Consider the following 56,143-nt stretch of genomic DNA (forward strand, 5'->3'; position numbering starts at 1 on the left):
ACCCCAAGCCGCCCCGAGGTCATCGTGCTCGTCCGCGACCGGCTGCGCCAGGAGGCATCCGCCCTGCTGGACAGCGGCAACCGGCTCGCGATGATCGCCTGCCACGACGACGGCGACGCCCTGCGCGTCGTCTACTCGTTCGCGGGCGTCTTCCCCCGCCGGCAGGTCGATCTCGTCGTTCCGGTTCCGTATGACGACGCCTGGGTGCCGAGCATCGCCGACCTGTCCTACCCGGCAGGCAACTTCGAGCGCGGGATGCGCGACCTGTACGGCGTACGCCCGGCCGACCACCCGCAGCCGTACCGGCTCGTGCGGCACGGGCATTGGCCGCGTGGCTGGTACCCGATGCGCCTCGGCGCCCGGGTGACGCCCCGGTTCGAGCCGGACGTCGAGTCCTTCCCCTTCGTCGAGGTCGAGGGACCGGGTGTCTACGAGATCGCCGTCGGGCCGATCCACGCCGGGATCATCGATCCCGGGCACTTCCGCTTCTCCGTCGTCGGCGAGACGATCGTGCGCATGGAGGCCCGCCAGTGGTACATGCACCGCGGCGTCGAGCGGCTCTTCGAGGGGCGGCGGCCGGCCGATGGCCTCGAGCTCGCCGAGCAGGTCACCGGGGACACCGTCGTCGGGCACTCCCTCGCATACTGCATGGCCGTCGAGGCCGCTGCAGGCATCGAGGTCCGCGAGACCGACCGGCTGCTCCGCGCCCTCCTGCTCGAACTCGAGCGGATCTACAACCACGTCTCCGACCTCGGCTCCCTCGCGAACGACGTCGGCTTCGGGATCGTGCACTCGCACACCCAGCGGCTGCGCGAGACCCTGCTGCGCCTGAACAAGACCGTCACCGGCCAGCGTTTCCTGCGCGGCGGCGTGCGGATCGGCGGCACCCGGGTGCTCAGCCTGCCGGACCCCGAGGTTCTCCGAGGTGTGGCCGCGGACATGCAGGAGATCATCGCGATCACCCTCGGCCACGCGATCGTGCGGGACCGGTTCACGGGTACGGCTCCGCTCGGTGGCGCCCAGGCGCGCGCCATCGGCACCCTCGGGTACGTCGCACGGGCCTCCGGGATCGACGCGGACTCCCGCAGGGATCACCCGTTCGTCGATCTCGGCCCGGCGTTCCACGTCGTCACCGAGACCGGCGGGGATGTGCTCGCCCGCTACCGGGTGCGCGCGGGCGAATTCGCGGTCTCGATCGCCGTGGCCATCGACCTCGTGGCCCGCCTCGGCGACCACCTCGGCAGCGGCACCGCGGTCGACCCGCCCGAACCCGGGACCGGGCTGGCCTTCGTCGAAGGCTGGCGCGGAACCATCTGCCACCGGGTCGAGCTCGGCGCCGGCGGCGTGGTCAGCCGGGTCAAGATCGTCGATCCCTCGTTCTTCAACTGGCCGGCGCTGCCCGTCGCGCTCGCGGAGACGATCGTGCCCGATTTCCCGCTCGTCAACAAGAGCTTCAACCAGTCCTACGCGGGCAACGACCTCTGAGCCCAGCCCGCGACGCGCCCCCGGACCCGCTGAGGTGTCGGGCAGGCGGATGCCGCTATCGGCCGTCCTGCTCGATCGTGCGCAGGAGCGCGTGGGAGTCTTCGAGAGTCGCGACCAGCATCCGCTTCGCGACGGCGAGCAGTTCGGCGACGCCGGCGTCACGGACCGCGTAGAAGATGGTGTTGCCCTCACGGCGGGTGACGACCACCCCGGCCCTGCGGAGCACCCCGAGCTGCTGGGAGAGGTTGGAGAGCTCTGAGCCGAGCACCTCGGCGAGGCTGCCGACCGAGCGTTCGCCGCCGACGAGCTGTTCGAGCACTTGCACGCGCAGCGGATGCCCCAGCGACTTGAACAAGTCGGCCTTGAGTTGGGCCATGGGCAATCCGGTCATCGGCACCGTTTGATTATATCGCCGATTGATAATGTTCTCAAATAGGTGGAGCCGGGCACGGAAAAGGCCCGCCCTGCCGAAGCAGAACGGGCCTTCCGTCTAACCGACGAACCTGGCGAGAGGTTGTCGGCAGAGCTCTAAGACTACGCCTCGGTGGACACCGATGCGACCTCGACGACGGATTCGGCGGATGCCGACTCGTCTTCGAGGACCGGGGCGAGCGACAGCTTGCCACGGTCGTCGATCTTGGTGATCTCGACGAGGACCTTCTGGCCGACTCCGAGCACGTCTTCGACGTTCTCGACGCGCTTGCCACCGGCGAGCTTGCGGACCTCGCTGATGTGCAGAAGGCCGTCCTTGCCGGGGAGGAGCGAGACGAAGGCGCCGAACGCGGCGATCTTCACGACGGTGCCGAGGAACTGCTCGCCGACCTCCGGGTTGGAGGGGTTCGCGATCGCGTTGACCTGGGCACGGGCTGCCTCGGCCGAGGGGCCGTCGACGGCGCCGATGTACACGGTGCCGTCTTCCTCGATCGAGATGTCCGCGCCGGTCTCATCCTGGATCGCGTTGATCGTCTTGCCCTTCGGGCCGATCAGCTCGCCGATCTTGTCGACGGGGATCTGGACGCTGATCACGCGGGGCGCGGTCGGTGCCATCTCGTCGGGCTTGTCGATGGCGGCGTTCAGCACGGCGAGGATGGTCGTACGAGCATCCTTGGCCTGCGTGAGCGCTCCGGCGAGCACCGAGGCGGGGATGCCGTCGAGCTTGGTGTCGAGCTGGATCGCGGTGACGAACTCGCTCGTGCCTGCGACCTTGAAGTCCATGTCGCCGAGGGCGTCTTCGGCGCCGAGGATGTCGGTCAGGGCCGCGTAGCGGGTCTTGCCGTCAACGGTGTCGGAGATGAGGCCCATCGCGATGCCCGCGACCGGGGCGCGCAGCGGCACACCGGCGTTGAGCAGGGACAGGGTCGATGCACACACGGAACCCATCGAGGTCGAGCCGTTGGAGCTGAGCGCCTCGGAGACCTGACGGATGGCGTACGGGAACTCCTCGCGCGACGGCAGCACGGGGACCAGGGCACGCTCTGCGAGCGCTCCGTGGCCGATCTCGCGACGCTTCGGCGTGCCGACCCGGCCGGTCTCACCGGTGGAGTACGGCGGGAAGTTGTAGTTGTGCATGTAGCGCTTCTTGGTGACCGGGCTCAGGGAGTCGATCGTCTGCTCGAGCTTGAGCATGTTCAGCGTCGTGACACCCAGGATCTGGGTCTCGCCGCGCTGGAAGATCGCCGAACCGTGCACGCGGGGGATGATCGCGACCTCGGCGTCGAGCGGGCGGATGTCCGCGAGCCCACGGCCGTCGATGCGCACGCCCTCGTTGAGCACGCGGGAGCGTACGACGAGCTTGGTGACCGACTTGTACGCGGCGGAAACCTGGTTGGCGGCGCTCGCGTCGAGCTCGCCCGCTTCGATCTTCGCTGCGATCGCGGTCTTGACGCTCGCCTTGAGGGCGTCGTCTGCGTTCTGGCGTTCGACCTTTTCGGCGATCTGGTAGACGTTCTTGAGCTCGTCATAGGCGAGCGCGGCAACGGCGTCGTAGGTGGCCGGCACGTACGGCGGGAACACCGGGTAGTTGCCGGTCGGCTTCGCGGCCGCGGCTGCGACCTTCTGCTGCGCTTCGATGAGCTGCTTGATGAAGGGCTTCGAGGCTTCGATGCCCTCGGCGATGACCTCTTCGTTCGGCTTGATGGCGCCGCCCTGGATCAAGGTCCAGGCGTTGTCGGTGGCTTCGGCCTCGATCATCATGATCGCGACGTCTTCGCTGCCATCGGCATCCGTCACAACGCGGCCGGCGACGACCATGCTGAACACGGCTTCTTCAACCTGCGAGTGCTTCGGGAACGCGACCCACTGGCCGGAGCCGTTCTGGTCGGGGATGAGGGCGACGCGGACGCCACCGATCGGGCCGGAGAACGGCAGGCCGGCGATCTGGGTCGACATCGACGCGGCGTTGATCGCCAGCACGTCGTAGTACTCGTCCGGCGCGATGGCGAGGACGGTGACGACGACCTGGATCTCGTTGCGGAGTCCGTCGACGAACGACGGGCGCAGCGGCCGGTCGATCAGGCGGCAGGTGAGGATCGCCTCGGTCGACGGGCGACCTTCGCGACGGAAGAAGCTGCCCGGGATGCGGCCGGCAGCGTACATACGCTCCTCGACATCGATGGTCAGCGGGAAGAAGTCGAAGTTTTCCTTGGGCTGCTTGCTCGCGCTCGTGGCGGATAGCAACATCGTCTCTTCGTCGATGTACGCGGCGGCAGAACCCTGCGCCTGCTGGGCGAGACGGCCGGTCTCGAAGCGGATCGTGCGAGTGCCGTACTTGCCGTTGTCAATAACGGTTTCGGCGAACGTGATTTCTGGACCCTCCATATGGGGGTTCTCTCCTTTTGTGTTTGCTTCTCGCCATTCCGGCGATGAAGACTTGCGCACCCGTATGGCGCGCAAGGCGTGCGGACAATCCATAGACTGGCCTCGCCAAGTCTAACAGAGCGGTCTCCCGCGGCAGGCGGGAGGAAACGCGCGAGAAAATGCCCGCAGCGCACGCCCCCGGCCGGAAGTGAAGCAGAGAAGATCTCTGGTTTGCTTGACCGGATGCCGTCGGCCGGGTTTGACTGGACCCACCCCGATCTCCGCTGCACGCCCGCTCGTCGCCCTTCGTCGCCACTGCCCGCGCGCCGCCCCTCGTCATCGCCATCGGAGTCCCCTCGATGAACTTCCGCTCGCGCCTCGTTCGCACCCTGCTCCCGGTCCTGCTCGGAGTCCTCGGCCTTGTCCTCGTGCTCGTCGTCGCGCTGGTCGCCCTCCCCCAGCGCCCGGACTCTGCCGGTACCGAGAGCGGGTCCGGCCAGAGCCCGTCGCCGGCCGCTTCGGTTCCGGGCGCGGCTCCGGCCGCGGCGCCGGGCGCCGCCGATCCCGATACCGATCCGGATGCCCCTGGCGACGCGACCGCTGCGGCGACGTCGAACGTGTACTTTCCCGGCGGTTTCTACCGGGAGCCGGACACCCCGGCGGATGCCGCCGTTGCGCGGCTCCGTGCCGCGGGCGACACGGCCTCGGCAGGCCTCGTGCAGCAGATCGCCTCCCAGCCGACGGCGATCTGGCTCGGCGACTGGTATTCGGACGCGCTCCTGACGACGCTCGTCAAGCGGCACGCGGCGGCGGCACGGCAGCAGGGCACGACCCTCGTTCTCGTGACATACGCGATCCCGAACCGGGACTGCGGCGGGTACTCGGCCGGCGGTCACGGCTACGACACCTACCTCGCCTGGAACCGCACCATCGTCGCCGCCCTCGGCGGCACGCGCGCCGTCATCCTCGTCGAACCGGACTCCCTGTCGATGCTCGCGAGCCCGAATTGCGCGGGCGAGGCGGCGAAGCGCCTGCCGCTCATCCGCGGCGCCATCGATATCCTGCACGCGGCGGGCAACCGCACCTACCTCGACGGGGGCAACTCGAACTGGCTCACCCCGACCGCACAGGCAAGCTGGCTGACCCAGGCCGGCATCGCCGCCGCAGACGGCTTCTTCACGAACGTCTCCAACTTCTACCCGGTGCAGGCGGAACAGGACTACGCGGGCAAGGTCTCGTCGCGGGTCGGCTGGAAGCACTTCGTGATCGACGTCTCCCGCAACGGTAAGGGCTGGCTCGGCACCTGGTGCAACCCGCCCGGCGCGGGTCTCGGGGCCAATCCGACCGCGGATACCGGTGCGGTGAAGCTCGACGCCCTGCTCTGGGTCAAGCATCCGGGATTGAGCGACGGCACCTGCAACGGGGGCCCGGCCGCCGGCACCTGGTTCGAGAGCTACGCCCTCGATCTGGCCCGCAACCGCTGACAGCCCGGGCACGTCACCGGTTGAGTTGCGGAGAAAACACCGTCACGGGCGACGGGAGGGAGTCTTCTCCGCAACTCAACGCCGGTGACGCGCTCCGCGGGAGCATCGGAAACGTTCTAGACGGCGGCGTCGAAGACGGGGCCGTCGACGCAGACGAGGGGACCCTCGACGGCGGGGTCCGTGCGGACCGGCGCCGCGCATCCGTGGCAGTAGCCGAGCCCGCAGGCCATGTGCGCCTCGAGGGACGCCTGCACGGGCACGTCCCACTCGGCGCCGAGTTCGGCGGCGAGCCGGGTGAGCACGCCGGCGCCGCAGACGAAGACGACGTCGGGCGGACCGGCGGCGAATTCACGGCGCAGCAGAGCGCCGAGTGTAGGAAGGTCGGCGGTGCCCTCCTCGTCGGTGACCGGGATGAAGCGCGCACCGAGTTCGGCGCATTCGGCGGAGCCGATGAGGCTCCCCCTGGTGCGTCCGCTCGCGACGAGGGTCGCATGGATGCCGCGGGTCGCCGCATCCTCGACCGAACCCATCACGGCGCACACGCCGACACCACGGCCGATCATCAGGGCCCGCCGGGTTCCGGACGGGAATTCGAAGCCGCGGCCGAGCGGCCCGGTCACGAGGAGCCGCTGTCCCGGTTTGACGGCGGCGAGCGCGGTGGTGCCGCGGCCGGCGACGCCGTAGATGACCTCGATCGTGCCTCGCTCCGGGTTCCGGCGGTGGATCGCCATCGGACGCGGAAGCAGGATCCGCTCTCCGCCGTGCGGTGGGACTGTGATCATCAGGAACTGCCCGGCGAGCGCCGTCGCCGCGATCGTGCCGCAGGACAGAGTGAGCCGGCGGTAGCGTTCGCGCACGACCTCGTGATTGACGACGGTCGCCTCGTCCCAGATCGGCTCGGGGCGGGGCCCGGCCTCGGCCGGGCGCACGGACAGCAGGCCGTCGAGCGCTGCGGCATCCGCTGCGGCGAAGGCGGCCTGCCTGGCGAGCGCCGCCCGGGTCTCTGCGGCGGTCGGCGGGGTCTTCATCGGGCTCATTGGGCTCTCCAGAGGTCGATGAGATCGCGGATGCCGGTGACCCGGTCGTCCGTGCAGCGCTGTTGCAGGGTGCGCACGATCTCGACCGTCGCGAACGGGCGGGCGAAGCTTGCGGTGCCGACCTGCACGGCGGAGGCGCCGACCGAGAAGTAGTCGAGGGCGTCGTCCGCGGTCTCGATGCCGCCGCATGCGATCACGGGGATGTCGACGGAGCGTGCGGCGAGCCAGACCAGCCGGAGCACGATGGGCCGGATCGAGGGCCCGGACAGGCCGCCGATGACGTTGCCGATCGCGGGGGCGCGGGTATACGCCTCGAGCGGAAGGGCCGGGATCGAGTTCGCGACGCAGACGGCATCCGCGCCGGCGGCCTGGGCGGCCTGGGCGCACTCGGCGATCGAGGAGGCGAGGACCGGGAGCTTGACGATGAGCGGCTTGTCGGTCTCGAGCCGCACCGCGGCAACGGCGGCCTCGATGGCGTCCGGGTCCGAGCCGATGTCGGTGCCGTCGCGGTCGAGGTTGGGGCAGGAGACGTTGAGTTCGAAGGCGTCGCCGGCCGTGCCGAGGTCGCGCACGACGGGGGCGTAGCCATTCGGTCGGTGCGCGCCGACGCTGATGATCACGGGCGGTCCGAGGGCGGCGTAGTGCGGGTGCAGCTCGGCGAGGTAGCCGGCGGCGCCCCGGCTCGGGATGCCGACGCTGTTGACCATGCCGGCCCGGATCTCGGTGAGCCGGTGCGCCGGGTTGCCGCCGCGCGGCACGCCGAAGACGGTCTTCGTCACGACGGCCCCGAGCTCGTCGACGGGGATGAGCCGGCCGAGGGCGGGTCCGAAACACCCGGAGGCGGGCATGACCGGGTTCCGGAGGCGCAGGCCGCCGATGCTGACGCCGAGGTCGACGGTGGCGCCTGCGGTCGGGCGGGCGGCGAAGAAGGTGCGGCGGGCATCCGTCGTCGGCCGCGGGGTCTCGCTCAAGTGGCCTGCCTTCGGGTCCGCGGGCGGGAATACTGTCCCGCTACGCGGTCCAATTATCGCGTGCGCCCAAACGGATGTTCAAATCACGCAACCGGAATACGCGCACCGTCCGGCCGCCCGGCCCACGGGTGCGCCGTCGCCCTCTCGGCAGGACCCGGGCTCAGCCCGCGGACGTCAGACGCCCGAGAGATTGCTGGATGGCGACTCCCGCGGCTCCGCGAGCCCACGCCGAAAGCCCGGAGTCATCGACGACGATGCGGAGTTCAGTAGCGTCGGGGTCCCGGTCCGCACGCGCGGCAGCGCGGATCTCGTCGGAGACGAGATCCCACAGGCCGATCCCCTCCCCCGACAGCACGATCGTGTCGAGCATGGCGATGTTCGCGATGACGGCAATCATCCGGCCGAGGGCCCGTCCGGTCGCGCCGATGACGGACATCGCCGCACGATTGCCGTGAGCCGCGAGGTCCAGGACCTCGTCGTACCCGACTTCCCGGCCCAGAGCGATGCCGAGCTGCGCGCAGACGCTGGAACTCGTCAGCATGGCCCGGGAGCAGCCGCGGTGACCGTCCGGACACAGCGGACCCGTCGCGTCGAGCGGGATGTGTCCGCCGAGCCCGAGGCCACTGTCGGCGGTCACGATGACCTGGTCGTTGACGACGAGGCCGTATCCGACGCCCACACCGATCGTGAGTACGGCGAACGTCGGCGTTCCCCGCCCGGCGCCGAACCACTGCTCTGCGGACGTGAGCGCGACGACATCGTTCTCGACGGAGACGGGCACTCCCACTACGACCTCGAGCTCACCCGCAAGGTCCACGTCCCTCCAGCCGAGGAACGGTGCCCGGGTGACGATGCGCGACCCGGTCACATTGCCGCCGATGCAGACCCCGACCCCGGAAATGCCCTCCGGTCCCCCGAGTTCGTGTACGACCGCTGCGATCTGCGCCACGACATGCGCAACGGAGTGCTCGCCGAGCGGCCGAGCCGCGGCGGAGAGTTCGTTGGCTCTCAGGTCGGTGAGCACCCCGAATACCCCCTCGCCCGTGACCTTCACGCCGATGAACCGGCTCGCGTCCACGCGCACGTCGAGAGGTCGCGCCGGGCGCCCGACGGTACCGTCGTGATCCTCGCTGCCCTCCACGAACAGCCCGCGATCGAGGAACGGCTTACTCAGGCGCGTGAGGCTTGCAGGGGAAAGTCCCAGCCTGCGGCCCAGGTCGCCGCGGGAGATCGGTCCGTGAATCAGGACAGCACGCGCGAGATCCCTGGCCGAGCTACTCGAGAGCGTTGCAGCCCCGGAGTCCCTGGACATTTCCATATCGTGCACACTCCCTGTATTTCTTCCATTTTGACATAAACACCGCGAGAACGTGACCGATGAGCCCAAATTCATTCCATGAATGCCGACTTGACACCTTGATTCTTTTCGGAGTAGAAAGAATCTAGACACAAGGAGACGGCAATGACGGATACAACGACGTACCAGCGATCACCCCGGCGAGCGCAGCGACGACACAGGCTCCGGCGGCTGGTGTCGGTTGTCGCCCTGGGCGCGCTCGGCCTCGGCACCCTGAGCGGATGCGCGCCGGCTACGACCGGCGTGGTCACCCTCGATTTCTTCCAGTTCAAGGCCGAGGCCATCGGCGACTTCGACACGATCATCGCCGAGTTCGAAGCAGCGAACCCCGACATCCACGTCGTGCAGAATTCGGTCCCTGACCCCGATACGGCCATCCGCACCCTGTTGGTCAAGAACAAGGTTCCCGACGTACTGAGCCTCGGCGGCTCGGGCAACCTCGGCCAACTCGCCCGAGCGGGCGTGTTCCACGACTTCACCGGCGACCCCCTGCTCGCGGGTATCAATCCCGCCGTGCAGAAGATCCTCGCCGCGCTCGGCACCAACAAGGGCACGGAGGTCAACGCACTCGGAATGGTGAGCAATGCAAACGGTGTGCTCTACAACCGGGACATCTTCGCCGCCCAGGGCATCGCCGTCCCCACCACCTGGGACGAGCTGATCGCTGCGGCCGACAAGCTCACCGCGGCCGGGATCACACCCTTCTACGGCACACTGGCCGACGCGTGGACGGCTCAGGTCTCCCTCAACGGAATCGGCGCCCAGCTCGGTGGCAAGGACTTCTTTCCTGACCTGCGCAAGCAAGGAGCGGATGTCGGCGCTTCCTCGGCCGTGTCGTTCGAGAAGAACTACCCGGATACCTTCGCCAAGCTCGCCAAGCTGTACTCCTACGCACAGCCCGGCTACCTCGGCAAAAGCTACGCGGACGGGAACCTGGCCTTTGCTCACGGCGAGTCGGCCATGCTGATGCAAGGCATCTGGGCGCTCGCCCCGATCCTCGCCAACAACCCCGACATCAACGTCGGCAGCTTCCCCTACCCGGTCACCGACAACCCCGAGGATATCCGCCTCGTCTCGGGAGTCGACGTCGCAATCACCATCGGGCGCGACACCCCGCACTATGCCGAGTCGAAGAGATTCGTCGACTTCCTGCTGCAGAAGGAGACGGTGGAGAAGTTCGCGGCCTCGCAGAACATGTTCTCCGGGGCGCGCGATGCAGCCCCCAACGCGAACCCGGCACTGGCCGAGTTGCAGCCCTACTTCACGACGGGGCAGATCGTCGGATTCATCGATCACCAGATTCCGGCGAGCATCCCGCTCGGCCCGATTGTCCAGCAATTCCTGACCGACAAGGACAGCGCAGGCGCGCTGGCCACCCTCGACAACGACTGGCGCAAGGTTGCGGCACGCACCCCGTCGACACGAAGCGGAGATTAACGATGCCCACTCACGTCCTGACCCGGCCCACGCCGGAGCGAACCACTCCGATCTCACCCGCCCGGCCGCGACGGCGCGGCATAGGGGCCACGCCACGCGCCTTCTACTGGATGGTGGTCCCGGCACTGGCCATCTTCGCCCTGCTGCACACGGTCCCCGTGCTGATCGGCGTCTTCTTCAGCTTCACCAACTATGCGGGATTCGGAGCCTGGGACTTCGTGGGGTTCACCAACTTCCTGGCCCTGTTCCAGGATGACCGGGTGCTGAAGGCCTACGGCTTCAGCTTCGGCTTCGCCATTGTCGCCACGATCCTCACCAATGTGATCTCACTCGCGATTGCGGTCGGGCTGAACGCGAAGATCGCACTCCAGTCCACATTCCGGGGGATCTTCTTCATCCCCTACGTGCTCTCGATCCTCGTCGTCGGCTACGTGTTCCAGTACTTCTTCGCGAACGCACTTCCCACCATCGCCTCGAACATCCCGGTGTTCCGCGACAACATCCTGACCAGCCCGGACTGGGCCTGGACGGCCGTCGTGGCCCTCGCGGTCTGGCAGTCGTGCGCCTTCGCGATCATCCTCTACCTCGCCGGGCTCCAGACCATTCCCCAGGAGCTCTACGAAGCATCCGCCCTCGACGGCGCGACACCGCGACGTCAGTTCCGTTCGATCACCTTCCCGCTGATCAGCGCCTTCTTCACGATCAACATGGTGCTCAGTCTCAAGGGATTCCTGCAGGTCTTCGACCCGATCGTCGCCCTCACCAAGGGCGGCCCGGGCACCTCGACGGAGTCGATCACCCTTCTGATCTTCCGGGGCGGTTTCCAGGGCGGCGAGTTCGCGTACCAGTCCGCGAACGCGGTCATCTTCGTGATCGTGATCCTGGTCGTCTCATTCCTGCAGTTCCGAGTTCTTCAGCGCAAGGAGGCCGACTTCTCATGACTACCTCAACACTCGACACTCCGGCTGTCGGCCCCGCTCCCACGGGTGCACGCTCCGCGCACCGCCGAAACAGCGCTCCCCGGCGCCGGGCGGGCGACCGCCCGAGAATCAACTGGTGGGCGACGGCCCTCATCGCCGTCTGTTCCATCACCGTGCTGGTTCCGCTGTACTTCGCGATCATCACCGCCCTGAAGACACCCGACCAGCTCACCGGCACCGGATTCGAACTGCCGACCAGCTTCCACTGGCAGAACTTCGTCGATGCCTGGACGCTGACCAAGTTCCCGCAGGCGCTCATGAACACCGCCTTCATCACGGTCGGCGCCGTCGTCCTCACCCTGATGACGAACTCCCTCGTGGCCTATGCGATCGCGCGGAACATGCACAAGCCGTTCTTCAAGGGCGCATACTTCTACCTGCTCTCCGCGATCTTCATTCCGTTCCCGATCATCATGCTCCCCGTCGTGAAGGAGACGGCCCTCTTCGGCCTCGACAACCAGGTGGGCCTCATCCTGCTGTACGCGGTCTTCGGTCTCTCCCTGAATGTCTTCATCTATGTCGCCTTCATCAAGTCGATCCCAATCGAACTCGAAGAGGCCGCGTACACGGACGGTGCGAGCACCTGGCGCGTCTTCTGGCAGATCATCTTCCCGCTGCTGACTCCGATGAACGCGACGGTCGGCATCCTCACCTGCGTGTGGGCCTGGAACGACTTCATCCTTCCCCTTGTCGTCCTGTCCGATCCGGCCGCGCGCACACTCCAGTTGTCCCAGTTCGTGTTCCAGGGACAGTTCAACACCAACTACTCGGCAGCATTCGCCTCCTACCTGATGGCCATGGCGCCCCTGCTGATCGTGTACATTTTCGCCCAGCGCTGGGTCATCTCCGGCGTGATGAGAGGATCCATCAAATGACCGAAATCACCGAAACAGCCACACCCCTGATCGAGTCCCCCGGCACATCGTCGGGCGCCTCCCCGGCCGACGCCGGGACCGCGGCCCCCTGGTGGACGTCCGGCGTTGTGTACCAGGTCTATCCGCGCAGCTTCGCGGATGCCGACGGTGACGGGATCGGCGACCTCGCCGGCATCCGCGGCCGCCTCGACTACCTGGCCGAGCTCGGGATCGATGCCCTCTGGCTGTCCCCGGTGTACCCCTCTCCGCAACACGACAACGGCTACGACATCAAGGACTACGAGGACATCGACCCCGTGTTCGGCGACCTCGCGGAATTCGACCTGCTCCTCGCCGAGGCGCACGACCGCGGGATCAAGATCGTGATGGACCTCGTGGTCAACCACACGAGCGACGAACACCCGTGGTTCGTCGAGTCCAAGAGCAACCTGACGAACCCGAAGCGGGACTGGTACTGGTGGCGAGCGCCGCACGCGGACGGCGGAGTGCCGAACGGCTGGCGGAGCGCGTTCAGCGGACCGGCATGGACCCTCGACGACACGACGGGCGAGTACTACCTGCACCTGTTCGCGAAGCAGCAGCCCGACCTCAACTGGGAAAACCCCGATGTCCGCGCCGCGGTGTACGCGATGATGAACCGATGGCTCGACCGTGGCGTCGACGGCTTTCGGATGGACGTGATCAACTTCATCGCCAAGCGCACGGAACTGATCGACGGACCGATGCCGGCAACGGACGGCGGCTCACCGATGGGCCCCCAGATTCACGCGTACCTGCAGGAGATGCACGCCGCCGTGTTCGCCGGCCGCCCCGGTGACCACCTGACCGTCGGTGAAATGCCGGGGGTCTCCACGGCCGATGCCGTGCTGTTCACGGACCCGGCCCGCGGCGAGGTCGACATGATCTTCCAGTTCGAGCACGTCGGGCTCGACCACGGGGACACCAAATTCGACGTCCGCCCTCGTAACCTGCCCGCGCTCAAGCAGAACCTCGCGCACTGGCAGACCGACCTCGCGGAGACCGGGTGGAACAGCCTCTACCTCAACAACCACGACCAGCCGAGGCTCGTCTCCCGGTTCGGCAACGACACCACCTACCGCTACGAGTCGGCCACCCTCTGGGCGCTCGTGCTGCACCTGCAACGCGGCACCCCGTACATCTACCAGGGTGAGGAGATCGGGATGACGAACGTGCGGTTCGACTCGATCGCCGACTACCGCGACATCGAGTCGCTCAACCACTATCGGGAGGCGGTCGAGGAGTTCGACCTGGCCCCGGCATCCGTTCTGGCCGGAGTGCACGCGATGGGCCGCGACAACGCCCGCACCCCCATGCAGTGGGATGCGACGCCGAATGCGGGTTTCACGACGGGGACGCCCTGGCTCGCGGTCAACCCGAACCACACCGGGATCAACGTCGCCGCCGACCGTTCGGGCGAGCGGAGCGTGTTCCGGTTCTACCAGGCGCTCATCCGGCTCAGGCACGAGAGCCCGGTCGTCGCCCTCGGCGACTTCAGCCTCCTCGAGCCAGACCACGAACAGCTCTACGCCTTCACCCGTTCGCTGGGCGGCGAGACCCTGCTCGTTGTGGCCAACGCGGCGGATGCCCCGCTCGCCGCGCCGCTGCCCGCTGCGGTCGCCGGCCTGCTCGCGAACGCCGAGCGCGTCCTCGGCAACTACCCGCGCCAGTCCCCCGGTGCGTCCCTCCGTCCCTGGGAGGCGACCCTCTACCGCCTCCCCTAGGAGTCTTGCACCCGCGCCAGCCCGCGCCGGCCCGCGCCGGCCCGCGAGAGTACGAATATGGCCCCTTCAGCCGCACGGAGAGGGCCGAATTCGTACTCTCGCGGGAGGGAGTGGCGGCGGAAAGGGTTCGTCGCGGGAGGGGTCAGTCGCGGAGGGAGTTCTCCTCGCGGGCGGCCTCGGTGCGCACGGTCTCGTCGAAGACGCGCTTGGCTTCGATGCCGACCACGGAGTGGCGGCGCCCGTAGGCGAAGTACACGGCGAGGCCGATCAGCAGCCAGACGGCGAACCGCACCCAGGTCAGGGTCGTGAGGTTGAGCATCAGCCAGAAGCACAGCACGGCGGAGAGGATCGGCAGGAACGGGGAGAGCGGCACCTTGAAGGCGCGCTTGAGGTCTGGCCGCTTCTTCCGCAGCACGATGACGGCGATGCTCACGAGCACGAACGCCGAGAGCGTGCCGATATTGATCATTTCCTCGAGGACGCCCACGTTGGTGAGACCGGCGATCAGCGCGACCGCCGTACCCGCGATGATCTGCACGCGCGCCGGCGTGCCGCGCTTCGCCGACGTGACGCTGAGGCCGCGGGGCAGCAGGCCGTCGCGGCTCATCGCGAAGAGCACCCGGGACAGTCCGAGGAGCAGCACCATGATCACGGTCGTGAGGCCGATCAGGATGCCGACCGAGATGACCTCGGCGGCCCAGCCGGCGCCGACGGCGACGAACGCGGTGGCGAGGGAGGCGTTCGGGTCCTGGGCGAGCACCGTGTACGGCACCATCCCGGTCAGCACGAGGCTGACGCCGAGGTAGAGCACGGTGACGATCGCGAGCCCGGCGAAGATCCCGCGCGGCAGGGTCTTCTGCGGGTTCTTGACTTCCTCGGCGCTCGTGGCGACGACATCGAAGCCGATGAACGCGAAGAACACGAGGGAGGCGCCCGCGAGCAGGCCGAAGAGGCCGTAATGGGCCGGGTGCGCACCCGTCATGAAGGAGAAGAGGGACTGCATCCAGACGTCGCCGTCTCCGCCGGTCGTCGGGACAGCGGCGGGGATGAACGGCGAGTAGTTCGCCGGGTTGATGAAGAACGCGCCTGCGACGATGACGAAGAGCACGATCGCGACCTTGAGGATCGTGAAGACGCTCGCGACCCGGGCGGAGAGCTTCGTGCCGAGCACGAGCAGGGTCGTGAAGATCGCGACGATGACGAAGGCGCCCCAGCTCACGTCGAGGCCGAGGATGTTGATGGTCGCCGGGACGTTCCAGTGCAACAGGTCGAAGACGCTCGAGAGGTAGATGCCCCAGTACTTCGCGATCACGGCGGCCGCGGTGAGCATCTCGAGGATCAGGTCCCAGCCGATGATCCAGGCGAGGAGCTCGCCGAGGGTCGCGTAGGTGAAGGTGTATGCCGAGCCGGCGACCGGAACGGCCGATGCGAACTCCGCGTAACACATGATCGCGAGGGCGCAGGTGAGGGCGGCGAGCAGGAACGCGAGCGTCACCGACGGGCCCGCATAGCTGCCGGCCGCCTTCGCCCCGACCGAGAAGATCCCGGCGCCGACGGCCACGGCGACACCCATGACCATGAGGTCCCAGGTGCCGAGGGTGCGCTTGAGGTTGTGGCCCTTTTCGAGGGAGTCGGCCATCGAGGCCTCAATGCTTTTGGTGCGCCAAATGCTCATAGCTGGGAGATATCCGTTTCGTTGGGTGCCTGCCCAGCCTACGGCTCCCCCTGTCCGGGTCTCACGGAACGGTGACGACGACCTTCCCGCGCGCCTGTCCGGCGTGCTGGCAGCGGATGCCGTCCGCCGCCTCCGCGAGGGAGAACGTGCGGTCGATCACGGGCCGGATGCTGCCGGCCTCGAGCAGTGTCCCGAGGGTCTCGAGGTCGTCGGCACCCTCTGCGGAGACGACCCCGCGCAGGGTCTGCTTCACGAAGGCGGAGAGCAGGAGGGCGCGCAACTGGCGGTCGATCCCGCCGAAGACGGCTCCACCGCCCTCCCCTCCGACGATGACGAGGGTGCCGGTCGGGGTGAGGGCCCGGCGGAGCCGGGCCAGGGTGGGGTTTCCGGCGATGTCGAGGATCAGGTCCCAGGTGTTCCGGCCGTCCGCGAAGTCGTCGCGGGTGTAGTCGATCACCTGGGCGGCGCCGAGCGACCGGACGAGGTCGACCTTGCCGGTGCTGCAGACCCCGGTGACGGTTGCGCCGAGCGCCGTGGCGAGCTGGACGGCGAAGGTCCCCACTCCGCCGCCTGCGCCGATCACGAGGACCCGCTGGCCCGCCTCGAGTTTCCCGGCGTCGCGGAGCGCGTGCAGGGCTGCGCACGCCGAGACGGGCACGGCCGCGGCCTGGGCGAACCCGAGATTCGCCGGCTTCGGGGCGAGCCGGTCGGTCGGGACCCGGGTGTACTCGGCGAAGGATCCGGTGAGCGACGTGCCGAACACCTCGTCGCCGACCCGGAACCTGGTGACGTGAGAACCGACGGCAGCGACCGTGCCCGCGACATCCCGCCCGCGCACCCGGAGCCGCGGGGCCCGGAGCCCGAAACCGAACAGCCGGAGCAGGTACGGGCGCCCGGCCATCAGGTGCCAGACGCCGGCGTCGATCCCGGCAGCCTGGACCCGTACGAGCACCTCGTCGGCTCCGACCTTCGGCTCTTCGATGTCCTCGAGGTGCATGACGTCTGCGGAACCGTACCGATTCTGGACGAGGGCTTTCATGATTCTTCTCCTGACGGGGTCACGGATGGGGTCGGATGGGTGGGGTACTGGAACACGTCGTCGAGCGGTACGCCGAAGGCGTGGGCGATCAGGAACGCCAGCTCGAGCGAGGGCGAATAGCGGCCCTGCTCGATGGCGATGATGGTCTGGCGGGTAACGCCGGTGCGGTCGGCGAGGTCGGCCTGGGTCATCTCGCCGTGGGCGAAGCGGAGCCGCCGCATGTCGTTGGTGACCCGGGTCGGCTTCGCGGAGGTCGTTGACTTCGCCGGCCTCACCATTGGGGCAGGCCCCTCCGGTAGGCGACGAGCCGCGCGATGCCTCCGAGGACCGCCGAGAGCACGAACGCGAGGTACACCGCGTTGGCGATCCAGAAGTACGGCAGTTGCAGCAGGGCCATCAGGAGGGCGGCGACCCCGCCGATCACGACGAACGACTGGCCGACCGTGTCGCCGAACCGGGCGATCTCGCGGTCGCGCTGGTCGGCCTGCCCGGCATCCCGTGGCGACAGGATCGAGACCAGGATGTCGAGCACGATCGATGCGACGATGGCGCCGCCGATGGTCCAGAGCAGCGCAGCCACGTACGGCGCCTCGGCGAGCGGCATGCCGTCATCCCGGATCAGGAGGAGGACGAGGTAGGTCGTGTACGCGGCGATCGCGGTGCCGAGCCTGATCCAGGCGCGTTTTTCCAGGGCTGACATCGGACTCCTTGACGAGAGTGAAGCGGTGTGAAGTAAAGCTGACATGACTCAATGTAAAGAAAGTCATACTTCGTGTCAAGGATAAATTACATACTGCGTGCCGCGTTCGTCGGAACGGACTCCGGGCGAGGAGCTACCGGTCGACGAGGGTGAGCGCCTGGCGGGGACAGAGGGACACGGCGTCGGTCGCCGCGGCGAGCAGGGTGTCCGGGACGAGCACGTTCGAGCCTGCTCCCGCGGAGCCGTAACCGTAGGCGAGCGGGTAGCCCCACTCGTCGCGGGCGAGCAGCTCAGGCAGGATCTCGGTGCAGAGGCCACGGCCGTCGCACCTGGTCCAGTCGATGTGCAGGAGGGTGGCGGGGGTGGCCGCGCCGCGGGGTTCTGGGGCGCGCAGGTTCATCAGTGGTCCTTTCGGCAATGCCCGTTCAGGTGCGCACTGACGTCGTCGGCGAAGACGGTCAGCGTGCTGAGCACGAACCGGGCGGTTCCGTCCGGGTGGTTGCAGGAGCCCCGACCGGTGACGATGGCGGCGAGGCGGCGCACCTCGCCCGGGAGGCTCGGGTCGCGGTCCCCGCGGGCGAGGCGCCCGAGCACTTCGGCCATCGCCGGGAGCCCGTTGACGCAGGGGCCGCACTGGCCGGCGGTCTCGCCGGCGAGATAGGTGGCGACCGCGGCGGCGACCGTGATCGGGCAGCGCCGTTCGCCCAGCCCCATCAGGATGCCCGCGCCCGGGTTCGCTCCGAATCCGGCGAGGTCCGCGCGGTCGAGGCGCGCTTCGAGGGCGTACGCCGGCAGCCAGGCACCGTGGTAGCCGCCGACGAGCACGGCGGAAAGGCTCCCGGTGTCGACGCCGGTGAACCGCAGCACGTCGCCGATGCGGGATCCGCCGGCAACCTCGAGCACCGTCGACGGATGCCCGTCGCTGCCGACCGTGACGAGTCGCGTTCCCGGGTCCCCCGTCGTGCCCACCGAGCGGAACCAGGCGGCCCCGAATCGGGCGATCAGTGCGATGTGGGCGAGGGTCTCGACGTTGTGCAGCAGGGTGGGCCGGCCGCCGAGGCCGGACGCGGTGAGCCGGATGGTGCGATCCTGTGGGATCGGCGCCCTGCCGGCGAGGGCGTTGACGACGGCGGATGCCTCACCCGAGATGAAGGTGTCGGCCGCTTCCCGCAGTTCGATCGCGGAGGCATCCGCCCGCTCGGCGAGGGCGCGGGTGGCGGACTCGAACACGGAGGCCTGGGCGTAGAGGTAGATGGAGTGGGCGCCGAGGGCGCCGGCGACGGTGAGGAGCCCGTCGATGACGAGGTGCGGCGACCGGAGTAGCAGGGTCGCGTCCTTCTGGCTGAGGGGTTCGCCCTCCGCGGCATTGCCGATCACGACGACGCGGCGGCGGCGGGCTCGTTCGCGGGCAGGGACAGCGGCGAGCTTGCGCCACGCCGGGAAGCCGGCGCCGCCGCGGCCCTCGAGACCGGACTCGCGCAGAGCCGCGAGGAGTGCCGCCGAATCCGCGTGGGCGGGCAGCGGGCCGAAGGTCGACTGGTGGGTGGCGTAGTCCGCGGCAGGGGCGGCGGTGAGCCGGGCAGTGCCGACCGGGGCCTGGACGGCGGGGAACAGCCGGGTGTCCGCTACCCGGGTCACGAGGTCCTCTCGACTCTGACGTTCTCGTACTCGACGAAACCGCGGCTCAGGCGCCAGACGAGTGCGGCGACGACGGCGATCGAACAGGTCGCGGCGAAGGCGATGAACCAGGTCTGGCCGACATCCGTGCCGTTGCCGATGGAGTGCAGCAGCGCAACGGGCCACATCAGGTAGGTCAGCCAGTGCACGGCCTTGAAGACCCGCACACCGACGACGCCGCGGAGGAGTGCGGTGATCGCGATCGCGAGCATCAGGTCGACGGCGAGGGTGCCGAGACCGAGCCAGAAGGGCTTGGCCGCGCCGAGGAACGGCACGACGAAGTCGACGAGCCGGAGCTGGGCGTAGGAATCTCCGAACAGCGTGACCAGGTGGATGGCGAGGAACGCGGTCGCGAGGAGTGCCACGTTGCGGTGCACGAGGGCGACCGAGAAGCGGGGCAACGTGAAGAGCGGCCTGCCGGACCGGTTCAGGATGCCGAGCAGGACGGACACGGTGAAGAGAGCGAGGGAGACGACCCCGGTTCCGCGACCGAGCGCCCAGAGCGCCTCGTTCACAGGAACGACCTTTCGGCGCCGGCGTCGGCAGCCTCCGGGGTTTCCGAGGCCTCCGGGGTTTCCGAGGCCTCCGGGGCGTCTGATCGGTCGTCGTCCGGCCAGCCGCCGAGGGCGACGACGATGCCGTCGGCGTCGACGAGGCGGGCGGGAACGCCGAGCTCGCGCAGCCAGGCGACGGCCTTGTGGCCGCGGACGATCGCGGCGGTGCTGAGCGTGTTGGCCCGGTGACAGGTCTCGGCCGCGACCGTGACGCTGCGCCAGACGGGTTCGGCCGGCAGCCCGGAGGCAGGGTCGAGGATGTGGTGCTGGGGGCGGCCGGCCTTGGTCCAGCGGCGCTTCTGCGTGCTCGAGGTCGCGAGCGCGAGGCCCTCGGCGAGGGTCACGTGGGCGCTCGGGTCGAGCGGGGCATCCTGCACGAGCACCTGCCAGCCACCCGCGGGCGCGGGACCAGCACTCGCGATGTCTCCGCCGAGGCTCACGAGCACGCCGCAGCCGAGTTCGGTGGCGATGCGGGCGGCCACCCGGTCGGCGGCGGCGGCCTTCGCGGTCGCGCCGAGGTCGATGCCGAGGTGGGCGGGCACGGTCAGCCGGTTGCCGTCGAGTCGCACGCTCGCCCAGCCGGGTCGGGGTGAGGCGATCGCCCGCACCGGAACGCCGTCGTCGAGGATCAGGCGGATGTCGTGGTCGTAGCCGATTGCGTCGAGGGCGTTGCCGAGGGTTGGGTCGACATCGCCGTCGGTCTCCGCCGCGGAGGCGAGGGCGAGGCGCATCAGGTCGGCGAGGGTGTCGCTGACGAGCGCGCCGGCCGGGAAGAGCGCGGCCTTGGCCCTGACCTCTGCATCGGGGCGGAACCGGCTGCAGGCGAGTTCGATGTCGTCGAGCACGGCGTCGGCGATCCGGCGGGCCTCGGGGAGGACCGCGGGGTCGGTCACGACGAGGCGGGCGCTCGTGCTCCAGAGCGTCCAGTCTTCGGTCGCGACGGTCGCGACGGCGGTCATCAGGACCCGCTCGTCTTGGCGTGCACCTTGGTGCCGTTGCCCGAGGACACGCTTGGGGCAGCGGGGGCAGCGGGGGCAGCGGGAGCAGCGGGAGCCTCCGTCGCCTGGGTCGTGGTGCTTCCGGACGTCGTGCCGGAATTCCCCGTCGTGGTCGTGCTGGTTGTCGTCGCGGACGCGTCCTGCGTGGCGAGCGAGTCGGCCCAGTCGTGCAGGCCGAGGGCAGAGGCGGCGACGATCGCGAGGAGTCCGATCGTGCCGGTGACGATCTTGCTGAGCTTCTTACCGCGTTCGTGAGCGTTCATCGCAGTGCCACCCTTCATTCGTTGACACTAACTACGGTGACAGCGGACGCTATGGGTTTCCTATGCGGTCACCCTGAGAGAACAGGGTGTTAGGGAGGCACATCCTGCGGAGGCTCACAGGACCGCGCGCAGGCAGACAAAACGGGCCGCCACCCGAAGGTGACGGCCCGTTTCGTTGAAGTTCATCCTCAGAAGTTCGCGATATCGACGCGGCTTCCGGTTTCGTGCCTGACTAGCGACGCAGTCCGAGACGCTCGATGAGCGAGCGGTAGCGGGCGATGTCGATGTCCGACAGGTAGCCGAGCAGACGGCGACGCTGACCAACCATGAGAAGCAGGCCACGACGGGAGTGGTGGTCGTGCTTGTGCTCTTTCAGGTGCTCCGTGAGGTCGAGAATGCGCTGCGTGAGCATGGCAATCTGGACTTCGGGGGACCCGGTGTCGCCTGGGTGGGTAGCGTACTTTTCGATGATCGCCTTCTTAGCATTAGCTTCGAGTGCCATAGATGGGATCCCCTTTCTCTCACTGCGCGGTGCCCGTGGGCCGAATGCCTGGGCTCTCTTGTTCCGCGGCCGTTGGACGGCAACCTAGAGAGCTTAGCAGAAATGCACGGCGCGCTCCACGCTCCGCGGTCGTCACAGCACACTGAACCCGGGCGGCAACGGTCCCCGGCCGGTTGCCGCGAGGAGCAGGTCCGGGCCCCGGCCGCCGCGCACGGCGAGGTCGCCGACCAGGTGTACCGCGATCGACACCGCTGACTCCGGCACCGTCGGCGGGATTCCGAGGCTCACGGCCAGGTCGAGGCCGTGCACGGCGAGTTCGAACACGCGGGTGGGCAGGTAGTCGGCCAGCGGCATCCCGCCGAAGGGCGTCAGCACGTACTCATCGCCGCTCGCGTCGTCGACCTCGGCGAGCACGCGGCCGACGATGCCCGCGACGGATGCCGCGGGCTCGGCCCCGAGGGCGCGCCCGGCCGCCCTGCCGCGCTCCGCGACCGCAGCGGGATCGCCGGCCCCGACGCCGATCACGGCGTAGTAGTCGACGGCACTCGCGATCTCGACCGGAGGCGGGTTGCCGGGGTCGCCGGACACCTCGCGGCCGGCCGCGAGGTAGCTCTCCACGGTGAGGAGGGAGCGGCTGGTGTGGCCGACGAGGTCGCGCACGGTCCATTCCCCGAGCGCGACCCTCTCCCACTGGTCCGTGATCGCCGCGGTGGTTCCCAGGAACCAGGCCGCCGCATCCCTGTACGCATTCCTGCTTTCGTTCCAGCTGGTCATGGGGAGATTCTAGAGGCGCGACGTCCTCTAGAACACGTGGGCGGCGATCTCGGCGGGCGCCGCGAGAAGTGCCTCGATCTCGTCGTCGAGCCTCACGAGGGTGAGCGAGGCCCCGGCCATGTCGAGCGAGGTGCAGTACTCCCCCACGTAGCTGCGCCCGACCGTGATGCCGCGGCGGGTCAGTTCGTCATGCGCGTGCCCGTAGAGGATGTAGAGCTCGCTGATCGGGGTGCCGCCGAGGCCGTTGATCATGAGCGCGACGCGGTCGCCCTCGACGAAGGGCAGGTCGTTCACGACGGCGTCGAGCATCTCGTCGGTCATCTCGTCTGCGGTGGTGAGCTTGGCGCGCCGGCGGCCGGGTTCGCCGTGGATGCCGACGCCCACCTCGATCTCGTCCTCGCCCAGTTCGAAGAGCGGGGACCCCTTCGCGGGCGGGGTGCAGGAGGTGAGGGCGATGCCCATCGTGCGGGTGACGCTGTCGACCTTCTCGCCGATCCGGACGAGCTCATCGAGGGAAGCGCCGGCCTCGGAGGCCGCGCCCACGGCCTTCATCACGAAGAAGTTGCCCGCGACACCGCGGCGCCCGACCGTCCAGGTGGAGTCCTGAACGGCGACGTCGTCGTCGATGAACAGGGTCTTCACGTTGATGCCGTCGGAGGCGGCCATCTCCTGGGCCATTTCGAAGGCCATCCGGTCGCCGGTGTAGTTGTTAACAAGCAACAGCACACCCTTGGGAGAGGCCATCAGCTTGGTGGTCTCGTAGACGTAGTCCATCGGCGGTGCGGCGAACACGTCGCCCGGGCAGGCCGCGTCGAGCATCCCCCGGCCGACGGTCATCACGTGGGCGGGTTCGTGGCCGGAACCGGAACCCTGGATGATCGACACCTTGTTCGGGTTCGGACCGCCGGCGCGCATGATCAGGTTGTACTTCGGCTCGTAGCGCAGGGTGTCCGGGTTGGCGAGGGCGATGCCCTTGAGCATGTCTGGCACGTACATCTTCGGGTCGTTGACGAATTTCTTCATGTGTCCATCTCCTTCGTGGGTGGTCCGGAATGTTTCGTGGGTGGTCCGGAATGTGCAGCGGATCGTGCGGAACGTGGTTCACGAGGTCGTACGGGATCAGAGGTCGCGCGGGATCAGAGGTCGTGCGGGATCAGAGATCGTCGCGCGCAGCCCATTCCCGGCTGAGGCGCTCGAGGATCACGGCGACGGCGACGGCGCCAGGGTCGGGGGAACCGATGCTGCGCTCTCCCGTGTAACTCGCCCGTCCGCGGCGGGCCTGCAGGAAGCTCGTCGCGTCGGCCTGTTCCCGCGCGACGACGGCTGCGCGGGCGAGCGCCACGGTTCCGGCCCTCCCGGCGCGGAGTTCCGCTTCGAAGGCATCCGTCGCCGGAACGAGGGCGTCGAGAAGGGTCTTGTCGCCGAGATCGGACTTGCCCCTGGCCTTGATCCCGTCTGCCGCGGCGCGGAGCATGGCGACGACGTCGTCGCCGTCGAGGTCGGCCTTGCCGGCGATGGCCCCGGAGGCGCGGAGGAATGCGGTGCCCCAGAGCGGGCCGGAGGTTCCGCCGATCCGCCCGGAGATGACGAGGGCGATCTTCTTCAGGAAGTCGGCCGGGGAGCTGCGGTCGAAGTCCGGCCAGTCGGCGAGGACGATCTCGAAGCCGCGGGCGAGCGAGAACCCGAAGTCGCCGTCGCCGACGACGGAGTCGAGGTCGCCGAACGCGCGTTCGTTGTCGACCGCGGTCTGGGCGATGCTGTGCACGACGAATTCGGTGTCGTCGAGACTGCTGGGGGTCATGGCGTCTCCGCTTCCGGTCTGATGGGTTCCGGTCTTGTGGGTTTAGGGGCGGTCGGTCCTGGTGCGGTCGGTCCTGGTGCGGCCAGGAGGGCGGTGAGATCGGTCAGTTCGACGGTGCGGCCCACGTCGAGGTGCAGCGGGTCCTTCAGGGTGATCGCGCTGGGACCGCCGGGGTCGCCGAGCGAGGAGACGACGAGGGAGGCTCCGGTGAAGTCCTCGCCGGCCGTGTAGCCGCTGACCGTGATGAGCGTGCGGAGGCCGGCGGCGAGCGCGGCCTGGAGGCCGTTGGCACTGTCCTCGATGACGAGTGCCTCGGATGCCGGGACGCCGAGTTCGCGGAGGGCGAGGAGGTAGATGTCGGGCGCCGGTTTCTTGGCAGCGACGACGTCCCCTGCGAAGACCTGGAAATGGACCGCGAGGTCCGGCCCGACCGCCTCGGTGAGCACGGCTCGGACGGATTCCTCCGCAGACGTGGATGCGACGGCGAGCGTCCAGCCTGCCGCGTACGCGTCCGCCGTGATCCGTTTGATGCCGGGGCGACCGGGCAGTGCGCCGCGCGCCACGGCGTCGGTGTAGATGGCGGTCTTCCGGCGGTGCCAGCGTGCGACGGCCTCGTCGAGGGCGCCCTGGTCATCCGGAAGGCCGATGACGGCGGCGACCGCGGGCGTCACCGCGCTCCGCATCCGCTCCTTTCCACCCCCGATCTTGACCTTGACGGCGTAGTCGGAATCGCTCCACCGCACCGGAACGGCGAATTCGCGGAAGGTCTGGTTGAACGCCGGAAGGTGGCCGTCACGCTCGGTGTCGGCGAGGACGCCGTCGCAATCGAAGATGAGTGCCGGCATCCGTCACGCCTTCCCTGCGCTGCCGAATTGCTCCGCGAGTCCGCGGGTGAGCGCGACGATGTCGGACCGGACCTGCCCGAACAGCGACGGGGGGTCCCACTTGTCGCTCGCCTCCGCATCCTTGAGGAAGGCGAGGCTCGACTGCATGAACATGATCTTGAGCGCCGTGGAGATGTTCACCTTGGCGCAGCCGAGTGCGATGAGTTCGGCGAACTGCGCGGGGCTCAGGCCGCTCCCGCCGTGCAGGGCGATCGGGATCGGGTGCGCGGTGACGAGGTCGCTCACGCGCTGGAAGTCGAGGACGGGCTCACTGCTGTAGACGCCGTGCGCGTTGCCGATCGAGGGTGCGAAGACGTCGACCCCGGTCTCCTCGATGAAGCGCAGCGAGATCTCGAGGGACTGCCGGGCTGATGCCGTGTCCGAGCCGATTCCGTCCTCGACCCCGGTGATCGACTCGATCTCGCCCTCGACGTGCGCACCGAAGCGGCGGGCCTCCGCGACGACCTCGACGGTCTGGCGCTGGTTTTCCGCGACCGGGAGCCGGGAGGCATCGAAGAGCACGGAATTCCAGCCGCGCTCGAGGCATTGGGTGATGACCGCGCGCTCGGGGCAATGATCGAGGTGCAGCACCACCGGCACCTCGATTCCCGCCGTCATCGATTCCCACATGCTGAAAAGCACGCGTGACCCGATCGACTTCACGGTCTTGACCGAGGTCTGCACGATCACGGGCGACCGGGCTTCGACCGCCCCCGCGAGGACGGCCTCCATGGTCAGGTCGTTCACGATGTTGATCGCCGGCACGCCGTAGCGTTCCGCGAACGCTCGGTCGACGACCGCTTTCAGGGTAGACACCGACATTCCAGGCCTCCTCGCCGGAGTGGGGCCGGTGGCCGGACCCGGGTGTCACCGGGTCACCGGTCGGCCGGTTGCCGACATCGTAGGCTGCAACCCCGGAGCCGACAATGGGCGACCCGCCCCCAACCAATTCGACGGAGTTTTTCGGGTTGTGGGCACGTGAGAGCGCGATCTAAGCGCTTTCCGGGCAAAAACTTCGTCGAATTCGTCAGGGGCGGCGGGCGAATCGGCGCGACGGCTTCGGAGGCACCGCGGCCGGGTGGTCCCAGACACGCACGATCGACCACGCGACGGCGACGAGCGGCACGGCGAGCACTGCGCCGGCGATACCGCCGAGCACGGTGCCCGCCGTGAGGGCGACGAGGATCACGAGGGGGTGCAGCTTGAGTGCACCGGCCATCACGATCGGGTTCAGCAGGTCGCCTTCGAGCTGGTTGACCACCACGACGATGATCACGACGATGAGCGCCACGATCGGGCCGTTGAAGACGAGGGCGACGAGAGCGGCGAGGATTCCGGCGATCGTCGCGCCGATCAACGGGATGAACGCGGTGAGGAAGACGATCGCCGCGAGCGGCAGGGCGAGCGGCACCTGCAGGATGGCCAGGCTCGCGCCGATGACGACGCCGTCGAAGAGCGCGATGGTCGCGGTCCCGCGCACGTACTGTCCGAGGACCGTCGGTGCGGTCTTGCCGATGCGGCGGGCCCGTTCGAGGGCGGCGCCGCGGAACGGCATCAGTAGGAAGGCCCAGATGGCTGCCGCGTCCTTGAGGAAGAAGAACAGGATGACGACGACGAGAGCGACGCCGGTCAGCACCTCGGCAGCGGCGGACACCCCGGCGAGCGCACCGCTGCCGAACTCGGCGCTCGTCACGAAGCCGAGGACGGCGGCACGGGCGGCGTCGAACTGGGCCGCGTCGAGCGACAATGGACCGGTCGTCAGGTATCCCTGGAGCTGGTCGAGACCGTCGGAGGCCGCGGTGACGAGTTCGGACCACTGGTTGCGCACTGCGAACACGATCAGGGTCACGATTCCCCCGAGGACGACCACCCCGCCGAGCAGGGTGAGCCACGTCGCCAGCATCCCCGGCACCCCACGGGCGCGCAGCCAGCGCACGAGCGGGCTGAGTGCCGCCGCGAGGATGAGTGCGACCAGGGTCGGGATGACGACGAGCTTGAGCTGCACGAGGGCGTACACGACGCCGATCCCCAGTACGATCACCAGGATCAGCTGGGCGCTGCGGATGCTCAGCCACCCGAGCCGGTCGGAGAGCAGCGGCCGCAGGGTTCCGGCGGCGGGGACGGGGCCGGCAGTTGGGCCGGTTCCCGCGGTCTCGGGGCTGGTCTGAGGATTCCGGTCCGGCTTCGCTCGCATGCCTCCCATGCTAGGCACACCCCGCCGCACGCCCGGCGAAAATGCTGCCGAACCCCTGAGAAGACACCCCGGGTCTCGTGACCCGCATCCCCCGGCCGAACCGATTCGACGGAGATTTTGGGTTTTCGATACGTGGGAGGCGGGTTTTCCGGTTTTCAGCCCAAAATCTCCGTCGAATTCGTCAGGGCGAAACGCTCGAGGACCTCGCCGATCCGACCCTTGCAGCCCCCGCAGCCGGTTCCTGCCCGGGTGGCCGAGCCGACGCAGGCGACGTCGGTGTTGCCGGCCTCCGCGGACGCCGTGATCGCGCCGACCGTGACGCCGTTGCACCAGCACACCGTTGCGTCGGAGTCGAAGGCGTCTCCGGCGCCAGCCGGGTCGACGTCGGTGCCGTCATAACGCAGCAGCAGCGAACGGTCGGCGGGTAGTTCGCTGCCGCGCTCGAAGAGCAGGGTGAGTTCGGCACCGGTGCGCGGCATCCCGACGCAGATGAAGCCGGTGAGGATGCCGCCGCGCGTGACCATCTTCACGTAGCGGCCGTGTTCGGGGTCCGCCCACTGCGACACGCCGAGGCGCGGCATCGCCGCGACCGGTGCCGCCGCACAGTCCCTGCCGTGAACGAGCTCGGCGGCCCCGTGCCCGTCGTCCGGGCGCGCAGGGTCGAGATCCCAGGGGTCCGCGCTCGTGTCGCCGGCAGCGACGACGTCGATGCCCTCCGCCTTGAGCATGACGACGCCGTGCGCCTGCGCGGCGAGCGCCGGCCCGAAATCATTGGAAGCGAGTACGACGGGAGTGGCGGAAGCGACCGGAACGGCACTGGCAGGAGAAGCGGTAGCGGGAGCGGCACCGGCAGTGGTCACGGTGACCTCTGCGACGCGAGCCTCGTGCGCGATTTCCGCGGCGAAGCGGGCGGCGAGCCAGTCGGCCTGGCGCCAGCCGGGTCCGATCAGGCCGGTGGGCCCTCCGGCAGGCGTGGTCGTGGAAGCGCCGGAGGCCGGCCGGGGGGCGACGTGCGCGCAGTCGCCGATCGCGAACACGGCGGGGTCCGTCCAGCTCCGCAGGGACTCGTCGACGAGGATGCCCGTCGACACGCTGAGGCCGGCGAGGCCGGCGAGTTCGGTGCGGGCGCCGATGCCGCAGCTGAGCACGAGCAGGTCTCCGGGGATCTGCTTGCCGTCGGCGCAGATCAGGGCGTCGAAGCGGTCGTGGCCGTCGGCGTCGGCGGTGAAGAGCAGGCTTTCGGCCCGGGCGTGGCTGACCATGGTGACGCCGGCCCTGCGAGCGCTGCGGGCGAGCACCGTTCCGCCGCCGCGGTCGAGATTGCGGTTCAGCGGAATGTCGGAGTGGTAGACGACGCAGACGTCGCTCCCGGCCCTGGCCGCGGCGAGCGCGAACTCCATGCCGAGCACCCCGGCGCCGAGCACGACGATCCGGCCTCCGGAGCGGATGGTTTCGAGCACGGTCGCCGCGTCGTCGAGGTCGCGGAGCGCGGTGACCCCGCGAGGCAGCGCGGCGTCGGCGGTGTCGAGTGCACCGGCATCCGCCGGCGGGCGCATCAGGGTGCGGCGCAGCCGGGTCACCCCGTCGAGGGTCGGGACGTTGGCCCGGGCACCGGTCGCGAGCACGAGCCGGTCGTAGCCGAGGTCGGTGCCGTCGCCGAGGGTCACCGTGCGTCGCACCCGGTTGATCCGGGTGACGATTTCACCGGTGCGGATGTCGACGCCCGCCGCCCTGGCCGCGTCGGTGTCCGTCACCTCGAGGGTGTCCCGGTCGGAGCGGCCGACGGCGTAGTCGGCAATGAGCACCCGGTTGTAGGCGTTGGCAGACTCCGCTCCGACGACGGTCAGGGTGGCGAGGCCTGCCCGCACGACCGGGAGCAGCTCCTCGACGAGGCGGGCCCCGACCGGGCCGTAGCCGACGAGGACGATCCGGCTCGGCGCCGGGGAAGCGAGAACGGCCGCGGGGATCGGCTCAGGCATGGGCATCCGTTCGAGTCGACGGGACGGAAACGGAACCGGCGGCCCAGAACCCCGGCGTCCCCTCGAACGCCCGCACCCGGACGGTCGTGCGCTTGAATTCCGGCATGCCAGAGACGGGGTCGGTGATCCCGAGGGTGAGCAGGTTCGCACGCTGGGCGCCGGGGAAGTGGAACGGCAGGAACACGGTGTCCGGGCGGATGTCGCCGGTCACCTCGGCGACACAGGTCACGGTTCCCTGCGCGTTGCCGACCTCGACCTCGCCACCGTCGACGACACCGAGTCTGGCCGCGGTCGCCGGGTGCACCTGGAGCCGCGCCACCGGTTGGGCCTGGTGCAGCTCGGGGACCCGGCGGGTCTGGGCCCCGGACTGGTAGTGCTCGAGGAGCCGGCCGGTGATGAGGGTGACCGTTCCGTCGCGCTGGGCCGGCGCATCCGTCACCCTCGCCTGCACGGCGACGATGCGCGCGCGGCCGTCGGGGTGCGCAAAACGGTCGAGGAAGAGCCGCGGGGTTCCGGTCGATCCGACCGGGTACGGCCAGTACGCGGCCTCCCCCGTGTCGAGCAGCCCGTAACTGAGACCGGAATAGTCGGCGAGCCCGCCGGCGCTCGCGCGGCAGAGCTCGTCGAACACCTCGGCAGGGTCGGCGCTGAAGGTGCCGGCGGAGCCGAGCCGGCGCGCGAGTTCCTGGAAGATCCAGAGTTCGCTCCGCACCCCGTCCGGTGCGTCGATCGCGGTGCGTCGGCGGATGACCCGGCCCTCGAGGGAGGTCGTCGTGCCGTCCTCTTCGGCCCACTGGGTGACCGGCAGCACGACGTCGGCGAAGCGCGCGGTCTCGGAGTAGAAGAAGTCGCAGACCACGAGGAAGTCGAGGGCCTCGAGGCAGGCGCGCACCCGGTTGGAGTCCGGGGCGGACACGACGACGTTCGAGCCGTGCACGAGCAGGCAGCGAATGCCGCCGGGCGCGCCGAGCGAGTCGAGGAGCTCGATCGCGGGCACGCCGGCCCCCGGCAAGCTCTCGGGCGTCACGCCCCAGACGCCGGCGACGTGGGCGCGGGCGGCCGGTTCGGTGATCTTGCGGTAGCCGGGGAGCTGGTCGCACTTCTGGCCGTGCTCGCGGCCACCCTGGCCGTTGCCCTGCCCGGTGAGGGTGCCGTAGCCGGAGTGGCTCGTGCCGACGAGGCCGAGCACGAGGGCAAGGTTGATCGCTGCGGTCGCGGTGTCCGTGCCGTCGATGTGCTGCTCGACGCCGCGGCCGGTGAGGATGTATGTGCCCGTTCCGGCCGCGAGTCGGCGGGCGAGCTCGCGCAGCTGCGGCACCGGAACGCCGGTGAGCTGCTGCACCCGTTCGGGCCACCACCGGGAGACGCTGCGGCGGAGGGCCTCGAAGCCGACCGTGCGCCGTTCGAGGTAGTCGGTGTCGATGAGGCGTTCGGTGATGACGATGTTGGTCAGGCCGAGCAGGAGCACGAGGTCGCTGCCGGGCGTCGGCTGCACGTGCATGCCGCCGCCGTCCTCGGTGAGGCGCGCGGTCGCCGAGCGACGCGGGTCGACGACGATCAGGCCGCCGGCGCTGCGGGCGCCCTCGAGATGGCCGATGAACGGCGGCATGGTCTGGGCGACGTTGGAGCCGAGGATCAGGATGGTGTCCGCCGCGTCGAGGTCCTCGACCGGGAACGGCAGCCCCCGGTCGAGGCCGAAGGCACGGTTGCCTGCTGCCGCGGCCGAGGACATGCAGAACCGGCCGTTGTAGTCGATCCGGGAGGAGCCGAGCGCGACCCGGGTGAACTTGCCGAGCTGGTAGGCCTTCTCGTTGGTGAGCCCGCCGCCGCCGAACACCCCGACCGAGTCGGCGCCGTGCCGTGCTCGGCTCCCGGCGAGCCGGGCGGCCACGAGGTCGAGCGCCTTCGCCCAGCTCGCCGGGGCGTAGCCGCCGTCCGGTTGCCGGAGCATCGGGGTCAGGATCCGCTCCGGGGACGTGAGCAGTTCAGCGGCGGTCCAGCCCTTCTTGCACAGGCCGCCCCGGTTGGTGGGAAACGCCCGCCCGGCGACGGTCAGACCGGGCCGCGCCGCGGCATCCGTGCCCGCACCGGCATCACCCGACTGCATGCCGATCTCGGCATGCGTCGGTGTCAGGGTCATCGCGCACTGCAGCGCACAGTATGGGCAGTGGGTGTCGACGCCCGGGCGGGCGGCGGATGCGAGGGGTGCGGTCACGGGGTCTCCTGCTGCTGGTGGCGTCGGTGATGGCGCAGACGCGGCTGCGCGCTTCGGATACGGGACGAACGCGCCGGTTTGTGGTGGCCGCGCCTGCCGGGGCGGGCGCGGCCGCGGGAAACCGGCGCGGTCGCGAGCGGGCCCAGGCTAGATGCGCTGCCCGGCCACGGAGGAGCCGCGGCGGAGGTAGCAGAACGCGGTGACGGCCATCATCACGAGGTAGGCGCCGATGAACCCGTAGATCGCGCCGGTGTAGCTGCCGGTCGCGATCTTCGAGTTGCCGAGAACCTGCGGAATGATGAATCCGCCGTATGCGCCGATCGCGGAGATGAGGCCGAGGGCTGCTGCGGTCTTCCGCTGGGTACTCACGTCGCCCGAGTTGGTGTGGGCGTCCCGCACTCCGCTGCGGGCGGCGAAGACGCTCGGGATCATCCGGTAGGTCGAGCCGTTGCCGACACCGGTCGCGACGAAGATGAGCAGGAAGCTCGCAAGGAACAGCCAGAAGTTGCCGAGGGAGAGCACCGCGATCACGAGCAGCGCGCCGAGGGCCATCACGCCGAAGGCCGTGATCGTGACACGCGCCCCGCCGAAGCGGTCGGCGAGCTTGCCGCCGGCCGGCCGGGCGAGGGAACCGACGAGGGCGCCGAGGAAGGCGAGGGAGATCGACGCGGCCATGATGTGGAAGGTCGAGTATGCCGGGAACTGATCGGCGATGAGTTTCGGGAAGACGCTCGCGAAGCCGATGAAGGAGCCGAAGGTGCCGATGTAGAGCAGGGCGAGGACCCAGAGGTGCGGTTCGCGGAGTGCGGCGACCGAACCGGCGAAGTCGGCCTTGGCGCTCGACAGGTTGTCCATTCGCTTCCAGGCGCCCCACATCGCGACGAGGATGAACGGCACCCAGAACCAGCCGGCGAGCGAGAGGTTGAGTGTTCCGGCGGCACCGATGGTGATCACGATCGGGACGACGAGCTGGGCGACGGCGGCGCCGAGGTTGCCCCCGGCCGCGTTGAGTCCGAGGGCCCAGCCCTTCTGGCTCTGCGGGTAGAAGTAGGTGATGTTGGACATCGAGCTTGCGAAGTTGCCGCCGCCGAGGCCGGCGAGGCCGGCCACGAAGAGCATCACCGGGAACGGGGTGGCCGGGTTGCCGACGCAGATGCCTAGGGCGATCGAGGGGATCAGGAGCAGGCCGGCGGAGATGATGGTCCAGTTGCGGCCGCCGAAGCGGGCCACCATGAACGTGTACGGGAAGCGGAGCGTCGCACCGACGAGGCTCGGCATCGAGATGAGCCAGAAGATCTGGCCTGTGTCGAAGGTGAAGCCGGCCTTGGGCAGCTGCACGACGACGATGCTCCAAAGCTGCCAGATCACGAAACCGAGGAATTCGGCGAAGATCGACCACTTCAGGTTGCGGGAGGCGATGGCCTTGCCGCCGTCGTTCCACTGGGCGGTGTCTTCGGCATTCCAGTTGTCGATCCATCGGCCGGGGCGGTGGACGAGGCTCGGGCCGGTGCGGAGACCGGTTGTGGGCGTATCGACTGCAGTCATGGTGTTCTCCTCGGGAGGGGTGTGCAGGGGAAGGACAGGGAAAGATCGGGGGAAGATCGGGGAAAGATCACGGGAAACGTCAAGCGGCTTCGGAGAGGTGCACGTGCACCTCGCCGTCCTCGACCCTGACCGGGTAGGTACGAAGCGAGTACTCGGCGGTGGTGAAGCATTCGCCGGTCTCGAGGTCGTAGACCTGCTTGTGCAGGGGCGAGGCGATGGTGAACCGGTCACCGCGCGAGCCGACGATGCCGCGACTCATCACGAACGACCCGGTCACGGGGTCACGGTTGTCGACGGCGTAGAGGCCGCCGTTCGGAAGCAGCAGAATGGCGAGCTGCTCGTCGCCGACGAGGGCGGCTTCGCCCCAGAGCGGCTCGAGTTCGTCGAGGGAACAGACGCGGATCCAGGTGCCGGGGTGGTTCACGAGTGATCCCGCTTTCTGTGAGTTATGCCCGCCGGGTGGGCGATTCCCTCACGCTAAATCGGCCACGTTTCGCGGGTCCGCGCCGGGCGCGTCGAATGCGTAAAGAAGTCCTCACCCTCCCCGGGCGGGCCGGTGAGGTCCCGGTCACACCTTGTTACATGGGCGCAACCGAGGGGAAACGCGGCCCTTTTAGGCTGGCAGCACCCCCTACGGAAGGCTCCGCCATGGACAACGTCACGTTCGACGCCGCTCAGGCTCACTCAGGGCCGTCCGGCGTCCCCCGACGCGTCGTCGTCATCGGCGGCGGCCCCGCCGCGCACCGGTTCACCGAGGCCATGCAGGCCAGGTCCACTCCCGGACATGACCACGAACTCCTCGTCCTCGGCGATGAGGACCACCTGCCGTACGACCGGGTCGCCCTGTCCCGCCGCCTCGTCGACTCCGAGGACCTCACCCTCGGCGACCGCTCCCTCTGGGAGACCCCCGGCGTCACCTACCGTGGCGGCAGCCGGGTGGACAGCGTCGACCCCGCCGGCCGCACGGTCACCCTCGCCGATGGCGAGATCCTCTCCTACGACGAGCTCGTGTTCGCGACGGGATCGTCCGCCACCGTGCCGCCCATCCCCGGCGCCGAAGCCGGCCACGTCTATCGCACCATCGAGGACGTCGACTTCCTCGTCGCAGAGGTCGCCCGTCTCCGCAAGCGGCTCGGCCGGCCCGCGAACGTCGTCGTCGTCGGCGGCGGCCTTCTCGGCCTCGAGGCCGCGGGCGGCCTGCAGCGCCTCGGCGGGCTTGCCACGATCGTGCACTCCGGCCGCTGGCTGATGAGCGCCCAGCTCGACGAGGGAGCAGGGCAGGCGCTCGGCCGGCTGATCCAGGCCCAGGGCATCACCCTCGCCCTCGGCAACCGGCCCACCGAAGTGCTCACCTCCCCGACCGGCCGCGTCCTCGGCGTCACACTCACCAACGGCACCCAGCTGCACGCCGACCTCGTCGTGTTCTCGATCGGCATCACGCCGCGCGACGAACTCGCCCGCGCGGCGGGACTCGAGCTCGGCCCGCGCGGCGGTATCGAGATCACGGATGCCTGCGGCACGTCGATCCCGGGAATCTGGGCCATCGGGGAGGTCGCAAGCGTCAATGGCAGCTGTGTCGGCCTCGTCGCCCCGGCGAACGCGATGGCCGAGGTCGTCGCCGACCGGCTGTACGGCGGCGCCGCCGTCTTCCCCGGCATCGACGATGCCACCAAGCTCAAGCTCTCCGGGGTCGAAGTCGCGAGCTTCGGCGACGCCCTCGCCACCGCCGAGCACTCCCTCGAGGTCGTCTACGCCGACCCGGCCAGGGGCCTGTACCAGAAGATCGTCGTCTCGAATGATGCGAAGACCCTCCTCGGCGGCATCTTCGTCGGCGACGCCTCGCCGTACACCGCGCTCCGGCCCCTGCTCGGCCGCGAGCTCGGCGCCGAACCGAGCGCCTACCTCTCCGCGGCCGGAGCCGAGCCGCCGGCGAACACCGACCTCCCCGACGAAGTGCAGCTTTGCTCCTGCAACAACGTCTCCGTCGGTGCCGTGCGCGCCGCCATCCGCGGCGACGAGCACACCGAGGCCTGCACCGAACTCGGCCCGCTCAAGGCCTGCACCCGTGCGGGTACCCAGTGCGGCTCCTGTGTTCCCCTCGTCAAGAAGATCCTCGAGACCGAACTGACCAAGGCGGGCATCGCCGTCTCGCACGCCCTGTGCGAGCACATCGCGCTCAGCCGGAGCGAACTCTTCGAATCCGTCCGCATCCTGCAGTTGACCGAGTTCGACGAGATCATGGGCCGGTTCGGCAGCGGACTCGGTTGCGACATCTGCAAACCCGTGATCGCCTCGATTCTCGCGACGCAGACCTCGGGCTACATCCTCGACGGCGGTCGCGGCGCCCTGCAGGACACCAACGACCGCGCCCTCGCCAACATGCAGAAGGACGGCACATACTCGGTCGTGCCCCGGATCCCGGGCGGCGAGATCACGCCGGCCAAGCTCAAGGTGATCGCCGAGGTCGCCGCCGATTTCAACCTCTATACCAAGATCACCGGCGGCCAGCGCATCGACCTGTTCGGCGCCCGTCTCGAACAGCTTCCCGACATCTGGAAAATCCTCGTCGAGGCCGGGTTCGAGTCCGGCCAGGCCTACGGCAAGTCCCTCCGTACGGTCAAGAGCTGCGTCGGGTCCACGTGGTGCCGCTTCGGCGTGCAGGACTCCGTCGCGATGGCGATCAACCTCGAGCTGCGGTACCGGGGACTCCGCGCACCGCACAAGTTCAAGCTCGGGGTTTCCGGCTGCGCCCGGGAGTGCGCGGAGGCTCGCAGCAAGGACGTCGGCATCATCGCGACCGACCAGGGCTGGAACCTCTATGTCGGCGGTAACGGCGGCTTCCAGCCCGCCCACGCGCAGCTCCTCGCCCAGGACCTCGACGACGAGACCCTGATCCGCTACATCGACCGGTACCTGATGTACTACATCCGCACCGGCGACCGGTTGCAGCGCACCGCCCGCTGGCAGGAAGACCTGGAGGGCGGGCTCGACCACGTGCGCGACGTGGTCTGCAACGACTCCCTCGGCATCGCGGAGGAACTCGAGGCCGCGATGCTCGTCCACGTCGGCGCCTATGAGGACGAATGGGCCGCGACCCTCAAGGATCCGGAGCGCCTGCGCCGGTTCCGGTCCTTCGTCAACGCTCCCGGAACCGCAGACCCCGCTCTCATGCAGGTCATCGAACGCGACCAACCCCGCCCGGCGCGCCCGGCAGAGCGCGAGGCGGTGCTGCTGTCCGGCCCGAGCATCCCGGTCCGGCCCCGCGACGCCTCTGCCACCGAACTCGTCATCGAACAGCGACAGGGAGTGTGAACCATGGACATCAGCCTTGACCTCGCCGGCCGCCGGGTCCTCGTCTTCGGAGGTGCCCTCGCGGCCAGGCGGGTGCTCGCCCGGTTCCTGGCCGCAGAGGCCATCGTCTACCTCGCCTCTGTCACGGTCGACGGGCATCCGCCCGAGCGGCCGCATCCGCAGGTACGCCCCGTCGAATACCCGCATTTCCCGCACGGCTGGCGTGACCTCGTCTCGGCGGTGGACCTGGTCGTGCTCGTCGAGGTCTCCGAGTCCACCGAGCGCATCATCGTCGATGCATGTGCCGCGCAGCGCGTCTGGCTGAGTCGCGAGCCCGCGGCGTCCGTCGCACCGCTCGGGCGGGTGACCCTCGTCGGCGGCGGCCCCGGTGACGGCGGCCTCCTCACGATGGCCGGTGTCCAGGCGCTCCGCGACGCCGACATCGTTTTCTACGACAAGCTCAGCCCGCACGACCGGCTCGACGAGTGGTGCCCAGGGGCCGAGCACGTCGACGTCGGCAAGACGCCGGGCCACCATGCCACTCCGCAGGCCGACATCGAGCGGATGCTCGTCGACAGTGCCCTCGCCGGCCTCACCGTCGTCCGCCTCAAGGGCGGTGACCCGTTCGTGTTCGGGCGCGGCGGCGAGGAAGTGCTCGCCTGTCGCGAGGCCGGCGTGCCGGTCACCGTCATCTCCGGGGTCACGAGCGCGATCTCGGTGCCGGCCGCTGCGGGCATCCCGGTCACGCACCGGGATATCAGCCGCGTCTTCACAGTGCTCTCCGGACACGTGCCGCTCAGCGAGAACGAGCTCGCCCATCTCGCCGGGCTCGGGGGCACGATCGTGGTCCTGATGGGTATCGGAACGCTGCCGCACCTGGCAGCCGGGCTCGCCCGCCACGGGATGCGCACGGATATGCCCGTCGCAATCATCGAGCAGGGTTTCTCGGCACGCCAACGCACCACGAAGGCCCGGCTCGACACGATCACCCCGCTCGCCGCGAAGCTCGGGGCCCGCTCCCCCGCCGTCCTCGTGATCGGCGAAGTCGTACGATTATCGCAACACGACGACGCCGCCAGCGAGGAGCTGTTGCAGGCCATCGCGGTCAACGCCGAGCACTCACTGAACGCCGAGCACTGACCGGGGACATCCGCCCCGCTTCCCCCAGCCACCTGCCAGCTGCCACCTGCCACCTGCCACCACCCAACGAGCCGGAGACACCGTCAACGACACGAGCGCCGAAGCAAGTCAGCCCGGGTTCCGCGCAGACCAGCTCGAGGGCTTCCGCATCGCCGTCACGAGCGATCGGCGCTCCGAGGACCTCATCGCCGCCTTCGAACGCCGCGGCGCCGAGGTCGTCCACGCGCCCGCCATCCGCATCGCGGCCGCGGCGGACGACGCCCGCATCACGAGCGACACCCTGGCGATCATCTCCGCCCGGCCCGACATCCTCCTTGCAACGACCTCGTACGGAATCCGACGCTGGTTCGAGGCTGCGGATGCCGCGGGTGTCGGCCACGAGCTCACAGAGACCCTCGAGCACTCGAGCATCCTCGTGCGCGGCCCGAAGGCGCGCGGCGCCGTGCGGGCGGCCGGCCTCGACGACGACGGGATGAGCGACGAGGAGACCACCAAGTCCCTCGTCGACTACGTGCTGCGGGACGGCGCCGCCGGGAAGACGGTCGCGGTGCAACTGCACGGCTTTACCGACCAACCCCAGCTCGAGCGCCTGGTCGCCGCCGGCGCGACGGTGTTGACCGTTGCGCCATACCGCTGGCTGCTCCCGGAGGACTCCGCACGGGTGCTGCGGCTCGTCGACCTGATCTGCGCGGGCGGGGTGGACGCGGTCACTTTCACAAGCGCCCCGGCCGTGATGGCCCTGTTCGGCGTCGCCGACTCGATCGGCCGTCTCGAGGAGCTGCAGGACGCGTTCAGTGAGACCGTCGTCGCCGCGGCGGTCGGGCCGGTCACGGCAGGGCCCCTGCTCGCCGCCGGGCTCGCACCGATCGTGCCGGAGCGGTTCCGGATGGGCGCGCTGATCAAGCTCGTCTGCGACCACCTCGAGCAACAGCGGGTGCTGCGCCTCGACACCCGGTTCGGGCCCGTCGAGCTCCGCGGCCGGCTGTTCTCCCTCGCCGGCGCCCAAACCACTCTGCCGCCGAGCTCACTGACGCTGTTGCGAGTGCTGCTCGCCGCCGGCGGCACGGTCACCTCCCGGGCGAGCCTCACCGCGACGCTGCCCGAGATGCAGGACGACCACGCCGTCGACGTCGCGATCAGCCGGCTGCGCCAGGCGCTCCCCGAGCCGGGCCTCGTCGCGACGGTGATCAAGCGCGGCTACCGCATCGATGTCTGATCCGCGGGTATCCAGGGTGCTCAGTCGGTCTGAAGCTCACTCGCTCGCGCAGTCGGGCGCGGGAGGAAATCCGCGGTGGCTTCCTCGAGCCACTCCCACAGTGCGGACCGCCGCTCCGGCGCGAAGGTCACCTCTTCTGCGGCGGTCGGCCTGCCGATCTCCACGTACCCGTCGTGGAGCGAACCGTGGGCGTCGCCGAGCGCCAGCTCGACGGCATGACGGCCGGAACGGGTGGGCGTCGATGCCCCGGGAAGCACGCTCATCGCGGGCATGAGGTTCTTCCAGACCCAGTACATGTATCCGGGCATGTCCTTGCCGAGGCCGGTACCCGCGACGAGCCCGGGGTCATAGGTGTTGAGCCTGCGTCCGCTTCGACCGAGGCGGGCCGCCCAGTCGTGCGCGAGCGTGACCAGGGCGAGCTTGCTCGACGCGTATGCCACTCCGCCTCGCTCGCGCTCGGCCGCGAAGCGGGTCGGGCCGTGGGCTGCTTGGTCCGCCGTGGCCAGCTCAGCGGGATGCTGCCAGACGGGATCGGGGATGAGGTTGAACGAGGCCCGTTTTCCCCGATGAGTCGAGGAGCCCATCAACACGACATGGCCGGCGGGCGCAAGGAGCGGTTCGAGCCCGCGCAGGAGAAGATGCTGGGCGATCACATTCACCGTGAACGTCAGCTCGAAACCCTGGCTCCCGGTCCGGCGCCGACTGACGAACTGGGCACCCGCATTCAGCAGGGCGACGTCCAGGGCGGCCACTGTCCCCCGGCGCTGCTCCGCGGTGAGGTCCTCGAGCGCGCCGCGCACGCTCTTCAGATCGCTCAGGTCGACCCGGATACCGCGGGCGGCCAGGCCCCGGGCACGGGCCGTGTCGAGCGCACGGTCCAGGGCCACCGGGTCGCGCGCGAGCAGGACGAGGTTCGGACGACGGGGATGGACAAGGAGCGACTCGAACATCCGGGAACCGATACCGCTGGTCGGACCGGTCAGAAGCACGGTGGGACTTGTGACGTCACTTTGTGTCATAGCCGAAACCATAGCTGATGTCACACTCTGACACAAGGGTAGGATCGGGCCATGCCCCGCTGGCCCGAAGACTCTCGACGTCGCCTGATCGACGCGGCACTCACCCTGTTCGACGAGCGGGGATTCGCGGAGTCGACGGTCGACGACATCGCGCTCAGGGCCGGCGTCACCTCCCGGACGTTCTTCCGCCATTTCGCCGACAAGGACGAAGTGCTCTTTGGTGACGACGATGACCTCCTGCCCCTGTTGATCGCGTCGCTCGCGGACGGTTCCGGTCCCGTCGGGGCCGAAGCTCACATGCGGAACGCACTTCTTGTGCTCGCGGCAGACCTCGAGCCGCGTAGGGACTCGTTGCGTCGGCGCCAGCAGATCATCGACTCGCAGATCTCCCTGTCGGGGCGCGAACTCGCCAAACAAGCGCTCTGGCAACAGACGGTGACCAGAACCCTGGTCGAGCGAGGGTTCCCGACCGACCAGGCCGATGTGCTCGCGGCCATCGGTTTTGCGCTCTTTCGCCGCTCGTTGCACGCCTGGCTCGCCGACGACCACGGCCCTTCCTTGGGCGAACGGGTGAGCGATGCCCTGACCCGGGTACGCACGGTTCTGGACGTGACCAGCTCCGAGTGAACGCCCGCCCGATCAGGCGCGGGGCAGCATCCGGGCGGCGGCGACGGCCTCGAGCACGTCCTCCGAGCCGGAGTAGATGCCGGAGCGGCGCGGCCAATGGCTGATGACGTCGGTGAAGCCGAGTTCTTCGGCCCGGCCGACGGCGTCGTCGAAGGCGCCGACGCTCTGCAGGGAGTAACTGCCGCCGCTGTCGAGGTTGAGGTACCTGTCGATCGCGGCCGGCTCGCGGCCGACGGCGATCGCGGCATCGTCGAGGCGCCCGGCGAGGGTGGCGACCGCGGCCCACCAGGCGTCACCGGCCTGGCCGTCCGGGCCTGTCGTCACCCAGCCCTCGCCGTGGGTCGCCGCCAGGCGAAGCCCCTTCGGCCCGTTCGCCGCGATCACGAACGGGAGCCGGGGCGCCTGGGTCGGCGCTCCGACCATGCGTGCGCCGACGGCCGTGAACCAGTCGCCGGTGAAGTCGATGCCTGCCGTGCTGCCCTCCGCTTCCCCACGCAGCAGCAGGTCGAGCAGGGTGACGAATTCGGTGAACCGCGCGTGCCGCTCCGGGCCGGTGTACGCCCGCTGGCCGAGCACGGTGGCGTCGAAGCCGGTGCCGCCCGAGCCGACGCCGAGCAGGAACCGTCCGCCCGCGAGCTCGTCGAGGGTCGCGAGTTCCTTGGCGAAGGGCACCGGATGCCGGAAATTCGGGTTCGAGACGAAGGTCCCGAGCCGCAGGTCGCGCGTCACGAGCGCGGCAGCCGTGAGGGTCGGAATCGTGGCGTGCCACGGTTCGTCGGCGAGGCTGCGCCAGGACAGATGGTCATACGTCCAGCCGTGGTCGAAGCCGAGCCCTTCGGCGCCCCGCCACTTGCGGGAGGCTTCCGACCAGGGGTCCTGGGGGAGGATGACGATTCCGTAGCGCATGCTGCGATTCTACGACCGCGGGTTTCCCGGTGTCCCGTCCGCCGCGTGAGCCTGGCAGGCCACGGCGCGGCTCAGCAGCCCGCGGTCGTCGCGTGCCGGTCCAGCTGGAGGACGACCACGATGTTCTGCACCGTCGCCGAACCAGGATCGTAGCCGACCGGTCGGTAACAGCTCACGAGCACCAGCCGGTTGGGGATGATCCGCGTGAGTTCATCGTTGGACTTGTACGCTGCCTTGTTGAGCTCAAGGGTCTTCTGCACGACGTAGCAGAGCGTTCCGCGGGCGGTGTCGACGGCGGCGACGGCCCCGGGCGGAAGGTCTTTCAAGCCGTTGAACACGGCTGGATCGACCCAGGAATGACCGTACAGGTAGACCGTGTTGACCGCATCGGTGCCCGCGAGCCCCCCGGAGATCGTGGTGTCCCAGGCAATCGTCTGGAGGGTGACCGGGTCGAAACCACCGCGGGCGTCGATCATCTTCTGGGTGTATTCCGACACGGCACCGTCGATGCCGATGGCGGGCACCCGGAGCCGGAGCGGCGCCGATGCGGCAACGACCTTGTCCGGGACCGGTGCAGAAGGAGGGAGAGGAAGAGGCGAAGGCGCTGTGGACGGCGTCGGGCGGGCCGATCCGGTGGGCGTTGCGCTCATCGTGGCCGCACCGTTGACGGGGCTCGACGCTGTGATTGTATGCAGAATGCCCCAGGCACCCAGAAGCACCGCCACGAGCACAGCGAGGCCGCCGAGCAGCATTCTTCTGCCGAACGGCGGCGTGCGGTCGAGCTCTGGCGGTCGCCGGCTCAAATGCGCCCTAGCGACGAGTGGCGCCGGAACGTGCGATGAAGCCGAGCGATGCGGCCACGCCGAGGATCAGGACAAGGAGGCCGGCCTGGAGGGGCAGCCAGACGCCGGGGTTCGAGCCGGGACCCGATGTGGCGGAGCCCGCGAGCGCGATACCGTCTGTGCGGGAATCGTGGAGCGTGTTCCTGGCCGCACTCGTCGCGACGGGCGTCGGAGTGACCGCGGCAGCCGTCGGGGTGGGCGTCGGAGTGGGCACCGCTGTGATGGTGTTCACCAGGGAAACGGTGCACGTGACGAGGGAGCCGCCGCCATTGGCCGCGCCGTTGCACTGGTTGATCGAGACGGCCAGCTGGGCGCTCTGGGTCGAGGGCGCCACGGTGCATTCGACCCGGTTGGGAGCGCCGCCACCGTTGGTGGACCCGTTGCACTGGGTGATCGTCGCGCCCGTCGTCGTCGCGGGGAAGGGGTCGCAGTTGAGGCTCGGCGCGGGGCCGCCCGCACCCGATCCGCCGCACTGATTGACGGTCACGCCGGACGACGTGGCCGTGCCGGTGATCTGGTTGATCACGTGGACGGTGCACACCACATTCGAGCCGCCGCCGTTCGCGGCGTCATTGCACTGGTCCACCGACGTCGAGAGCGTGTCGTACGTCGTCGTCGTCGTCGTGGTGCACACGGGGTTGGCGGTGTTCGCCGCTCCATGGCATTCCCGCAGGGTCACGACGGAGCTGCCGACGCCGGTCGCGACGTCGAGCGTGTTGGTCACGGTCACGTCGCAGAGGAGTTCCAGGCCGCCGGTGTTGGCCACGCCGTTGCACTGGGCGACCGACGGGGCGGCGAATGCGCTGCCGCCGAGCGGACCGAAGGTCAGCGCCAGGATGGCGAGAAGCAGCGTGATACCCAGCAGTGCGGCACGGGCTAGAACGGACGAGCGGCCCCGGGTGTCCACAGTTTCATGGACCGATATCAACATATTCACGGGACTCCCCCAGTAGACCACAAGGTTAGCATGGCCCCCGAACGGCCGACGTCGATTGTATGCATCGAGTCGCAGCCTGCCGCCGCAGAGCCGTGCGATTGTCGGCGCGCAGTGACACACTCGAGCCATGAGCAGCCGAGAGCATGTGACCCGATGCGCCATCGTCCCGCCCTATCTCCTGGTGCGGCTCGCGAGACTCGACGACCCGCACTACGCGGGTGCTGCCGACGCGGCGCGGCACTCGCTCCTACGGGACGCGCCGCTGCGCGAGCGACGAAGCACGGTGCATCCGCCGACTGTCCGCCCGACGTCGCGCGGCACGTCCGCCGCTCCCGGGGAGCTCGACAGGGCCGTTTCGGATGCCGGCGGCCTCGAACGCCTGCCCGGTCGCCTGGTTCGGTCGAAGCTCCAGGCCGCCGTCGGCGATGTCGCGGTGAACGAGGCCTGGGACGGCCTCGGCCACACCCACGCCCTGTTCTGGAGCCGGTTCGGGCACGACTCGATCGACGGCCACGGGCTGCCCCTCGAGGCGAGTGTGCACTACGGCCGTGACTACGACAACGCCTTCTGGGACGGGGAGCGGATGGTCTTCGGTGACGGCGACGGGCAGGTGTTCAACCGGTTCACCGCGTCGCTGACGGTGATCGGCCACGAGCTCACCCACGGCGTCACCCAGTTCAGCGCCAACCTGGCCTACGAGGGACAGTCCGGGGCCCTCAACGAATCCGTGTCTGACGTGTTCGGGTCACTCGTCGAGCAGTCCGCCCTCGGGCAGTCCGTCGCGGAGGCGAGCTGGCTGATCGGTGCCGGGCTCTTCACCGAGCAGGTGCAGGGTGCGGCGCTGCGCTCGCTCAAGGCGCCAGGAACGGCGTACAACGACGACGTCCTCGGCATGGACCCGCAGCCGTCGGAGATGAGCGGCTTCGTCGACTCGGAGGACGACAACGGCGGCGTGCACCTGAACTCGGGAATCCCGAACCGGGCCTTCTACCTCGTGGCCGCAGAGCTGGGCGGCAATGCCTGGGAGGGCGCCGGCCAGATCTGGTACGACACCCTCACGAGCGGAACGCTGCGGCCGCATGTCGATTTCGCCGGGTTCGCACGCGCGACCGTCACGGCGGCGACCCGGCGGTTCGGCCCCGGTTCCCGTGAGCACGCCGCGGTCGTCGCGGGCTGGAGTGGCGTCGGCCTCGGGAAGGGACTCGGCGGAGTAACATCGCGGGCATGAAGGTCATCGTTTCGCGAAGCGGTGGCATCGCCGGAGTGCGGGTCACCTGGGAGGTCCAGGTGGACGAGCAGGCCGACGCTGCGGCGTGGGCCGATTTCCTCACCTCGCTGCCCTGGGACGACGTCGTCGAGCGGGCTCCGGAACCGGACCGGTACGTCTACCGCATCCGTTGCGCGCCCCACGAAGTGGTGCTTGCGGAACCGGACCTCTCCGGCCCGTGGCGTCAGCTCGTCGACCGGGTGCGCACCGCGAACGATCGCGCCTGAGGGCCCGACGGGCCTGCGCCGGCCGCACTCGGGGTACGGGTCGGCCGGGTTTCGGTCCTGCGCGCCCCGACCGGGACATTCGGGTCTGCCCTGAGTTCCCGAGGACACGGCCGGGTGGTGGCGGAGCACCCGGTTGCGTGGGAATATGAACCATGGAAACCAACGACCTGTATCCGGTGCATGTCCTCGACGTTGAGGAATGCTGGGACCTCCTGATCTCCTCGAGCTTCGGTCGCCTCGCCCTCAGCATTGCGGGCGAACCAGACATCTACCCGGTCAACTTCGTGGCCGCCGATCGACGTCTGGTCTTCCGCACGGCGGAGGGCACCAAGCTCCTCGAACTCACCGTGAACAACAAGGTCGCCTTCGAGACGGACGGCGTCGGTCGCGACGAGGCCTGGAGCGTCGTCGCCAGGGGCCACGCCCGGGTGCTCGAGCACCAGGCCGACATCGACGCCGCCGACCAGCTGCCGTTGCGCCCGCTCATCCCGACGCTCAAGTACATCTACGTGGAGATCGTTCCCGAGACGGTCAGCGGTCGCCGGTTCCAGCTCGGGCCAGAACCCGAACGGTACTGATGAGCGGCACGGCCGTTCCCGGAACCGTCCTCGTCACCGGCACGTCCTCGGGCATCGGGCTCCAGGCCGCGGTCGCGGCCGCCCGCGCCGGGCACCCGGTCGTCGCGACCATGCGCACCCTCGAGGGAGCCCGCGCGCTGCGCAGCGCGAGCGAGACCGCGGGCGTGAGCCTCGACATCCGCCGCCTCGACGTCACGGAACCCGAGTCGATCGCCGCGGTCATTTCGCACATGCTCGACCGGTACGGCCGGATCGACGCCGTCGTGAACAATGCCGGGGCCGGCCACGTCGGCACGATCGAGAACGAGGGCCTCGATGTCGTGCGCGCGGTGATGGAGGTCAATTTCTTCGGTGTCGTGAGCGTGACCCGGGCGGCGCTGCCGCACCTGCGGCAGAGTCACGGTCGGCTGATCACCGTCACGAGCGTCGGCGGCGTCGTCGGCCAGCCCTTCAACGAGGCCTACTGTGCGGCGAAATTCGCGGTCGAGGGGTTCATGGAGAGCCTCGCCCCCGTCGCAGCGACCGCAGGGGTCTCGGTCACGGTCGTGGAACCCGGCGCGGTCGCGTCGTCCTTCGTCGACAACGTCGGCCTCGACCCGCGCGCCAGTCCGCCGAACGATCCGTACGCATCCGCCCTCGCCGGGTATCTCGCGAGGGCCGCCCAGTCGTTCAGTGCCGCGCAGTCCGCGGAGAGCGCCGGGGCCTTCGTCGCGGCTCTGCTCGACGGAGAGCGGCCGCCGTTCCGGGCGCAGACCTCCGACGCGGCGCGCGCATTCGTCGGCGTCAAACTCGCCGACGCCGATGGCTCCGCCGTGCAGCGGATGACCGCGGCCTGGCTCGACTAGCGGCCTCGATCACCGGCTGAGGCGCAGGAACCGGAGCACGGCCAGCCCGTAGGCATCGGCCGCGTCGGTCGCCTCGACGGCCTCGAGCACCCCCGCGAGCAACGCGGTGACCCGGTACGCGTCGTCGCCGAGCCGCTCGAGCGAGTGGAAAGCGCCTCCGAGCATCTCCCGGAGCTGGTCCTCCCGCGGGAGCCACAGGGCGTCCTCGAGCGCGAGTGAGTCGAGCGCCCACTCCGTCGTGCCGTTGAAGCCGAGGATGGTGCCGGTGTCGAATTCGTGCGGTTCGATGGTCATCTCGCTGACCGTGAACACCTCGACATCGAAGCCTGCCCGTTCGATCCGGAACGCGTCGCCGGAGGACGGCCGCCAGGCGAGCCCGGCGGCCTCGAGTGCTCGTGCGCAGTCAATTGAGATCACGGGACATTCTCACCCGGACGAACGCAGACCACTAGCGTTGAAGGGAAGAGTTTTCAGGAGGACGTCCGTGACCCGAACCGTGAACCTGACGGTGCACGTCAAACCCGGCAGCCGCAAAGGTCCCCTCGTCGCCGTCGACGACCCGGACGCGCTCGGCCCCGGAGCGGCGACAAGCGCGCCGGCGGATGCCTCGCTCACCGTCTACCTGCAGCAGCGGGCCGTCAAGGGCGCCGCCAACGACGCCCTCGTCAAGCTGCTCGCGAAGCACTTCGCCGTGTCGAAGAGCGCCGTCACGATCGTGCGCGGACACACGTCGCGGGTTAAACACGTGCGCATCGACCACGAGTCGTGATCGATGCGCACGGATGTTGCGGGTGAGTGTGCGGCCTAGCTGACGCCGCGCAGGTCGATCACGAAGATGAGGGTCTGGCCGGAGAGGCGGTGTCCTCCGCCCGCGGGCCCGTACGCCAGGTGCGGCGGCACGACGAGCTTGCGACGCCCGCCGACCTTCATGCCGGGGATGCCCTGCTGCCAGCCCGCGATGAGCGAGCGCAGCGGGAAGTTGATCGACTGGCCCCGGCTCCAGGAGGAGTCGAATTCGTCGCCGGTGTCGTATTCGACGCCGAGGTAGTGCACGTCGACGGTCGCGCCGGCGGTCGCCTCGGCGCCCTCGCCAACCACGATGTCGGTGATGGTGAGCTCCGTGGGCGCTGGGCCCTCCGGTGCGTCGAGTTCGGGCTTGGTGTTCAGATCAGTCATGCACCCATCCAATCGGATTTCACGCCGGCGTGCACGCTGGAAATTACCCCTTGCGCGAACGCCGCCCGAAGGCGCACGATATCAGCAAGAACTCGTCATCCGGGAGAGTCGTCGGCAGTGCCACGCCACCGGATGACGAGTTCACTCGTTAACGGCCGCGGGTCGACCGGCCGCGGGCTGCATCCACCCTGGGCGGCCGATGCCGGGTCTCAGCCGATCACGATCGCCCGGTGCGCCTGGACGAGGGCGAGAAGCTCGGCCTCGTCGGCGCGGGCGACCCGGTCGGCGGTGCCGTTCAGCATCCGCTGCCTGGCGAAGGCGAGCCGGGTCGCATCGGCGATGAACAGGCGCATCGCGACGCGACGTTCCCGGGGCTGCCGGGCGGCCCAGGCGCGTGCCTGACGCCGGCCGGGACCTGTCGCAAGCATCGAGACCTCGCGCGGCGTGAACCAGCCGGCCGCCGCGTACTCGCCGAGCCTGTCGACGGTGATCCTCTCCTCCTGGCGCCGGAGCAGCACAACGGCCACGATGTACCCGATGAAGAGCGGGAGCTGGACGAGCACGTAGTAGAAGAGAAGCGCGGAGTCGGTCGTGAGCAGGTAGGCAGCGCCGTTCCACAGGCCGTGCAGGGCGACCGCGAGCGCGAAGCCGGCGAGAACGATCAGGACCCGGCCGAGCGTGCCGCCGGCCCTGCGGCGGCTCACGATGCCGAACGCGATCCCGGTGCACGCGGTGAAGGTGACGTGGGCGAACGGGGAGAAGACCCCGCGCACGAGGAAGGTGAAGCCGAGCCCGTCTGCCCCGCCCTCGGCCATCGCCACCCCGAAGTACTGGATGTTCTCGGAGAACGCGAAGCCGGCCGCGATCGTCGCCGCATAGACGATGCCGTCGACGGGGCCGTCGAACCGGCGCCGGAGCACGAGGAAGAGCACCAGGATCCCGACGCCTTTCGCGCCCTCCTCGACGAGGGGCGCCTGCAGCACGGCGGCGAACGCGTCGGTGCCGGTGCCAGAGCCGCCCGCCTCCGAACCGCCGCGCGAGCTCCCCACTGCGGCGAGCGCGAGCTGCACGCCGAGGTCGAAGACGAGGGCGGTGACGATGGAGACTCCGGCTCCCCAGAGGAATGCGAACCAGAGCGCGGGGCGGGGTTCCGGCTCCCAGCGGTCGATCCAGCGCACCACGAGCAGGATGCCGGTGAGGGGCACAAGGGCGAGCAGGAGGCAGAGCACGAGAGCGGATGCGCCGAGGAACGTCGACAGGTAGACGAACACGAGCAGCAGGGCCAGGCTCCCGAAGACGAGCCCGATGATCGTCAGGGCGATCAGGCCGCCACGGGTGCGGCGCACGGGAGCGGTCCACACCGGGGAGACCGGGGTCGCCGGCCCACCGAGGGGCCGGGCGTCGGAACCGGTCGCGGGAGCTGGCTCACGAGTCATGACCCACAGGATAGCGGCCAGGCCGGCTCCGGCTGGCACCGCATTCGGGGGTCGCGATCAGATCTCACGGACTCGAGCCGGGCTCCTGCCGACCGGCGCGGGCGTGGTCCTGTGGGAGGGACGGTCGGCGAGGCGGCAAAGGGGCGCGCGATGTCCGAATTCCGCTACCGTCGCCGGGGGCGGGATGGCAGGCTGGATGCGTGAACCCTGCAGACGCCACCAGACGCACTCCCGGCGGCTCCGGCGCGGCCGGCCTCGCCGGAACCGCAGACCGCGGCGCCGACCGCCTCGCAGACCCGGTCTTCGCCGAACGGTACCGGGCGATGAGCTCTCGCGACGCGCGGTTCGACGGCCAGTTCATCACCGGAGTGCACACCACCGGGATCTACTGCCGGCCGAGCTGCCCGGCAGCGACCCCCCGGCCCGGCAATGTCTCCTTCTACCTGACGAGCGCCGCGGCGCACGAGGCAGGCCTGCGCGCCTGCAAGCGCTGCCTGCCGGACGCGGTGCCCGGCTCCCCCGACTGGAACACGAGGGACGACCTCGCGGCGCGCGCGATGCGCCTGATCGACGACGGCACCGTCGAACGCGACGGTGTGCCCGGCCTCGCCCGCCGCCTCGGCTACACCCCACGCCACCTCACCCGGGTGCTCGTCGCCGAGCTCGGCGCCGGCCCTCTCGCCCTCGCCAGGGCGCACCGCGCCCAGACCGCACGCCTGCTCCTCCTCGGCACCGCCCTCCCGATCAGCGACGTCGCCTTCGCCGCGGGATTCGGCAGCGTACGCCAGTTCAACGACACGATCGCCGCGGTCTACGAACGCACCCCCGGCGAGCTGCGCCGTTCGACGCGCTCACCGCGAGCGGGCGGCCCGGCCGGCGCACCCCGGGCAGCGGCCCGAGCAGCGACCGTGGCCGAGGCGCCCGCCACCGCGCACGCGGTGACCACCACGCACCGCCAGGCCCCGGGGTCCCCCGGTCCACGGGTCGCTGCGACGGGATTCGAGCCCGGGCACGGGCGCGCGACCGGTCCGACCGCATCGGGACGGGCCGCGCTCCTCGTGACCGACCGGGCGGATGCCGCCGGCCGGGCACCCGGAGACCAGGGTCTTGTCGCGGGGCCGGGCACGGGCATCCGCCTGCTGCTGCCCGCGCGGGCCCCGTTCGATGGGGCCGGCGTGCTCGCGTTTCTCGGCACCCGGGCCCTCCCGGGGGTCGAGCTGGCCGGACCGGGCACCTATGCGCGCACACTGCGCCTGCCGCACGGGGCCGCGACGGTCGAGCTGAGCCTCGCCGGCACCGAGGACGCGCCCCAACTGGCGTGCGCGGCGCGGCTCGGCAGCCTCGACGACCTGGCCCCGCTCGTGAGCCGGGTGCGGCGGCTGCTCGACCTCGACGCCGATGCACAGGCGATCGACCGGGCACTCTCCGCTGACCCGTTCCTGGCCGGGGCGGTGCGCGGCGCACCGGGGATCCGCCTCCCCGGCAGCATGGATCCGGAGGAGACCCTGTTCCGGGCATTGTTCGGGCAGCAGGTCTCTGTCGCATCCGCCCGTACCGCGTTGACCCGGCTGTGCGCGGAACTCGGCGATCCCCTGCCGCTCTCACTCCCGGCCGCAGCGACCCCGGCCGGGCAGGCGACCGCGCCGGCGTCCACGCCCGGCGACGAGCTCGCACCGGGCCTGGACCGGCTGTTCCCGACGGCCGAACGCATCGCGGCCGACGGGCACAACGTGCTGCGCGGACCGGCCAGGCGGATCGGTGCGATCCTCGGCGTCGCAGAAGCACTGGCGACCGGCGAGCTCGCGCTGTCGACAGCGGATTCCCGGGAGTCACTCACCACGAAGTTGACCGCGCTGCCCGGGATCGGACCGTGGACCGCCGGCTACGTGGCCATGCGCGTGCTCGGGAGTCCGGACATCCTCCTGACGAGCGACCTCGCCCTCCGTCAGGGGGCTGCCCGGCTCGGCCTGCCCGCCGACCCGCGCGCCCTCGCGGCGCACGGCGCACGCTGGGCGCCCTGGCGAAGCTACGCCGGAATGCACCTGTGGCGGGCCGCCGGTCTCCCCGGGCCGCCTGCGGCGTAACGCACACGATTGGCCGCTACTCTAGGCAGGTGAAGTTTGCGCACCTCAGAGTAGAAGGCCAGTCCACGCCCCGCCTGGCGGCGGTGTTCGGGGAATCCGCGCTTTTCCTCGACGAGATCCTCGAGGACGCCCCGCGTGACCTGCAGGACCTGATCGAACGCGGCAGCCCCGAGTACGACCGGGTGCGCGCGCTCAGCGAGCACGCGGCCGCCCACGGGGCGACGCTCACTCCGCTCGAGGAGCTGCGCCACTCATCCGCCGTGCTGCGGCCGCCGCAGATCATCGCGATCGGCGCCAACTACGCCGCGCACTCCGACGAGCTCAAGCTGCGGACCGAGGCAGGGGCGATCCTGTTCTCGCTCTGGCCGAACTCCCTCACCGGGCACGGGTCGACGGTCACCTGGGCGAGCGACATCGCCACCCAGGTCGACTACGAGGCGGAGCTCGGAGTCATCATCGGGCGTCCGGCCCGCAACGTGTCGGTGCGCGACGCCCTCGACTACGTGTTCGGGTACACGGTCGTCAACGACATCACGGCCCGCAACCTGCAGTTCTCCGAGGCGCAGTGGTCGCGGTGCAAGTCCTTCGACGGCTTCACCCCGACCGGCCCCGTCGTGGTCACCCGCGACGAGATCGCCGACCCGCAGGACCTCGGCCTGACCACCCACGTCGACGGGCGCATCATGCAGGACGCCTCGACCGGCGACATGGTGCGCACGGTCGCCGAACTCGTGTCCTACCTCTCGCAGACCTCGACGCTCCTGCCGGGAACGCTCATCTCGACCGGCAGCCCCGGCGGCGCCGGTTACAGCCGCACTCCCCCGGTCTTCCTGCACGACGGCTCGACCGTGACGATCACCGTGGACAAGATCGGCTTCCTCACCACGCACTGCCGCACGCTCTGACGCTCCCCGGCGCCGGCCGGGAGTAGCATGTGCGGCGAGACCGTGCCCGACCCGAATCGGTGCGGCGAGAGGGGGTGCCATGACCCGCGTCTCGGTCGTGATCCCCTGCTACAACGACGCACCCTTTCTCGAGGTGGTCCTCGCCGCGCTCGCCGCCCAGACGCGACCGGCCGACGAGGTCATCGTCGTCGACAACGCCTCGACGGATGCCTCCGCGCGCGTCGCCCGGGCGGCCGGCGCCGTTCTCGTGTCCGAACCCAGACACGGAATCTGGCCGGCCGCCGCGACCGGCTATGACGCGGCATCCGGAGACCTGATCGCGCGGCTCGACGCCGACTCTGTGCCGCCGCCCGACTGGATCGCGCACTTCGAGACGATCCTCACCCGCGCTCCCCTGGTGGACGTCGTCACGGGGCCGGGTGATTTCTACGACTGCCCGCGGCTCGTGGCCGCGCTCGGGCGGTTCGTGTACCTCGGAGGGTACTTCCGGCTGATCGGGCTCTGGCTTGCGCAACCGCCGATCTTCGGATCGAACTTCGTCATGCGGCGCGCGGTCTGGGCGGAGGTGCGCACCCTCGTGCACCGGGAGCGGGACGACGTGCACGACGACCTCGACCTGAGCCTGCACCTGCCGCCCTCGATGTCCGTTCGGTTCGACCCCGCCCTCCGGGTCGGCATCTCCGCACGACCCTTCGACACCTGGCGCGGCATCGCCAGGCGGCTCGAGTGGGCGGACCGCACCCTCGCCCTGCACGGGCCGGCGGGGTCGCCGTGGCGGCTGCGCAGCGCCCGCCGGACCTGGTCCCGCCGCATCCGCGCCTGAGCCGCGCAGTCGGGCCGGACGGCCGTGCCGGGACTGCTCCGCCGGCCGCGCACCATGTGCGCCGCTTCGCGCCAGGCATGCCGGGCGCGAAACGGCGGAATTGGCGCGCGAAACGGCGCGCACCAGTTCCGCCGCACCGGCACAAGCCCGGTGCGCCGAGGCGCGCCACGTGCGCCGCGCACCCGAGAGCAGAGGAGCGCTACGGAGTTCAGGAGCGGGCGTAGAGGGCGAGCAGGTCACGGGCGAGCTGGTGCGGCGTCGTCTCGCAGGGGCCGTGGCCGGTGCGGTACACGCAGAGCTGGGCACCGATCCGGGTAGCGAAGGCGTGGTGGAGCCCGAGCGGCCAGAGATCCCGCTCTCCCACGGCCACGAGCAGCGGAACCGGGGTCCGCGCGAGGTCCTGCTGCAGGTCGGGGGCGTTCTTCATCAGCTGCATGATCTCGTCGACGCTTCGGCGGATCGTGTATTCGAAGCGCAACCGCACCAGGTGGAGCCGGCCGGGCGGCGCCTGGTTGCGGTTGGTGACGAGGCCCCACATCAAGAGGCTCGCGATCGTGTGCGCGGGCAGCAGCCAACTGAGCGGCCCGATCCAGCGCACTCCGCGGAAGGTCTGGCCGGTCAGGGGCGGGGCGCCCAGCAGTACGAGGCTCGCGAACAGGCCCGGATGCTCGACGAGCGCGATCTCGGCGACGATCCCGGCGAAGGAGTAGCCGAGCACGTGCACCGGCGTCGTCCCCGCCTCGAGGACGGCCACGAGGTCGGCTGTGAACAGCCGGTAGTCGAAACTCTCCCCCGCTTCCGGCCCTGCGCCGGCCGACTCGAACTGTCCCGCGAGGTCGTAGCTCTCCACGAAGTAGCCGGCGTCGGCGAGCAGCGGCGCGAGCAGCACGAAGTCTTCCTTCGATCCGGTCGCCCCTGGCACGAGCAGGACCCGCGGATGCCCCGGCTCACCCCAGGCGAGCGCCGCGAGGGAACCGCTCGGCGCCTCGAACTGGAAGGCCCGGGCGTCCGGCGGCAGCCCGGTCCAGTCGCGGTCGGGGAGCGTGCGGTCGAGCGCAGCGGACGGATCGGCGCCGGCCTCGCTCTCGAGGACGCCGGCCGGCCGGTGCACCGCGCGGCGTCTCTCCCGGATGGACACGCTGACACAGTAGCGCGACCCGGTCGTCCCGGATGGGTGGGACCGGCATCCGTTTCACCGCGGGTTCCGACCGTGCGACGCGACGTCTCAGAGCGTGTCGTCCCGGAAGACCTCGCTCTCCATGGCGTCGTAGCCCTCGACCTGCGGGTCGCCGTGTGTGCCGCCCGAGAGCGCGTATTCCTCCTCCGGCGACAGCACGAGCTGCTTGCGGCCGAACAGGGCGAAGCCGATGAGCATCACGACGTAGACGATCGCGATCGCCACGATCGCCGGCCGGAACAGCTCGTTGAGCAGGAAGCCGAGGAAGATCGCGAGGGCGATCACCCCGGCGAGAATGGCGCCGGGCACCCCCATCGGGCTCAGGTACGGACGGCTCACGTGGGCGAAGTTGCGGCGGAGCAGCACGAACGAGGTCATCTGCAGCAGGTAGGCGAGCACGGCGCCCCAGACGGCGATGTTGAGCACGATCGCGCCACCGGTGCCCGCGGCGCCCCCGGTGAGGTCCACGATCACGAGGCCGAGGAACCCGATCACGGCGCCGACGAGGAGCGATACCCACGGGGTCTGCCTCTTGCCCGTCAGCGAGAGGAACTTCGGGTAGTAGCCGGCCCGGCTGAGCGAGTACATGTTGCGGCCGTAGGCGAACATGATGCCCTGGAGGGAGGCGAGCAGCCCGATCAGGGCGAACGCGCTCAGGACTGCGGCGAGGCCGTCGGGCAGGATGGCGCGGAACCCGTCGAGGAGGGGCTCGCCCGAGGCGCCGAGCGAGTCGGAACCGGTCAGTCCGGGGTTCAGGACAAGGACGACGGCGCCGCAGGCGACGAGGGTGATCATGCCCATGATCCCGCCGCGGGGGATGTCCTTCGCCGGGTCGTGCGCCTCCTCGGCGGCGAGCGGCAGTTCCTCGATGCCGAGGAAGAACCACATCGCGAACGGCAGCGCGAACAGGATCGGCAGCACCCCGTGCGGCAGGAACGCGGTCTGCCCGGCGTCGGGAACGATGTCGTAGAGCTTGTCGACGCTCCACTGGCCGGATGCGAGGGCGAGCACGGCGAACACGGCGAGGATCGCGATCGACAGGAACGCGACGACGAGGGCGAACCGGAAGGAGACCGCCGCCCCCGCCGTGTTGAGGGCGATGAAGACGAGGTAGAGGATGATCCACCAGACCCAGGCGGGGAGCGTGAAGCTGAAGAGCACGTCGGTGATGCCGTTCGCGTATGAGGCGGAGAAGTAGACGATCACGGCCGTCGTCGCCACGTATTCGATCGTCTCGGCGAGACCGGTGACGAACCCGCCCCAGGGACCCATCGCCGCCCTGGCGAAGGAGTACGCGCCGCCGGTGTGCGGCATCGCCGCGCTCATCTCGCCGATCGAGAACAGCATCGCGAAGTACATCACCACCACGATGACGAAGGCGATCGCCATGCCGCCGAAGCCGGCGGATGCGAGTCCGAAGTTCCAGCCGGAGAAGTCGCCGCTGATCACGGCGGCGATTCCCATCCCCCAGATCCCCCAGAATCCGGCAGTGCGTTTGAGGCTGCGTTTCTCGAAGTAGCCGGCCTCGGCCGGCGTGTAGGTGACGCCGGAAACGCTCGTCTTGTCTGGCTCGGCCACGGGTCTCTCCTCTTCCTCGGGTGGCACGATTGTAGGGCGGTCAATGGCTCGCTGTACATACCTTTGGACGGGTTCAGGCGCGAATATTTCTGCACCCGGTCGGGGCATCCTGTGTTGTAATGGTCGAATCGACGCGCCATTGATCCCGTTCACCCCTCGAATACCCACGCGACTTCCCCGCCAAGAGGAGCACCCATGACCCCGATCGAGTCACCGACGACCCGGCCAGGAACCGGCTATCTGAGCCTCACGAACCTCACCGGGCTCGTGGCCGCCGGCGAGATCGACACCGTCATCGTGGCCTTCACCGACATGCAGGGCCGCCTTGTCGGCAAGCGCGTCTCGGCGCGGCTCTTCCTCGAGGATGTCGCGAGCCACGGCGCAGAGTGCTGCAACTACCTGCTCGCCGTCGACGTCGAGATGAACACCGTCGACGGGTACGCGATGTCGAGCTGGGCGCGCGGCTACGGCGACATGGCGATGATCCCCGACCTGGCCACCCTGCGCCGGGCGCCCTGGCTGCCGGGCACCGCGCTCGTCACGGCCGACCTGCGCTGGCTCGACGAGACTCCCGTCGCGGCCTCGCCCCGGCAGATCCTCCAGGCGCAGCTCGCCCGCCTCGCCGAACGGGGCCTCGTGGCCTACGTGGGCACCGAGCTCGAGTTCATGGTCTTCGACGACGGCTACCGCGATGCGTGGAAGAAGGGGTACCTCGGCCTGACCCCGGCGAGCGACTACAACATCGACTACGCCCTGCTCGCCTCGAGCCGGATGGAGCCGCTGCTCCGGGACATCCGCCTCGCGATGGACGGCGCCGGGATGTACTGCGAGGGCGTCAAGGGCGAGTGCAACCTCGGCCAGCAGGAAATAGCCTTCCGCTACGCGACCGCGCTCGAGACGTGCGACAACCACTCGATCTGCAAGAACGGAGCCAAGGAGATCGCCGACGCGCACGGCAAGAGCCTCACCTTCATGGCGAAGTACGACGAGCGCGAGGGCAACAGCTGCCACATCCACATCAGCCTCCGTGGCACCGACGGGAGTGCCGTCTTCGCCGACCAGGCGGATGCCGGGGGCATGTCGACCGTGTTCCGTCAGTTCCTGG

The 56,143-nt window shown here is 69.6% G+C and carries 53 protein-coding genes (1 of these 53 cut by a window edge); 19 read left to right on the forward strand and 34 right to left on the reverse strand.

The window, feature by feature from the left end; all coding sequences use genetic code 11:
• On the forward strand, nt 1–1,485 hold a 1,485-nt coding region (locus QN350_RS05135; RefSeq protein WP_323515928.1), incomplete at its 5' end, for an NADH-quinone oxidoreductase subunit C.
• A 55-nt stretch (nt 1,486–1,540) separates the two neighbouring features.
• Here the strand turns inward: QN350_RS05135 and QN350_RS05140 are convergent.
• A complete protein-coding gene (locus QN350_RS05140; protein WP_323502674.1) occupies nt 1,541–1,876 on the reverse strand; it encodes a metalloregulator ArsR/SmtB family transcription factor in 336 nt (111 codons plus the stop codon).
• A gap of 143 nt (nt 1,877–2,019) precedes the next feature.
• Complete coding sequence (locus QN350_RS05145; RefSeq protein ID WP_322139393.1) at nt 2,020–4,302, reverse strand: polyribonucleotide nucleotidyltransferase; 2,283 nt, start codon at nt 4,300–4,302, stop codon at nt 2,020–2,022.
• Between the two features lie 338 nt (nt 4,303–4,640).
• On the opposite strand from QN350_RS05145, the gene QN350_RS05150 reads away from it, so the two are divergent.
• On the forward strand, nt 4,641–5,765 hold the full coding sequence (locus QN350_RS05150) for a glycoside hydrolase family 6 protein (protein ID WP_322139392.1): 1,125 nt from the start codon (nt 4,641–4,643) through the stop codon (nt 5,763–5,765).
• 116 nt (nt 5,766–5,881) lie between these two features.
• On the opposite strand, the gene QN350_RS05155 is transcribed toward QN350_RS05150, so the two are convergent.
• The 3 genes from QN350_RS05155 to QN350_RS05165 all read right to left on the reverse strand — a co-directional run bounded on the left by QN350_RS05155 (nt 5,882) and on the right by QN350_RS05165 (nt 9,085).
• Nucleotides 5,882–6,802, reverse strand: a complete 921-nt coding sequence (locus tag QN350_RS05155; protein ID WP_281534385.1) for a dihydroorotate oxidase electron transfer subunit — start codon at nt 6,800–6,802, stop codon at nt 5,882–5,884.
• Entirely contained in the window at nt 6,799–7,773 is a 975-nt protein-coding gene (locus QN350_RS05160) for a dihydroorotate dehydrogenase (protein ID WP_322139391.1), read from the reverse strand. Before QN350_RS05160 ends, QN350_RS05155 begins: the two co-directional genes overlap by 4 nt.
• Before the next feature lie 160 nt (nt 7,774–7,933).
• Nucleotides 7,934–9,085 carry an ROK family transcriptional regulator gene (locus QN350_RS05165; protein ID WP_322139390.1) on the reverse strand — a complete coding sequence of 384 codons (1,152 nt, stop codon included), beginning with the start codon at nt 9,083–9,085 and terminating at the stop codon, nt 7,934–7,936.
• A 150-nt stretch (nt 9,086–9,235) separates the two neighbouring features.
• Between QN350_RS05165 and QN350_RS05170 the strand changes: the two genes are divergently transcribed.
• From QN350_RS05170 to QN350_RS05185, 4 genes are read left to right on the forward strand one after another with little or no spacing between them, the layout of a single operon-like run.
• Nucleotides 9,236–10,567 (forward strand): ABC transporter substrate-binding protein, encoded by a 1,332-nt coding sequence (locus tag QN350_RS05170; protein ID WP_322139389.1) that lies wholly within the window; start codon nt 9,236–9,238, stop codon nt 10,565–10,567.
• Nucleotides 10,568–10,569: 2 nt separating this feature from the next.
• Nucleotides 10,570–11,508, forward strand: a complete 939-nt coding sequence (locus QN350_RS05175; protein ID WP_322139388.1) for a sugar ABC transporter permease — start codon at nt 10,570–10,572, stop codon at nt 11,506–11,508.
• Nucleotides 11,505–12,422: a carbohydrate ABC transporter permease gene (locus tag QN350_RS05180; protein WP_323502676.1), complete on the forward strand. Its 918-nt coding sequence runs from the start codon at nt 11,505–11,507 to the stop codon at nt 12,420–12,422. The genes QN350_RS05175 and QN350_RS05180 overlap by 4 nt, the downstream gene beginning before the upstream one ends.
• Nucleotides 12,419–14,164, forward strand: a complete 1,746-nt coding sequence (locus QN350_RS05185) for an alpha-glucosidase (protein WP_322139386.1) — start codon at nt 12,419–12,421, stop codon at nt 14,162–14,164. Before QN350_RS05180 ends, QN350_RS05185 begins: the two co-directional genes overlap by 4 nt.
• A gap of 142 nt (nt 14,165–14,306) precedes the next feature.
• Here QN350_RS05185 and QN350_RS05190 read toward each other — a convergent pair whose 3' ends face one another.
• The 20 genes from QN350_RS05190 to nirD form a co-directional block, all read right to left on the reverse strand.
• Complete coding sequence (locus QN350_RS05190; RefSeq protein WP_322139385.1) at nt 14,307–15,839, reverse strand: amino acid permease; 1,533 nt, start codon at nt 15,837–15,839, stop codon at nt 14,307–14,309.
• Nucleotides 15,840–15,900: 61 nt separating this feature from the next.
• Nucleotides 15,901–16,878: an NAD(P)-dependent alcohol dehydrogenase gene (locus tag QN350_RS05195; protein WP_322139384.1), complete on the reverse strand. Its 978-nt coding sequence runs from the start codon at nt 16,876–16,878 to the stop codon at nt 15,901–15,903.
• Entirely contained in the window at nt 16,875–17,156 is a 282-nt protein-coding gene (locus QN350_RS05200; RefSeq protein WP_322139383.1) for a helix-turn-helix transcriptional regulator, read from the reverse strand. Before QN350_RS05200 ends, QN350_RS05195 begins: the two co-directional genes overlap by 4 nt.
• Nucleotides 17,150–17,578 (reverse strand): hypothetical protein, encoded by a 429-nt coding sequence (locus tag QN350_RS05205; protein WP_322139382.1) that lies wholly within the window; start codon nt 17,576–17,578, stop codon nt 17,150–17,152. Before QN350_RS05205 ends, QN350_RS05200 begins: the two co-directional genes overlap by 7 nt.
• 133 nt (nt 17,579–17,711) lie before the next feature.
• Nucleotides 17,712–17,978, reverse strand: coding sequence for a ferredoxin (locus tag QN350_RS05210; RefSeq protein WP_322139381.1), 267 nt, complete (start codon nt 17,976–17,978; stop codon nt 17,712–17,714).
• The gene (locus QN350_RS05215) at nt 17,978–19,216 is read right to left on the reverse strand and encodes an NADH-ubiquinone oxidoreductase-F iron-sulfur binding region domain-containing protein (protein ID WP_322139380.1); all 1,239 of its coding nucleotides are present in this window, start codon (nt 19,214–19,216) and stop codon (nt 17,978–17,980) included. Before QN350_RS05215 ends, QN350_RS05210 begins: the two co-directional genes overlap by 1 nt.
• Entirely contained in the window at nt 19,213–19,770 is a 558-nt protein-coding gene (locus QN350_RS05220) for a ferric reductase-like transmembrane domain-containing protein (protein WP_322139379.1), read from the reverse strand. Before QN350_RS05220 ends, QN350_RS05215 begins: the two co-directional genes overlap by 4 nt.
• The gene (locus tag QN350_RS05225; RefSeq protein ID WP_323515930.1) at nt 19,767–20,768 is read right to left on the reverse strand and encodes an FAD:protein FMN transferase; all 1,002 of its coding nucleotides are present in this window, start codon (nt 20,766–20,768) and stop codon (nt 19,767–19,769) included. The genes QN350_RS05220 and QN350_RS05225 overlap by 4 nt, the downstream gene beginning before the upstream one ends.
• Entirely contained in the window at nt 20,768–21,088 is a 321-nt protein-coding gene (locus QN350_RS05230; protein WP_322139377.1) for a hypothetical protein, read from the reverse strand. Before QN350_RS05230 ends, QN350_RS05225 begins: the two co-directional genes overlap by 1 nt.
• A gap of 214 nt (nt 21,089–21,302) precedes the next feature.
• A complete protein-coding gene (gene rpsO, locus QN350_RS05235) occupies nt 21,303–21,572 on the reverse strand; it encodes a 30S ribosomal protein S15 (RefSeq protein WP_134449591.1) in 270 nt (89 codons plus the stop codon).
• 132 nt (nt 21,573–21,704) lie between these two features.
• Nucleotides 21,705–22,346, reverse strand: a complete 642-nt coding sequence (locus QN350_RS05240) for a maleylpyruvate isomerase N-terminal domain-containing protein (protein ID WP_322139376.1) — start codon at nt 22,344–22,346, stop codon at nt 21,705–21,707.
• Between the two features lie 27 nt (nt 22,347–22,373).
• Entirely contained in the window at nt 22,374–23,369 is a 996-nt protein-coding gene (gene dhaK / locus QN350_RS05245) for a dihydroxyacetone kinase subunit DhaK (RefSeq protein ID WP_281534370.1), read from the reverse strand.
• Between the two features lie 130 nt (nt 23,370–23,499).
• The gene (dhaL, locus tag QN350_RS05250; RefSeq protein ID WP_323502677.1) at nt 23,500–24,147 is read right to left on the reverse strand and encodes a dihydroxyacetone kinase subunit DhaL; all 648 of its coding nucleotides are present in this window, start codon (nt 24,145–24,147) and stop codon (nt 23,500–23,502) included.
• Nucleotides 24,144–24,992 carry an HAD-IA family hydrolase gene (locus tag QN350_RS05255; RefSeq protein ID WP_322139374.1) on the reverse strand — a complete coding sequence of 283 codons (849 nt, stop codon included), beginning with the start codon at nt 24,990–24,992 and terminating at the stop codon, nt 24,144–24,146. The genes dhaL and QN350_RS05255 overlap by 4 nt, the downstream gene beginning before the upstream one ends.
• Nucleotides 24,993–24,995: 3 nt before the next feature.
• Nucleotides 24,996–25,853, reverse strand: coding sequence for a class II fructose-bisphosphate aldolase (locus QN350_RS05260; protein WP_322139373.1), 858 nt, complete (start codon nt 25,851–25,853; stop codon nt 24,996–24,998).
• Nucleotides 25,854–26,058: 205 nt separating this feature from the next.
• Complete coding sequence (locus QN350_RS05265) at nt 26,059–27,225, reverse strand: AI-2E family transporter (protein ID WP_322139372.1); 1,167 nt, start codon at nt 27,223–27,225, stop codon at nt 26,059–26,061.
• Between the two features lie 155 nt (nt 27,226–27,380).
• Entirely contained in the window at nt 27,381–29,204 is a 1,824-nt protein-coding gene (locus tag QN350_RS05270) for an FAD-dependent oxidoreductase (RefSeq protein WP_323515932.1), read from the reverse strand.
• The gene (locus QN350_RS05275) at nt 29,197–31,419 is read right to left on the reverse strand and encodes a molybdopterin oxidoreductase family protein (protein ID WP_322139370.1); all 2,223 of its coding nucleotides are present in this window, start codon (nt 31,417–31,419) and stop codon (nt 29,197–29,199) included. Before QN350_RS05275 ends, QN350_RS05270 begins: the two co-directional genes overlap by 8 nt.
• 147 nt (nt 31,420–31,566) lie before the next feature.
• Nucleotides 31,567–32,964, reverse strand: coding sequence for an MFS transporter (locus tag QN350_RS05280; RefSeq protein ID WP_322139369.1), 1,398 nt, complete (start codon nt 32,962–32,964; stop codon nt 31,567–31,569).
• Nucleotides 32,965–33,043: 79 nt separating this feature from the next.
• Nucleotides 33,044–33,388: a nitrite reductase small subunit NirD gene (gene nirD, locus QN350_RS05285; protein WP_281534367.1), complete on the reverse strand. Its 345-nt coding sequence runs from the start codon at nt 33,386–33,388 to the stop codon at nt 33,044–33,046.
• Nucleotides 33,389–33,612: 224 nt separating this feature from the next.
• Between nirD and nirB the strand changes: the two genes are divergently transcribed.
• The 3 genes from nirB (at nt 33,613) to QN350_RS05300 (ending at nt 38,611) form a co-directional block, all read left to right on the forward strand.
• The gene (gene nirB / locus QN350_RS05290; RefSeq protein ID WP_322139368.1) at nt 33,613–36,276 is read left to right on the forward strand and encodes a nitrite reductase large subunit NirB; all 2,664 of its coding nucleotides are present in this window, start codon (nt 33,613–33,615) and stop codon (nt 36,274–36,276) included.
• A gap of 3 nt (nt 36,277–36,279) precedes the next feature.
• Entirely contained in the window at nt 36,280–37,395 is a 1,116-nt protein-coding gene (cobA, locus tag QN350_RS05295) for a uroporphyrinogen-III C-methyltransferase (RefSeq protein WP_322139367.1), read from the forward strand.
• A gap of 184 nt (nt 37,396–37,579) precedes the next feature.
• A complete protein-coding gene (locus QN350_RS05300; protein WP_323502686.1) occupies nt 37,580–38,611 on the forward strand; it encodes a uroporphyrinogen-III synthase in 1,032 nt (343 codons plus the stop codon).
• Between the two features lie 20 nt (nt 38,612–38,631).
• Here QN350_RS05300 and QN350_RS05305 read toward each other — a convergent pair whose 3' ends face one another.
• Entirely contained in the window at nt 38,632–39,630 is a 999-nt protein-coding gene (locus tag QN350_RS05305) for an SDR family NAD(P)-dependent oxidoreductase (RefSeq protein WP_322139366.1), read from the reverse strand.
• 51 nt (nt 39,631–39,681) lie between these two features.
• Here QN350_RS05305 and QN350_RS05310 point away from each other — a divergent pair, with 51 nt between their 5' ends.
• The gene (locus tag QN350_RS05310; RefSeq protein ID WP_322139365.1) at nt 39,682–40,257 is read left to right on the forward strand and encodes a TetR family transcriptional regulator; all 576 of its coding nucleotides are present in this window, start codon (nt 39,682–39,684) and stop codon (nt 40,255–40,257) included.
• A 12-nt stretch (nt 40,258–40,269) separates the two neighbouring features.
• Here the strand turns inward: QN350_RS05310 and QN350_RS05315 are convergent, their stop codons facing one another.
• The 3 genes from QN350_RS05315 to QN350_RS05325 form a co-directional block, all read right to left on the reverse strand.
• Nucleotides 40,270–41,163, reverse strand: coding sequence for an LLM class flavin-dependent oxidoreductase (locus QN350_RS05315; RefSeq protein WP_322139364.1), 894 nt, complete (start codon nt 41,161–41,163; stop codon nt 40,270–40,272).
• A gap of 71 nt (nt 41,164–41,234) precedes the next feature.
• Complete coding sequence (locus tag QN350_RS05320) at nt 41,235–41,966, reverse strand: class F sortase (protein WP_322139363.1); 732 nt, start codon at nt 41,964–41,966, stop codon at nt 41,235–41,237.
• Between the two features lie 7 nt (nt 41,967–41,973).
• Complete coding sequence (locus QN350_RS05325; protein WP_323502679.1) at nt 41,974–42,912, reverse strand: hypothetical protein; 939 nt, start codon at nt 42,910–42,912, stop codon at nt 41,974–41,976.
• A 157-nt stretch (nt 42,913–43,069) separates the two neighbouring features.
• Between QN350_RS05325 and QN350_RS05330 the strand changes: the two genes are divergently transcribed.
• The 4 genes from QN350_RS05330 to QN350_RS05345 all read left to right on the forward strand — a co-directional run bounded on the left by QN350_RS05330 (nt 43,070) and on the right by QN350_RS05345 (nt 45,859).
• On the forward strand, nt 43,070–44,170 hold the full coding sequence (locus QN350_RS05330) for a M4 family metallopeptidase (protein WP_322139361.1): 1,101 nt from the start codon (nt 43,070–43,072) through the stop codon (nt 44,168–44,170).
• On the forward strand, nt 44,167–44,436 hold the full coding sequence (locus tag QN350_RS05335; RefSeq protein ID WP_281534360.1) for a protealysin inhibitor emfourin: 270 nt from the start codon (nt 44,167–44,169) through the stop codon (nt 44,434–44,436). Before QN350_RS05330 ends, QN350_RS05335 begins: the two co-directional genes overlap by 4 nt.
• A gap of 152 nt (nt 44,437–44,588) precedes the next feature.
• Nucleotides 44,589–45,014 carry a pyridoxamine 5'-phosphate oxidase family protein gene (locus tag QN350_RS05340; protein ID WP_322139360.1) on the forward strand — a complete coding sequence of 142 codons (426 nt, stop codon included), beginning with the start codon at nt 44,589–44,591 and terminating at the stop codon, nt 45,012–45,014.
• Nucleotides 45,014–45,859 (forward strand): SDR family oxidoreductase, encoded by an 846-nt coding sequence (locus tag QN350_RS05345; protein WP_281534358.1) that lies wholly within the window; start codon nt 45,014–45,016, stop codon nt 45,857–45,859. The genes QN350_RS05340 and QN350_RS05345 overlap by 1 nt, the downstream gene beginning before the upstream one ends.
• Nucleotides 45,860–45,868: 9 nt before the next feature.
• Here the strand turns inward: QN350_RS05345 and QN350_RS05350 are convergent, their stop codons facing one another.
• A complete protein-coding gene (locus QN350_RS05350; RefSeq protein ID WP_322139359.1) occupies nt 45,869–46,276 on the reverse strand; it encodes a hypothetical protein in 408 nt (135 codons plus the stop codon).
• A gap of 67 nt (nt 46,277–46,343) precedes the next feature.
• Here QN350_RS05350 and QN350_RS05355 point away from each other — a divergent pair, with 67 nt between their 5' ends.
• On the forward strand, nt 46,344–46,628 hold the full coding sequence (locus QN350_RS05355; protein ID WP_322139358.1) for a DUF167 domain-containing protein: 285 nt from the start codon (nt 46,344–46,346) through the stop codon (nt 46,626–46,628).
• A 35-nt stretch (nt 46,629–46,663) separates the two neighbouring features.
• Here QN350_RS05355 and QN350_RS05360 read toward each other — a convergent pair whose 3' ends face one another.
• Both QN350_RS05360 and QN350_RS05365 read right to left on the reverse strand, forming a co-directional pair.
• Nucleotides 46,664–47,035 (reverse strand): FKBP-type peptidyl-prolyl cis-trans isomerase, encoded by a 372-nt coding sequence (locus QN350_RS05360; RefSeq protein ID WP_166788266.1) that lies wholly within the window; start codon nt 47,033–47,035, stop codon nt 46,664–46,666.
• A gap of 209 nt (nt 47,036–47,244) precedes the next feature.
• Nucleotides 47,245–48,471 (reverse strand): PrsW family intramembrane metalloprotease, encoded by a 1,227-nt coding sequence (locus QN350_RS05365; protein WP_281534356.1) that lies wholly within the window; start codon nt 48,469–48,471, stop codon nt 47,245–47,247.
• 323 nt (nt 48,472–48,794) lie between these two features.
• Here QN350_RS05365 and QN350_RS05370 point away from each other — a divergent pair, with 323 nt between their 5' ends.
• The 3 genes from QN350_RS05370 to QN350_RS05380 all read left to right on the forward strand — a co-directional run bounded on the left by QN350_RS05370 (nt 48,795) and on the right by QN350_RS05380 (nt 52,283).
• The gene (locus tag QN350_RS05370) at nt 48,795–50,555 is read left to right on the forward strand and encodes a DNA-3-methyladenine glycosylase 2 family protein (RefSeq protein ID WP_416173066.1); all 1,761 of its coding nucleotides are present in this window, start codon (nt 48,795–48,797) and stop codon (nt 50,553–50,555) included.
• A gap of 29 nt (nt 50,556–50,584) precedes the next feature.
• The gene (locus QN350_RS05375) at nt 50,585–51,460 is read left to right on the forward strand and encodes a fumarylacetoacetate hydrolase family protein (RefSeq protein WP_322139356.1); all 876 of its coding nucleotides are present in this window, start codon (nt 50,585–50,587) and stop codon (nt 51,458–51,460) included.
• A 79-nt stretch (nt 51,461–51,539) separates the two neighbouring features.
• Complete coding sequence (locus QN350_RS05380; RefSeq protein ID WP_322139355.1) at nt 51,540–52,283, forward strand: glycosyltransferase family A protein; 744 nt, start codon at nt 51,540–51,542, stop codon at nt 52,281–52,283.
• Nucleotides 52,284–52,491: 208 nt separating this feature from the next.
• Here QN350_RS05380 and QN350_RS05385 read toward each other — a convergent pair whose 3' ends face one another.
• Nucleotides 52,492–53,421, reverse strand: coding sequence for an alpha/beta hydrolase (locus QN350_RS05385; RefSeq protein ID WP_322139354.1), 930 nt, complete (start codon nt 53,419–53,421; stop codon nt 52,492–52,494).
• Between the two features lie 87 nt (nt 53,422–53,508).
• The gene (locus QN350_RS05390) at nt 53,509–55,038 is read right to left on the reverse strand and encodes an amino acid permease (protein WP_322139353.1); all 1,530 of its coding nucleotides are present in this window, start codon (nt 55,036–55,038) and stop codon (nt 53,509–53,511) included.
• A gap of 195 nt (nt 55,039–55,233) precedes the next feature.
• Between QN350_RS05390 and QN350_RS05395 the strand changes: the two genes are divergently transcribed.
• Nucleotides 55,234–56,143: the 5' portion of a glutamine synthetase family protein gene (locus QN350_RS05395; protein WP_323502681.1), read on the forward strand. 482 nt of this gene lie beyond the right edge of the window; the window shows 910 of its 1,392 coding nt (coding positions 1–910); its start codon is at nt 55,234–55,236; its stop codon lies off the right edge, out of view.

It is taken from the genome of Cryobacterium sp. 10I5, from assembly GCF_035019865.1.
Classification (GTDB): domain Bacteria; phylum Actinomycetota; class Actinomycetes; order Actinomycetales; family Microbacteriaceae; genus Cryobacterium; species Cryobacterium breve_A.

Excerpts from the sequence above, each read along its gene's own strand:
- QN350_RS05140 (WP_323502674.1), bottom strand. The coding sequence starts at position 1,876 with ATGACCGGATTGCCCATGGCCCAACTCAAGGCCGACTTGTTCAAGTCG.
- QN350_RS05145 (WP_322139393.1), bottom strand. The coding sequence starts at position 4,302 with ATGGAGGGTCCAGAAATCACGTTCGCCGAAACCGTTATTGACAACGGC.
- QN350_RS05150 (WP_322139392.1), top strand. The coding sequence starts at position 4,641 with ATGAACTTCCGCTCGCGCCTCGTTCGCACCCTGCTCCCGGTCCTGCTC.
- QN350_RS05155 (WP_281534385.1), bottom strand. The coding sequence starts at position 6,802 with ATGAGCCCGATGAAGACCCCGCCGACCGCCGCAGAGACCCGGGCGGCG.
- QN350_RS05165 (WP_322139390.1), bottom strand. The coding sequence starts at position 9,085 with ATGTCCAGGGACTCCGGGGCTGCAACGCTCTCGAGTAGCTCGGCCAGG.
- QN350_RS05170 (WP_322139389.1), top strand. The coding sequence starts at position 9,236 with ATGACGGATACAACGACGTACCAGCGATCACCCCGGCGAGCGCAGCGA.
- QN350_RS05175 (WP_322139388.1), top strand. The coding sequence starts at position 10,570 with ATGCCCACTCACGTCCTGACCCGGCCCACGCCGGAGCGAACCACTCCG.
- QN350_RS05180 (WP_323502676.1), top strand. The coding sequence starts at position 11,505 with ATGACTACCTCAACACTCGACACTCCGGCTGTCGGCCCCGCTCCCACG.
- QN350_RS05185 (WP_322139386.1), top strand. The coding sequence starts at position 12,419 with ATGACCGAAATCACCGAAACAGCCACACCCCTGATCGAGTCCCCCGGC.
- QN350_RS05190 (WP_322139385.1), bottom strand. The coding sequence starts at position 15,839 with ATGAGCATTTGGCGCACCAAAAGCATTGAGGCCTCGATGGCCGACTCC.
- QN350_RS05195 (WP_322139384.1), bottom strand. The coding sequence starts at position 16,878 with ATGAAAGCCCTCGTCCAGAATCGGTACGGTTCCGCAGACGTCATGCAC.
- QN350_RS05200 (WP_322139383.1), bottom strand. The coding sequence starts at position 17,156 with ATGGTGAGGCCGGCGAAGTCAACGACCTCCGCGAAGCCGACCCGGGTC.
- QN350_RS05205 (WP_322139382.1), bottom strand. The coding sequence starts at position 17,578 with ATGTCAGCCCTGGAAAAACGCGCCTGGATCAGGCTCGGCACCGCGATC.
- QN350_RS05210 (WP_322139381.1), bottom strand. The coding sequence starts at position 17,978 with ATGAACCTGCGCGCCCCAGAACCCCGCGGCGCGGCCACCCCCGCCACC.
- QN350_RS05225 (WP_323515930.1), bottom strand. The coding sequence starts at position 20,768 with ATGACCGCCGTCGCGACCGTCGCGACCGAAGACTGGACGCTCTGGAGC.
- QN350_RS05230 (WP_322139377.1), bottom strand. The coding sequence starts at position 21,088 with ATGAAGGGTGGCACTGCGATGAACGCTCACGAACGCGGTAAGAAGCTC.
- rpsO (WP_134449591.1), bottom strand. The coding sequence starts at position 21,572 with ATGGCACTCGAAGCTAATGCTAAGAAGGCGATCATCGAAAAGTACGCT.
- QN350_RS05240 (WP_322139376.1), bottom strand. The coding sequence starts at position 22,346 with ATGACCAGCTGGAACGAAAGCAGGAATGCGTACAGGGATGCGGCGGCC.
- dhaK (WP_281534370.1), bottom strand. The coding sequence starts at position 23,369 with ATGAAGAAATTCGTCAACGACCCGAAGATGTACGTGCCAGACATGCTC.
- dhaL (WP_323502677.1), bottom strand. The coding sequence starts at position 24,147 with ATGACCCCCAGCAGTCTCGACGACACCGAATTCGTCGTGCACAGCATC.
- QN350_RS05255 (WP_322139374.1), bottom strand. The coding sequence starts at position 24,992 with ATGCCGGCACTCATCTTCGATTGCGACGGCGTCCTCGCCGACACCGAG.
- QN350_RS05260 (WP_322139373.1), bottom strand. The coding sequence starts at position 25,853 with ATGTCGGTGTCTACCCTGAAAGCGGTCGTCGACCGAGCGTTCGCGGAA.
- QN350_RS05265 (WP_322139372.1), bottom strand. The coding sequence starts at position 27,225 with ATGCGAGCGAAGCCGGACCGGAATCCTCAGACCAGCCCCGAGACCGCG.
- QN350_RS05270 (WP_323515932.1), bottom strand. The coding sequence starts at position 29,204 with ATGCCTGAGCCGATCCCCGCGGCCGTTCTCGCTTCCCCGGCGCCGAGC.
- QN350_RS05280 (WP_322139369.1), bottom strand. The coding sequence starts at position 32,964 with ATGACTGCAGTCGATACGCCCACAACCGGTCTCCGCACCGGCCCGAGC.
- nirB (WP_322139368.1), top strand. The coding sequence starts at position 33,613 with ATGGACAACGTCACGTTCGACGCCGCTCAGGCTCACTCAGGGCCGTCC.
- cobA (WP_322139367.1), top strand. The coding sequence starts at position 36,280 with ATGGACATCAGCCTTGACCTCGCCGGCCGCCGGGTCCTCGTCTTCGGA.
- QN350_RS05305 (WP_322139366.1), bottom strand. The coding sequence starts at position 39,630 with ATGACACAAAGTGACGTCACAAGTCCCACCGTGCTTCTGACCGGTCCG.
- QN350_RS05310 (WP_322139365.1), top strand. The coding sequence starts at position 39,682 with ATGCCCCGCTGGCCCGAAGACTCTCGACGTCGCCTGATCGACGCGGCA.
- QN350_RS05315 (WP_322139364.1), bottom strand. The coding sequence starts at position 41,163 with ATGCGCTACGGAATCGTCATCCTCCCCCAGGACCCCTGGTCGGAAGCC.
- QN350_RS05330 (WP_322139361.1), top strand. The coding sequence starts at position 43,070 with ATGAGCAGCCGAGAGCATGTGACCCGATGCGCCATCGTCCCGCCCTAT.
- QN350_RS05335 (WP_281534360.1), top strand. The coding sequence starts at position 44,167 with ATGAAGGTCATCGTTTCGCGAAGCGGTGGCATCGCCGGAGTGCGGGTC.
- QN350_RS05340 (WP_322139360.1), top strand. The coding sequence starts at position 44,589 with ATGGAAACCAACGACCTGTATCCGGTGCATGTCCTCGACGTTGAGGAA.
- QN350_RS05345 (WP_281534358.1), top strand. The coding sequence starts at position 45,014 with ATGAGCGGCACGGCCGTTCCCGGAACCGTCCTCGTCACCGGCACGTCC.
- QN350_RS05360 (WP_166788266.1), bottom strand. The coding sequence starts at position 47,035 with ATGACTGATCTGAACACCAAGCCCGAACTCGACGCACCGGAGGGCCCA.
- QN350_RS05365 (WP_281534356.1), bottom strand. The coding sequence starts at position 48,471 with ATGACTCGTGAGCCAGCTCCCGCGACCGGTTCCGACGCCCGGCCCCTC.
- QN350_RS05370 (WP_416173066.1), top strand. The coding sequence starts at position 48,795 with ATGAGCTCTCGCGACGCGCGGTTCGACGGCCAGTTCATCACCGGAGTG.
- QN350_RS05380 (WP_322139355.1), top strand. The coding sequence starts at position 51,540 with ATGACCCGCGTCTCGGTCGTGATCCCCTGCTACAACGACGCACCCTTT.